Source organism: Mesorhizobium sp. B3-1-7 (assembly GCF_006439385.1).
Lineage (GTDB): Bacteria > Pseudomonadota > Alphaproteobacteria > Rhizobiales > Rhizobiaceae > Mesorhizobium.
On sequence record NZ_VFTL01000002.1, the window covers coordinates 221,779 to 276,541 of the forward strand.

At 62.4% G+C, this 54,763-nt stretch carries 56 protein-coding genes, 1 tRNA gene and 1 pseudogene (1 of these 58 cut by a window edge); 36 read left to right on the plus strand and 22 right to left on the minus strand.

The annotated features are described in order from the left end of the window. The 4 genes from FJ417_RS02925 to FJ417_RS02940 form a co-directional block, all read left to right on the plus strand. Positions 1-869 carry the 3' portion of an MFS transporter gene (locus tag FJ417_RS02925; RefSeq protein WP_140782394.1) on the plus strand. It extends 304 nt beyond the left edge of the window, so only the last 869 of its 1,173 coding nucleotides appear in the window; the start codon falls outside the window, past its left edge; the stop codon is at positions 867-869. Between the two features lie 157 nt (positions 870-1,026). Continuing rightward, complete coding sequence (locus tag FJ417_RS02930) at positions 1,027-2,082, plus strand: succinylglutamate desuccinylase/aspartoacylase family protein (RefSeq protein WP_140782395.1); 1,056 nt, start codon at positions 1,027-1,029, stop codon at positions 2,080-2,082. Between the two features lie 483 nt (positions 2,083-2,565). Continuing rightward, on the plus strand, positions 2,566-4,755 hold the full coding sequence (locus tag FJ417_RS02935) for an anthranilate synthase (protein ID WP_140782396.1): 2,190 nt from the start codon (positions 2,566-2,568) through the stop codon (positions 4,753-4,755). Positions 4,756-4,760: 5 nt separating this feature from the next. Beyond that, a complete protein-coding gene (locus tag FJ417_RS02940; protein ID WP_140704001.1) occupies positions 4,761-5,708 on the plus strand; it encodes a cation diffusion facilitator family transporter in 948 nt (315 codons plus the stop codon). 239 nt (positions 5,709-5,947) lie between these two features. Here the strand turns inward: FJ417_RS02940 and FJ417_RS02945 are convergent, their stop codons facing one another. Next, positions 5,948-7,048: a hypothetical protein gene (locus tag FJ417_RS02945; protein WP_140782397.1), complete on the minus strand. Its 1,101-nt coding sequence runs from the start codon at positions 7,046-7,048 to the stop codon at positions 5,948-5,950. Between the two features lie 99 nt (positions 7,049-7,147). On the opposite strand from FJ417_RS02945, the gene FJ417_RS02950 reads away from it, so the two are divergent. The 5 genes from FJ417_RS02950 to FJ417_RS02975 all read left to right on the plus strand — a co-directional run bounded on the left by FJ417_RS02950 (position 7,148) and on the right by FJ417_RS02975 (position 10,203). After that, on the plus strand, positions 7,148-7,582 hold the full coding sequence (locus FJ417_RS02950) for a DsrE family protein (protein WP_140782398.1): 435 nt from the start codon (positions 7,148-7,150) through the stop codon (positions 7,580-7,582). Between the two features lie 68 nt (positions 7,583-7,650). Then, complete coding sequence (locus FJ417_RS02955) at positions 7,651-8,424, plus strand: SDR family oxidoreductase (protein WP_181183140.1); 774 nt, start codon at positions 7,651-7,653, stop codon at positions 8,422-8,424. A 52-nt stretch (positions 8,425-8,476) separates the two neighbouring features. Then, positions 8,477-8,788, plus strand: a complete 312-nt coding sequence (locus FJ417_RS02960; RefSeq protein ID WP_140645698.1) for a putative quinol monooxygenase — start codon at positions 8,477-8,479, stop codon at positions 8,786-8,788. Positions 8,789-8,823: 35 nt separating this feature from the next. Further along, positions 8,824-9,069 (plus strand): type II toxin-antitoxin system Phd/YefM family antitoxin, encoded by a 246-nt coding sequence (locus FJ417_RS02965; protein WP_140645697.1) that lies wholly within the window; start codon positions 8,824-8,826, stop codon positions 9,067-9,069. A gap of 381 nt (positions 9,070-9,450) precedes the next feature. Continuing rightward, positions 9,451-10,203, plus strand: a complete 753-nt coding sequence (locus FJ417_RS02975; RefSeq protein WP_140782436.1) for an SDR family NAD(P)-dependent oxidoreductase — start codon at positions 9,451-9,453, stop codon at positions 10,201-10,203. On the opposite strand, the gene FJ417_RS02980 is transcribed toward FJ417_RS02975, so the two are convergent. Further along, positions 10,197-11,108: a LysR family transcriptional regulator gene (locus FJ417_RS02980; protein WP_140782400.1), complete on the minus strand. Its 912-nt coding sequence runs from the start codon at positions 11,106-11,108 to the stop codon at positions 10,197-10,199. The genes FJ417_RS02975 and FJ417_RS02980 overlap by 7 nt on opposite strands. Before the next feature lie 146 nt (positions 11,109-11,254). Between FJ417_RS02980 and FJ417_RS02985 the strand changes: the two genes are divergently transcribed. Continuing rightward, complete coding sequence (locus FJ417_RS02985) at positions 11,255-12,790, plus strand: MFS transporter (RefSeq protein WP_140782401.1); 1,536 nt, start codon at positions 11,255-11,257, stop codon at positions 12,788-12,790. A 63-nt stretch (positions 12,791-12,853) separates the two neighbouring features. Here FJ417_RS02985 and FJ417_RS02990 read toward each other — a convergent pair whose 3' ends face one another. From FJ417_RS02990 to FJ417_RS03000, 3 genes are read right to left on the minus strand one after another with little or no spacing between them, the layout of a single operon-like run. Beyond that, entirely contained in the window at positions 12,854-13,168 is a 315-nt protein-coding gene (locus tag FJ417_RS02990) for a nuclear transport factor 2 family protein (RefSeq protein WP_140782402.1), read from the minus strand. Next, the gene (locus tag FJ417_RS02995; RefSeq protein ID WP_140782403.1) at positions 13,168-13,944 is read right to left on the minus strand and encodes an alpha/beta hydrolase-fold protein; all 777 of its coding nucleotides are present in this window, start codon (positions 13,942-13,944) and stop codon (positions 13,168-13,170) included. The genes FJ417_RS02990 and FJ417_RS02995 overlap by 1 nt, the downstream gene beginning before the upstream one ends. A gap of 4 nt (positions 13,945-13,948) precedes the next feature. Next, positions 13,949-15,115 (minus strand): ATP-grasp domain-containing protein, encoded by a 1,167-nt coding sequence (locus FJ417_RS03000; RefSeq protein WP_140782404.1) that lies wholly within the window; start codon positions 15,113-15,115, stop codon positions 13,949-13,951. 430 nt (positions 15,116-15,545) lie between these two features. Here FJ417_RS03000 and leuA point away from each other — a divergent pair, with 430 nt between their 5' ends. The 4 genes from leuA (at position 15,546) to FJ417_RS03025 (ending at position 21,087) form a co-directional block, all read left to right on the plus strand. Beyond that, entirely contained in the window at positions 15,546-17,285 is a 1,740-nt protein-coding gene (leuA, locus tag FJ417_RS03010) for a 2-isopropylmalate synthase (RefSeq protein WP_140782405.1), read from the plus strand. A gap of 227 nt (positions 17,286-17,512) precedes the next feature. Then, positions 17,513-19,300, plus strand: a complete 1,788-nt coding sequence (locus FJ417_RS03015; protein WP_140782406.1) for a hypothetical protein — start codon at positions 17,513-17,515, stop codon at positions 19,298-19,300. Between the two features lie 203 nt (positions 19,301-19,503). After that, the gene (locus tag FJ417_RS03020) at positions 19,504-20,307 is read left to right on the plus strand and encodes an alpha/beta fold hydrolase (protein WP_140782407.1); all 804 of its coding nucleotides are present in this window, start codon (positions 19,504-19,506) and stop codon (positions 20,305-20,307) included. Between the two features lie 159 nt (positions 20,308-20,466). Further along, the gene (locus FJ417_RS03025; protein WP_140782408.1) at positions 20,467-21,087 is read left to right on the plus strand and encodes a hypothetical protein; all 621 of its coding nucleotides are present in this window, start codon (positions 20,467-20,469) and stop codon (positions 21,085-21,087) included. Here FJ417_RS03025 and FJ417_RS03030 read toward each other — a convergent pair. Further along, positions 21,077-22,012, minus strand: a complete 936-nt coding sequence (locus FJ417_RS03030) for a metallophosphoesterase (RefSeq protein ID WP_140782409.1) — start codon at positions 22,010-22,012, stop codon at positions 21,077-21,079. The genes FJ417_RS03025 and FJ417_RS03030 overlap by 11 nt on opposite strands. 170 nt (positions 22,013-22,182) lie before the next feature. Between FJ417_RS03030 and FJ417_RS03035 the strand changes: the two genes are divergently transcribed. Next, positions 22,183-22,686: an NUDIX domain-containing protein gene (locus FJ417_RS03035; RefSeq protein ID WP_140782410.1), complete on the plus strand. Its 504-nt coding sequence runs from the start codon at positions 22,183-22,185 to the stop codon at positions 22,684-22,686. Then, entirely contained in the window at positions 22,655-23,239 is a 585-nt protein-coding gene (locus FJ417_RS03040) for an ABZJ_00895 family protein (RefSeq protein WP_140782411.1), read from the plus strand. The genes FJ417_RS03035 and FJ417_RS03040 overlap by 32 nt, the downstream gene beginning before the upstream one ends. 21 nt (positions 23,240-23,260) lie before the next feature. Here FJ417_RS03040 and FJ417_RS03045 read toward each other — a convergent pair whose 3' ends face one another. Next, the gene (locus tag FJ417_RS03045) at positions 23,261-24,247 is read right to left on the minus strand and encodes a glutathione S-transferase family protein (RefSeq protein WP_140782412.1); all 987 of its coding nucleotides are present in this window, start codon (positions 24,245-24,247) and stop codon (positions 23,261-23,263) included. Between the two features lie 307 nt (positions 24,248-24,554). Between FJ417_RS03045 and FJ417_RS03050 the strand changes: the two genes are divergently transcribed. The 6 genes from FJ417_RS03050 to FJ417_RS03075 all read left to right on the plus strand — a co-directional run bounded on the left by FJ417_RS03050 (position 24,555) and on the right by FJ417_RS03075 (position 29,310). Further along, positions 24,555-25,160: an N-acetyltransferase gene (locus FJ417_RS03050; protein ID WP_140645683.1), complete on the plus strand. Its 606-nt coding sequence runs from the start codon at positions 24,555-24,557 to the stop codon at positions 25,158-25,160. A gap of 27 nt (positions 25,161-25,187) precedes the next feature. After that, positions 25,188-25,949: a 3-hydroxyacyl-CoA dehydrogenase gene (locus tag FJ417_RS03055; protein ID WP_140782413.1), complete on the plus strand. Its 762-nt coding sequence runs from the start codon at positions 25,188-25,190 to the stop codon at positions 25,947-25,949. A gap of 6 nt (positions 25,950-25,955) precedes the next feature. Then, entirely contained in the window at positions 25,956-27,143 is a 1,188-nt protein-coding gene (locus tag FJ417_RS03060; protein ID WP_140782414.1) for a CaiB/BaiF CoA-transferase family protein, read from the plus strand. Positions 27,144-27,180: 37 nt separating this feature from the next. Beyond that, positions 27,181-27,951 (plus strand): HugZ family protein, encoded by a 771-nt coding sequence (locus FJ417_RS03065; protein WP_140782415.1) that lies wholly within the window; start codon positions 27,181-27,183, stop codon positions 27,949-27,951. A 158-nt stretch (positions 27,952-28,109) separates the two neighbouring features. Next, positions 28,110-28,448, plus strand: coding sequence for a metalloregulator ArsR/SmtB family transcription factor (locus tag FJ417_RS03070; RefSeq protein WP_140645679.1), 339 nt, complete (start codon positions 28,110-28,112; stop codon positions 28,446-28,448). 55 nt (positions 28,449-28,503) lie between these two features. Next, the gene (locus tag FJ417_RS03075) at positions 28,504-29,310 is read left to right on the plus strand and encodes an RNA methyltransferase (protein WP_140782416.1); all 807 of its coding nucleotides are present in this window, start codon (positions 28,504-28,506) and stop codon (positions 29,308-29,310) included. 24 nt (positions 29,311-29,334) lie between these two features. Here the strand turns inward: FJ417_RS03075 and FJ417_RS03080 are convergent, their stop codons facing one another. Continuing rightward, entirely contained in the window at positions 29,335-30,474 is a 1,140-nt protein-coding gene (locus FJ417_RS03080; RefSeq protein ID WP_140782417.1) for a hypothetical protein, read from the minus strand. A gap of 134 nt (positions 30,475-30,608) precedes the next feature. After that, positions 30,609-31,145, minus strand: coding sequence for an EipA family protein (locus FJ417_RS03085; protein ID WP_226892233.1), 537 nt, complete (start codon positions 31,143-31,145; stop codon positions 30,609-30,611). Between the two features lie 382 nt (positions 31,146-31,527). On the opposite strand from FJ417_RS03085, the gene FJ417_RS03090 reads away from it, so the two are divergent. Both FJ417_RS03090 and FJ417_RS03095 read left to right on the plus strand, forming a co-directional pair. Then, complete coding sequence (locus FJ417_RS03090; RefSeq protein ID WP_140645675.1) at positions 31,528-32,157, plus strand: histidine phosphotransferase family protein; 630 nt, start codon at positions 31,528-31,530, stop codon at positions 32,155-32,157. Positions 32,158-32,380: 223 nt separating this feature from the next. Further along, the gene (locus FJ417_RS03095; protein WP_140645773.1) at positions 32,381-32,749 is read left to right on the plus strand and encodes a response regulator; all 369 of its coding nucleotides are present in this window, start codon (positions 32,381-32,383) and stop codon (positions 32,747-32,749) included. A 69-nt stretch (positions 32,750-32,818) separates the two neighbouring features. Here the strand turns inward: FJ417_RS03095 and ctrA are convergent, their stop codons facing one another. Then, positions 32,819-33,514 carry a cell cycle two-component system response regulator CtrA gene (gene ctrA, locus FJ417_RS03100; RefSeq protein WP_006203583.1) on the minus strand — a complete coding sequence of 232 codons (696 nt, stop codon included), beginning with the start codon at positions 33,512-33,514 and terminating at the stop codon, positions 32,819-32,821. 448 nt (positions 33,515-33,962) lie between these two features. Here ctrA and FJ417_RS03105 point away from each other — a divergent pair, with 448 nt between their 5' ends. Then, entirely contained in the window at positions 33,963-34,340 is a 378-nt protein-coding gene (locus FJ417_RS03105) for a flagellar export protein FliJ (protein WP_140645772.1), read from the plus strand. A gap of 83 nt (positions 34,341-34,423) precedes the next feature. Here the strand turns inward: FJ417_RS03105 and FJ417_RS03110 are convergent, their stop codons facing one another. Next, a complete protein-coding gene (locus tag FJ417_RS03110; RefSeq protein WP_140653233.1) occupies positions 34,424-34,825 on the minus strand; it encodes a helix-turn-helix domain-containing protein in 402 nt (133 codons plus the stop codon). Positions 34,826-34,915: 90 nt separating this feature from the next. Here FJ417_RS03110 and FJ417_RS03115 point away from each other — a divergent pair, with 90 nt between their 5' ends. Further along, a complete protein-coding gene (locus FJ417_RS03115) occupies positions 34,916-35,842 on the plus strand; it encodes an NADP-dependent oxidoreductase (RefSeq protein ID WP_140782418.1) in 927 nt (308 codons plus the stop codon). A gap of 68 nt (positions 35,843-35,910) precedes the next feature. On the opposite strand, the gene FJ417_RS03120 is transcribed toward FJ417_RS03115, so the two are convergent. Further along, positions 35,911-36,186 carry a DUF1153 domain-containing protein gene (locus tag FJ417_RS03120; RefSeq protein WP_006203587.1) on the minus strand — a complete coding sequence of 92 codons (276 nt, stop codon included), beginning with the start codon at positions 36,184-36,186 and terminating at the stop codon, positions 35,911-35,913. A gap of 254 nt (positions 36,187-36,440) precedes the next feature. On the opposite strand from FJ417_RS03120, the gene mnmA reads away from it, so the two are divergent. Beyond that, positions 36,441-37,631 (plus strand): tRNA 2-thiouridine(34) synthase MnmA, encoded by a 1,191-nt coding sequence (gene mnmA / locus FJ417_RS03125; RefSeq protein WP_140782419.1) that lies wholly within the window; start codon positions 36,441-36,443, stop codon positions 37,629-37,631. Positions 37,632-37,666: 35 nt separating this feature from the next. On the opposite strand, the gene FJ417_RS03130 is transcribed toward mnmA, so the two are convergent. Beyond that, on the minus strand, positions 37,667-38,632 hold the full coding sequence (locus FJ417_RS03130) for a Gfo/Idh/MocA family oxidoreductase (RefSeq protein ID WP_140653227.1): 966 nt from the start codon (positions 38,630-38,632) through the stop codon (positions 37,667-37,669). Between the two features lie 252 nt (positions 38,633-38,884). Between FJ417_RS03130 and FJ417_RS03135 the strand changes: the two genes are divergently transcribed. Then, positions 38,885-38,961, plus strand: a tRNA-Met gene (locus FJ417_RS03135). On the opposite strand, the gene FJ417_RS03140 is transcribed toward FJ417_RS03135, so the two are convergent. Then, positions 38,918-40,546, minus strand: a complete 1,629-nt coding sequence (locus FJ417_RS03140) for a recombinase family protein (protein ID WP_140782437.1) — start codon at positions 40,544-40,546, stop codon at positions 38,918-38,920. The two genes, FJ417_RS03135 and FJ417_RS03140, sit on opposite strands and share 44 nt — an antisense overlap. 846 nt (positions 40,547-41,392) lie before the next feature. On the opposite strand from FJ417_RS03140, the gene FJ417_RS03145 reads away from it, so the two are divergent. Continuing rightward, complete coding sequence (locus FJ417_RS03145; RefSeq protein ID WP_140645670.1) at positions 41,393-41,599, plus strand: hypothetical protein; 207 nt, start codon at positions 41,393-41,395, stop codon at positions 41,597-41,599. Between the two features lie 93 nt (positions 41,600-41,692). Here FJ417_RS03145 and FJ417_RS03150 read toward each other — a convergent pair whose 3' ends face one another. After that, positions 41,693-42,916, minus strand: a complete 1,224-nt coding sequence (locus FJ417_RS03150; protein ID WP_140782420.1) for a pilus assembly protein TadG-related protein — start codon at positions 42,914-42,916, stop codon at positions 41,693-41,695. A 165-nt stretch (positions 42,917-43,081) separates the two neighbouring features. Here FJ417_RS03150 and FJ417_RS03155 point away from each other — a divergent pair, with 165 nt between their 5' ends. Beyond that, positions 43,082-43,273, plus strand: coding sequence for a hypothetical protein (locus FJ417_RS03155; protein WP_140782421.1), 192 nt, complete (start codon positions 43,082-43,084; stop codon positions 43,271-43,273). Positions 43,274-43,927: 654 nt separating this feature from the next. Here the strand turns inward: FJ417_RS03155 and FJ417_RS03160 are convergent. Further along, positions 43,928-44,296: a hypothetical protein gene (locus FJ417_RS03160; RefSeq protein ID WP_140645667.1), complete on the minus strand. Its 369-nt coding sequence runs from the start codon at positions 44,294-44,296 to the stop codon at positions 43,928-43,930. A gap of 216 nt (positions 44,297-44,512) precedes the next feature. Then, a pseudogene (locus tag FJ417_RS03165) lies at positions 44,513-44,836 on the minus strand (DUF736 domain-containing protein); the annotation flags it as partial. A gap of 200 nt (positions 44,837-45,036) precedes the next feature. Between FJ417_RS03165 and FJ417_RS33015 the strand changes: the two are divergent. Continuing rightward, entirely contained in the window at positions 45,037-45,189 is a 153-nt protein-coding gene (locus FJ417_RS33015; protein WP_181183141.1) for a hypothetical protein, read from the plus strand. A 717-nt stretch (positions 45,190-45,906) separates the two neighbouring features. Here the strand turns inward: FJ417_RS33015 and FJ417_RS03170 are convergent. The 4 genes from FJ417_RS03170 to FJ417_RS33770 form a co-directional block, all read right to left on the minus strand. Continuing rightward, positions 45,907-46,374 carry a GNAT family N-acetyltransferase gene (locus tag FJ417_RS03170; protein WP_246687387.1) on the minus strand — a complete coding sequence of 156 codons (468 nt, stop codon included), beginning with the start codon at positions 46,372-46,374 and terminating at the stop codon, positions 45,907-45,909. 463 nt (positions 46,375-46,837) lie between these two features. Further along, complete coding sequence (locus tag FJ417_RS33020; protein ID WP_181183142.1) at positions 46,838-47,026, minus strand: hypothetical protein; 189 nt, start codon at positions 47,024-47,026, stop codon at positions 46,838-46,840. 308 nt (positions 47,027-47,334) lie between these two features. After that, positions 47,335-47,823 carry an ABC transporter ATP-binding protein gene (locus FJ417_RS33765; protein ID WP_140782423.1) on the minus strand — a complete coding sequence of 163 codons (489 nt, stop codon included), beginning with the start codon at positions 47,821-47,823 and terminating at the stop codon, positions 47,335-47,337. Further along, a complete protein-coding gene (locus tag FJ417_RS33770; protein WP_140782424.1) occupies positions 47,793-48,101 on the minus strand; it encodes an ATP-binding cassette domain-containing protein in 309 nt (102 codons plus the stop codon). The genes FJ417_RS33765 and FJ417_RS33770 overlap by 31 nt, the downstream gene beginning before the upstream one ends. A 143-nt stretch (positions 48,102-48,244) precedes the next feature. On the opposite strand from FJ417_RS33770, the gene FJ417_RS33895 reads away from it, so the two are divergent. The 5 genes from FJ417_RS33895 (at position 48,245) to FJ417_RS03210 (ending at position 52,984) form a co-directional block, all read left to right on the plus strand. Beyond that, the gene (locus tag FJ417_RS33895; protein ID WP_348639917.1) at positions 48,245-48,430 is read left to right on the plus strand and encodes a hypothetical protein; all 186 of its coding nucleotides are present in this window, start codon (positions 48,245-48,247) and stop codon (positions 48,428-48,430) included. A gap of 93 nt (positions 48,431-48,523) precedes the next feature. After that, the gene (locus tag FJ417_RS03195; RefSeq protein WP_140782425.1) at positions 48,524-50,230 is read left to right on the plus strand and encodes a DNA polymerase/3'-5' exonuclease PolX; all 1,707 of its coding nucleotides are present in this window, start codon (positions 48,524-48,526) and stop codon (positions 50,228-50,230) included. Between the two features lie 701 nt (positions 50,231-50,931). Beyond that, the gene (locus FJ417_RS03200; RefSeq protein ID WP_140711037.1) at positions 50,932-51,786 is read left to right on the plus strand and encodes a PRC-barrel domain-containing protein; all 855 of its coding nucleotides are present in this window, start codon (positions 50,932-50,934) and stop codon (positions 51,784-51,786) included. 64 nt (positions 51,787-51,850) lie between these two features. Next, the gene (locus FJ417_RS03205; protein ID WP_181166804.1) at positions 51,851-52,339 is read left to right on the plus strand and encodes a hypothetical protein; all 489 of its coding nucleotides are present in this window, start codon (positions 51,851-51,853) and stop codon (positions 52,337-52,339) included. 180 nt (positions 52,340-52,519) lie between these two features. Continuing rightward, complete coding sequence (locus FJ417_RS03210) at positions 52,520-52,984, plus strand: hypothetical protein (RefSeq protein ID WP_140645662.1); 465 nt, start codon at positions 52,520-52,522, stop codon at positions 52,982-52,984. A 490-nt stretch (positions 52,985-53,474) separates the two neighbouring features. Here FJ417_RS03210 and FJ417_RS03215 read toward each other — a convergent pair whose 3' ends face one another. Beyond that, a complete protein-coding gene (locus tag FJ417_RS03215) occupies positions 53,475-54,086 on the minus strand; it encodes a hypothetical protein (protein WP_140782426.1) in 612 nt (203 codons plus the stop codon). Positions 54,087-54,763 lie beyond the last annotated feature (677 nt).

The window sequence follows — 54,763 nt, forward strand, 5'->3', positions numbered from 1 at the left end:
CTTTCGGCCACGGCGCGTTCTTCGGCATCGGCTCCGTCGTTGCAGCGAGCCTCGTGCCGCGCAACAAGCGGGCGAGCGCCATCGCGCTGATGTTTGCCGGCCTGACGCTCTCCAACATCCTCGGCGTTCCCGCCGGCACGGCGCTCGGCGAGGCTTTCGGCTGGCGTGCCACCTTCCTCGCCGTCGTCGGCATCGGCCTCATCTCGGTCGCGGCCATCGCCTGGCTGGTGCCGTCGGATGTCACCGAGCCCAGCGGCGGCGGCCTGGTCGGCGAACTGCGCGTGCTCGGCAAGCTGCAGGTCTGGCTGGCGATGCTGATCGCCTCGCTCGCCTCCGCCAGCCTGTTCGCCGTCTTCACCTACATCAAGCCTTACCTCACCGACGTCTCCGGCCTGTCGACGGCGACCGTCACCTGGGTGCTGCTCTTGTTCGGTGCCGGCATGACCATCGGCAACATCATCGGCGGCAGGCTTGCGGACTGGAAGCTGATGCCGACGGTGATCGCCACGCTGCTCGCCATGGCCCTGCTCTTCGTCGTCTTCACCGAGCTCGGCGCCATCGCAAGCGTGGCTGTCGCCATCGTCTTCCTGTGGGGCATGCTGATCTTCATCGTCGTGCCGCCGCTGCAGATACGCGTCGTCGAAGCGGCTGCCGAAGGACCGAACCTTGCCGCCACGCTCAACCAGGGCGCCTTCAATGTCGGCAATGCCGGGGGCGCCTGGATCGGCGGCCTCGCCATCTCCTGGGGCGTATCCTACGCCAACCTGCCGCTGGTGGGCGCGGGGCTCGCGCTTCTGGCCGTCGCCGTGGCCGTGCTGTCGCAGGCGCTCGACCGCCGCACGGTCCTGCAGCCACAACCAGCTGAATAAAGCTCGGCGTCTTCGCCGTAGCAGCTCGGCGTCTTCGCCGTAGCAGCTCGGCGTCTTCGCCGTAGCCACCCTGCCCCGACAGCACGGCACGGCTGGACCACTCGACAGCCCGATCGCAAAAATGCATGGGTGAAACCTCTTCACGCGGAGGTATCCCATGCAGAAGACGATCGAGCGCATCGCCGGCGACAGCGAGGGTGTCGTTTACGAATTTCCGGTCCTGCGCTTCGAGGGCAAGGACAAGGCGGCCCCTTCCGCCTATCTGCAGGCGGCGCTGCATGCCGGCGAGCTGCCGGGCGTCGTCGCCATCGACGCGCTGATGCCGATGCTGGCCAAGGCGGAGGCCGAGGGGCGCATCAAGGGTCCGATCACCATCGTGCCCTGGGCCAATCCGATCGGCCGCGCGCAATATCATTTCGGCGAGCATCAGGGCCGCTTCAATCTCGGCACCCGGACCAACTTCAACCGCTCCTTTCCGTTGCTTGCCGCGCCCGACGCCAGGCTGTTGCCCGATGTCAGCCTCGGCGGCGCCGATCGCCGGTTGAAGAACCGGCTCGTCCAGCTCTCGCTCGGCAACGACATCGTCCTTGACCTCCACTGCGACGACGAAGGCCTTGCCTATCTCTACATCCACACCAGCCTGTGGCCGCATATGGCCGACTGCGCGGCCGCCATGGGCGCCGGCGCCGTCCTGCTGTGGAGTGAGGACAACACCGGCACCTTCGAAGGCGCCTCGATCATGCCCTATCAGAACGTGCCAGCGAGCGTCGCGCGCTTCGACCGCCGCGCCGTCACCACTGTCGAATATCGCGGCATACTCGACGTCGATGGCGCTCTGGCCGCGGCCGATGCGACAGGACTCTACCGACTGCTGGTGACGCGGGGCGTCGTTCGGGACCCGTCCGTACCGAAATTCGAGAGATTTTCCGGCCCTGTCGTGCCGCTGGAAAACATCGACATGATGCCTTCGCCCAGGGCCGGCGCGATCCTTTACGACGTCAAGCCCGGCGATCGCGTCAAGAAAGGCGACAGGCTGGCGACGATCGTGCATGCGCCCGGCGAGGCTGGCGGCCGCACGGAAGTGTTCGCCCCGCAATCAGGCGTCATCCTGACCCGCCGCGCGCGCCGCATCATCCGCGCCGGCGAGGATCTTCTGAAGCTCGCCGGCGACGCTAGGAGCAGCGACGCGCGCTCCGGCACGCTGGAAGACTGAGGATCTCATCCATCGATGAGCGCCTCGGATCAGAGACCGCGCAGGCTCTCCAGATGTGCACATGGACATGGTCGCCGGCGGCGACGGGCGCCGTCGTCGGCAGATCAAATTCATAGTTGCTGAGCCTAAGCACGATCCCTCACCGGTCCCGCCGCGCTGAATGGCTGCTCGCCTGTCTCGACCGGACCGCGCGAGATATCGAAACCGGCTCCCGCTCTCTCGCGCCGCGCACGAAGGTGGCAGGCGATCTGCGTCGTCCGGTGAGTTTCCCGATTCCGCTTGCCGATCCAGTCATTCGCCGCTATGGGAGTCGCCATGAACATGCGTTCGAACAAGACCATTTGGTGGTGGGCTCGCTGACAGCGGCCTGTTCGTGCGTGTGCGCGTGAAAGTAGAGGGTGGCCGCAACGGAATGTCCGGGCGGCCATTTGTTTTTTAAAGCCATTCCCGGGTCCGTTGCCCAAAACGCTGATGGAGACGGCAATGACGACTAAAGTTCTGGACAACGGGGCGGAGCGTTTCGTCACCGCGGGCGGTGTGACGATCACCCGCGAACGCCACGACCGGCCCTATGAAGGCGCGATCGATGCCTATGTCGACGGCCTGAATTCTCGCCGCGGCGCTGTGTTTTCCTCCAACTACGAATATCCGGGCCGCTACACGCGCTGGGATACGGCCATCATCGATCCGCCGCTGGTGATCTCGGCGCGAGGGCGCACGATGCGCATCGAAGCGCTGAACAAGCGCGGCGAAGCGCTGTTGCCCGTGATCGGCAAGGCGCTTGCCAGCTTGAGCGAAGTGACGATCTCCGAGACCTCGAAGACGCTCATTCGTCTCGATGTGGCGAAACCCGGCCGCGTCTTCACCGAGGAGGAACGCAGCCGCGTTCCGTCGGTCTTCACCGTGCTTCGCGCCATCACTGCGCTGTTCAAGACCACCGAGGACGCCAATCTCGGCCTTTACGGCGCCTTCGGCTACGACCTGGCCTTCCAGTTCGACCCGGTCGACTACAAGCTCGAGCGTAAGGAAAGCCAGCGCGATCTCGTGCTGTTCCTGCCTGACGAGATCCTGGTCGTCGACCATTATTCGACCAAGGCCTGGACCGACCGCTATGACTATTCCGGCGAAGGCTTCTCGACCGAGGGCCTGCCGCGCGACGCCAATGCCGAGCCGTTCAAGACCGCCGACCGCATCCCGCCGCGCGGCGACCACGAGCCGGGCGAATACGCCAACCTGGTGCGGCGCGCCATGGAGAGCTTCAAGCGCGGCGACCTGTTCGAGGTCGTGCCTGGACAGATGTTCTACGAGCGCTGCGAGACCCAGCCTTCAGACATCTCGCGCAAGCTGAAGTCGATCAACCCCTCGCCCTATTCCTTCTTCATCAATCTCGGCGAAAACGAATATCTGATCGGCGCCTCGCCGGAAATGTTCGTGCGCGTCAACGGCCGCCGCGTCGAGACCTGCCCGATCTCGGGCACGATCAAGCGCGGCGACGACGCCATTTCCGATAGCGAGCAGATCCTGAAGCTGCTCAACTCGAAGAAGGATGAGTCCGAGCTCACCATGTGCTCGGACGTCGACCGCAATGACAAGTCGCGCGTCTGCGAACCGGGCTCGGTGCGCGTCATCGGTCGCCGCCAGATCGAGATGTATTCGCGCCTGATCCACACCGTCGACCACATCGAGGGGCGGCTGCGCGAAGGCATGGACGCCTTCGACGCGTTTCTCTCACACGCCTGGGCTGTCACCGTCACCGGCGCGCCGAAGCTGTGGGCCATGCGCTTCATCGAGCAGAACGAGAAGAGCCCGCGCGCCTGGTATGGCGGCGCCATCGGCATGGTCAACTTCAACGGCGACATGAACACCGGACTGACCTTGCGCACCATCCGCATCAAGGACGGCATCGCCGAGGTACGCGCCGGCGCCACGCTGCTTTTCGACAGCGTGCCCGAGGAAGAAGAAGCCGAAACCGAACTGAAGGCATCCGCCATGCTCTCCGCCATCCGCGACGCCAAGACCGGCAACGCCACCGGAACCGAGCGCACCACCGCGCGCGTCGGCGACGGCGTCAACATCCTGCTGGTCGACCATGAGGACAGTTTCGTCCACACCTTGGCCAACTACTTTCGGCAGACCGGCGCCAATGTCTCCACGGTGCGCTCGCCGGTGCCCGAAGAGGTCTTCGAGCGGCTCAAGCCCGATCTCGTCGTGCTGTCGCCCGGACCGGGCACGCCGAAGGATTTCGACTGCGCCGCCACCATCAAGAAGGCGCGCAGCCGCGACCTGCCGATCTTCGGCGTCTGTCTCGGCCTGCAGGCGCTGGCCGAGGCCTATGGCGGCGAGTTGCGGCAGTTGCACATCCCCATGCATGGCAAGCCGTCGCGCATCCGCGTCTCGAAGCCCGGCATCATCTTCTCCGGACTGCCAAAGGAAGTGACCGTCGGCCGCTACCACTCGATCTTCGCCGACCCGGTGCGCCTGCCCGACGGTTTCGTGGTCACCGCCGAGACCGAGGACGGCGTCATCATGGCTTTCGAGCACCGCAAGGAGCCGATCGCGGCGGTGCAGTTCCATCCGGAATCGATCATGACGCTCGGTCACAATGCCGGCATGCGCATCATCGAGAACATCGTCGCGCATCTGCCGCGCAAGGCCAAGGAAAAGGCCGCTTAGAAAAGATGGCGCAAACGCTGGACACGACAGCGGCCGCGGCCAAAGCCGCGACCCGGGAGAAGGTCGCCAGGCTTGCCTTCTGGTCGATCGTCGTCGCCTGCGTCGTGCTGGTCTTGAAGCTTGCCGCCTGGTACATCACCGGCTCCGTCGCGCTCTATTCCGACGCGCTGGAATCGATCGTCAACGTGATTGCCTCGGCCGCCGCCTTCTGGGCGATCCAGGTCAGCTACAAGCCCCCCGATCAGGACCATCCCTTCGGCCACCACAAGGCCGAGTATCTTTCAGCGGTGCTGGAAGGCGTGCTGATCGTCGTCGCAGCGCTGCTGATCCTCAACGAGGTCTGGCAGTCCTGGCAGCATCCGGCCCCGCTCGAACAGCCCTGGGAAGGCCTTGCGGTCAACGGCGTCGCGACGGTTATCAATGCGATCTGGGCCTGGACGCTGATCCGCACCGGCCGGAACGCGAAGTCGCCGGCTCTCGTCGCCGACGGCCAGCACATCATGACCGATGTGGTGACATCCGTCGGCGTGTTCGGCGGTCTTGTCGGCGCCGTGCTCACCGGCTGGCAGATCCTCGATCCGGCGCTTGCCGTCATCGTCGCGCTCAACATCCTGTGGCAGGGCTGGCATGTCATCGGCTCCTCGATGAACGGGCTGATGGACCGCGCCGTCGACAACCACGAGCACATGCAGATCCGCGACATCATCTCGGCCAATTCGAAGGGCGCGCTCGAGGTCCATGATCTCAAGACGCGCATAGCCGGGCGCGCCACCTTCATCGAGTTCCACCTCGTCGTCGACGCCGACATGACGGTCGGCGCCAGCCATGTCATCTGCGACCGCATCGAGGATGCGCTGAAAGCCGAAATCCCCTCGGTGCGCGTCACCATCCATGTCGAGCCGGACGACGAGGCGAAGCTGCCGAAAGGCACCACGGCGGTGCCTTTCGCTTGACGGTGTAAGCATGGCAGACGTTGGAGATTGGCCGGAGCCTCTCAACTTCGTCATTCTAGGGCGGAGCAGGAGCGAAGCTCCGTCGCGAAGACCCTAGAATCCATTCCGTTACCTTCGCCAAGGCGTGCAACGGAACAAAATTCTGCACCGAGGCGGCGCTTCCAAGTCACGGCATGGATTCTATGGTCTGCGCCGCGTCGCTTCGCTCCTTGCTCCGCCATAGAATGACGAAGCGCTGGTCACGGCGCGCAGGCCGACTGTGGCAGTGGCTGCAGCCGATACACCTTGTCGTCGGACCTGGTCTTGCCGTTCGCCGCCTTCGAGCAGAGATCGAGGACCGCCACCGCATTGTTGGGGTTCGCGACCATCATCGTGCCGTTGGCGCCGCGTTTCAGGAAAATCTCTTTCTGCGAGATGTCGCAGGAAAAGTCGCTCATCTTCGAGCTGGCCGAACAGCGCCACTGGTCGGCCTCGCCCTGGCAGGAATAGGTCTGCGTGACCTTTTTCCCTTTCTGCCTCGTCGTCACCGAAACGGCGATATCGGCGCCATCGGGCCAGTTCGCGGCATCGCCGCCGGCGGCGAAGGAGGCAAGCTCGACGGGTCCGCGGAAGATGCGGATCGATTGCGTGAGCTGGTTGGGATGCGACTTCAGATGCGCATCGTCGTAGTCACGCCCGAAGCAGAAGGGCTGATCGGGCTTCAGCCGCACGCGCAGCGGATCGCCAAGCGCCGGGTCGATCGGATCGATGCGCGCGAACTCCGCCTTGCAGCTGTCGGCCGGCATCGGACCCAGCTCGAAATTATCGTCCTCGCTGCCCAGCGCCTGCTTGTTGTATTCCGCTTTGCCGAGCTGTTCTTCCGAATCCGGATCGAGATAGACGTCTTGCGACAAGCCGGACAGAAGCAGCTTTCCCTTGTCGTCGACTTTCAGCGAAGCCAGCGTGCGGTCGCAATCCATGCCGCAGCGGATGCCGCTCGCCTTGTCGCTTGGATCCTCCTTGTTGCACCAGCTGCTTGCCCATTCCGGCTTCTTGGCGCCGCGCGCCGTGGTGGTGAGGAAGCCGTTATAGGAAGTATCCTGGTTGGCGGCGGGTTCCTCGTTCGGCCGGCTCACCGGGTCATGGCCGTAGAGGAAGAAGATGCGCGCCACCTTCTGATGCGGATGTGCCTTGAGATGGGCGGCGTCGTAGACGCGGCCGAAGCAGGCGTCGGCGCCGGTCGGGCTGAGCTCGGGAAGTTTGGGCGGCTGTTCGGCGCGCGCCGCGCCGGCAAAAGCGGCAAGGGCGGCGCAAAGCGCCACGCCCGCCATGGTCCTCGCCACCATGGTCCTCGATGTCATGTGATCCTCCTCCCACCGACAGGGCCGGGATATGCTAGTCTAGGAGTGCCGCCTGGACCACGCAAAATCGCGCGAGCGGGCGGGCGAAAGGAGGACACGATGCTGCGCCGTGACATTTTTCGTGCCGGTCTCGCAGGCGCCACGGGCCTGTTCGGCCTGAGCCGGGCAAATGCGGCAACACCTGAGGGGCGGCTGAAAGTCGCCTATCACCTCAGCGACGCGGACAGGGTCAACTTCGTCCTCGGCAACATCAAGAACCACTATGAAGGCACCGGCGGCAATGTCGATATCGTGCTTGTGGTGCACGGTCCGGCTCTGGCTGCCTTCAAGTCCAAGGGCGCTTCCGGCGCTGTTTCCAGCCGCTTCGCCGGCCTGGTCCAGCAGGGACTCGTCCCGCAAGCCTGCGGCAACACCTTGCATGGCATGGATATCACACTGACCGACCTGCTGGCGGGCTTCGAGCTTGCCGAGAAGGGCGGCGTCGTGAAGCTCGCCGAGTTGCAGCACCAGGGCTATGTCTATCTCAGGCCCTGAATGCGCGCGGACTTGAAGGCCAGGCCGACAATGGCCTACGAAGGATGGCAGCCCGGAGGCCAGCCGACATGACGACATTTGCCATCCCCGATCTTGCCGGAAAGGCGGTGCTGGTCACCGGCGCTTCGACCGGCATCGGCGCGGCCCTTGCCCGTGCTTACGCGGCGCAGAAATGCCGCGTGGCGCTGCATTACAACGCGAGCCTAGCGCCCGCCGAAATCGTGGCCGGATCCATCCGCGACGATGGCGGCGAGGTGTTTCTGGTCCAGGGCGACTTTTCGAAACCTGCCAACGTCGAGCGTGTCGTCGAGGAGAGCGCAAACCATTTCGGCCGGCTCGACGGCCTGGTCAACAATGCCGGCGGCATGCTCGGCCGCGTCGCCTATGCCGATCAGGACGAGGCGCAGTACGACGCGGTCATGGACCTCAACGCGCGCTCTGTCCTGACCGCCTCGCGTAAGGCGATACCGTGGCTGAAGCGCCAGGGCGGCTTCATCATCAACACCACTTCGATCGCCGCCCGCAACGGCGCCGGCGGCGGCGCCGGCCTCTATGGTTCGTCCAAGGCCTTCGTCTCCAACGTGACGCGCGGCATGGCCAAGGAGTTGATCGGCTTTGGCATCCGCGTCAACGCCGTGGCGCCGGGCACGATCCTGACGCCCTTCCACGAACGCTATTCGAACGCCGAGCAGATCAAGGCGATGGTCGCCACCATACCGCAGGGCCGCGCTGGAACGCCTGAGGATTGCATCGGCGCCTATCTGTTCCTGTCGTCCGACCTGTTGAGCGGCTACATCATCGGCCAGGTGATCGAGGTCAATGGTGGCCAGTTGATGCCGTGAGCGGTCGACTGCATACTCGATGCAGCGCGCAACCTGGAGGGAGAGCAAAGGCATGTACGGACTGATCGGCAAGATGCGGGCAGCGCGCGGCCAGCGCGATGCGGTCATGGACGTGCTGCGCGAAAGCACCGGCGCTCTCCCCGGTTGCCTGAGCTACATCATCGCCATCGATCCGGTCGACGCCGACGCGATCTGGGTCACCGAAGTGTGGACCGACCAAGCGAGCCACAAGGCCTCGCTGCAATTGCCGGAAGTCCAGGCCGCGATCGCCAAGGCGCGTCCCTTCATCGCCGGCTTCGAGTTCCAGGTCGAGACCAACCCGGTCGGCGGCTTTGGCCTTCCCGCGCCCGAAAAGGCCGGCTGACTGGGGAACAGCTCTATCGTTTGTTGGAGCACCTAATGCGGACCGTGAGCATCCACCATGCAAAGACTAATTTATCACGTCTGGTAGACCAGGCCGCCGGAGGTGAGCCGTTTATCATCACCAAGGCAGGCAAGCCGTTGGTCAAGGTCGTGCCTATCGGTCAACCTACCGCTGCACAGATACGGCGTGTGGGCTTTATGGCTGGCCAGTTTTCCAGCCCCGAAAGTTTCGATCGCATGGGTGGCGAAGAGATCGAAGCGTTGTTTGGCATGGACAAGTGAGGGTGTTGCGGCCCTGCCAACAAGGTGCCACGGGGGGTTCGCATTCCCGGCTCCGGGTCTAAGACCAAAAGGTGGACTCCTCACCAGAGCGCCCTCGGACGCGGCGCTTCTGGAGCGCATGGCGCGGAATCTCCTTCGTCATGGCCTTGCAGTCGGCGCGCTTCCTGGTCGTGCTGCTCATTGGGCCAAGCGTAGCCAAGCTGGTGGCGCGAAACGTCGGGTCCTGATCCGAGCTATCCAGTACCAAAGCATTCCAGGAAAAGTGCTCGGCGGGTTTCCGTCCGGAATTGCGTAAAAACAGAAAAATTGGAGCAGGTCGGCAATCCTGTCGGGATGCTGAATTGCTCTAAAGAAGCAGGGGAATTGCCGATGAACCGCCGTTTGAACGCCGTCGATCTGTCCGGCCGCATCGCCGTTGTGACGGGCGGCGCGCAAGGCATCGGCCTTGCGGTCGCGCGACGCCTGCTGTCGTCGGGCGCCGGTGTCGCCATCTGGGACGTCGACCAGGCCGCGATGGCCAAGGCCGCCGCCGAACTCGCTTCGCTCGGCCGCGTCGAGGTCATCCTTTGCGACCAGTCGCAGATCGAGGCCGTCGACCGCGCCGCCACTGAGACCGAGCGGACGCTCGGCCCCGTCGATCTCCTGGTCAACAATGCCGGCATTGCCGGGCCGGCGGCGACGGTGGTGGACTACGATCCCGCCGCATGGCGCCAGATCGTCGATATCGATCTCAACGGCGTCTTCTATTGCTGCAAGCGCCTCGTGCCCGGCATGATCGCGCGCAATTACGGCCGCATCGTCAACATCTCCTCGGTGGCCGGCAAGGAAGGCAATCCCAATGCCGCCGCTTATTCCGCCGCAAAAGCCGGCGTGCTGGCGCTGACCAAGTCGCTTGGCAAGGAGCTCGCCGGCCACGACATCGCCGTCAACGCGCTGACCCCCTCGCCCGCTCGCACCCGCATTCTGGAGCAACTCACCGAGGCCCAGGTCGCCTATATGCTCGGCAAAGTGCCGCGCGGCCGCTTCGTCGAGGTCGAAGAGGCGGCCGCTATGATCGTCTTCATGCTGTCGGACGAGAACTCCTTCACCACCGGCGCGACTTTCGACCTCTCCGGCGGACGCACGACCTACTGATCATCGCCGGGGGCTCTCGTCCCGCCTGCCGCAAGCCGTTCGGGCAGGAAATCGACGAAGACGCGGACCTTCGGCGAGAGGTGGCGATTGGACGGCCACAGCATGCGGAACTGGCCGCGGCCGTCGACATCGTCCTCAAGCACGGTGCGCAGCTTTCCCTCATGCAGCGCCTCCCGCACCAGGAAATCGGGCATGCAGGCGATGCCGAGACCGGCAAGCGTCGCGCCCTTCAACGCCTCCATGTTGTTGCAGGTCAGCATCGAACGGATCTGCGGCGCGGCGCTCCCGGTGATGAACGGCCAGTCGAGCAGCCTGCCGCTGTTAAGAAAGCGGAAATGTATGCCGAAATGCGCCGTGAGATCCGCGGGCGTGCGGGGCGTACCATGCCGGTCGAGATAGGAAGCGGCCGCATACAGAAGCATGCGAAAGGGCGCGACCGGCCTCGACACCAATCGTGAGTCGGGCAACTCGCCGCTGCGGATCGCGACGTCGATACCCTCGTCGATGACGTCGACGATGCGATCGTTGAAATCGATGTCGAGTTCGATTTCGGGATAGCGGGCCATGAACTCCGACAGCACCGGCAACAGCAGGTGATAGGTGACGATCGGCGTCGAGATGCGTAGCCGGCCATGCGGCGTCTCGCGTGTGCGCGACAGCATCGCCTCCGCGTCTTCCATGTAGTCGAGGATGCGGCGCACCCGCTCGTTGAACAGCTTGCCCTCCTCGGTCAGGCCGATGCGCCGCGTGCTGCGCTGCAGCAGCCGCACGCCAAGCTCCTGCTCGAGCCGAGCGACGCTCTTGCCGACGGCGGAGGCGGAGATGCCGAGCGCCCGTCCGGCGGTGACGAAACTGCCGAGCTCGGCAGTGCGGGCGAAAGCCAGAAGGCCGTTGAGACGATCCACGGTACAAACCTATTCGAGCGTTTCATTCCGGGATGACTGGAGATCTAATACTATTTTGCCGGAAATGTCACCGCCCTATCTTGTCGTTACGATCGGCGCCGCCAGTCAGGGGCACGCCGGCAAGTCCGCCATAGATAGGAAAATCCATGACTTTGATGACCAGAACCGGCCCGGCCGGCAAATGGCTCGTGTTGCTATCGGTTTGCCTCGCAGCCATGACGATGCCGTTGAGCTTCACCGGCCCTGCCGTGGCGCTGTCCCGCATTGCCGCCGATCTCGGCGGCAGTCCGATCGAGCTCAACTGGGTGACCAATGCCTTCATGTTGACCTTCGGCGCCGGCCTGATGGCGGCCGGAGCGCTGGCCGACAACCATGGCCGCAAGCGGATCTTCCTCGTCGGCCTCGCGAGCTATGTGCTTGCCGCCCTGGGCTGCATGCTGGCGCGGGACATCGTCTGGTTCGACATGTTCAGAGCCCTGCAGGGCATTGGCGGCGCTGCCGCCTTCGCCGGCGGCGCCTCTGCGCTTGCCCAGGAATTCGATGGGCAATTGCGGCTGCGCGCCTTCAGTTTCCTCGGCACCAGCTTCGGCATCGGGCTCGCCTTCGGCCCAGTCGCCTCCGGCCTGCTCATTGATACATTCGGCTGGCGCGCGATCTTTCTTCTCGTGGCGGCGCTTGCGATTGCTGCCGCCGCGCTTGGCCTGCGCACCGTCGCCGAATCGCGCGACCCTGACGCAACCGGACTCGACTGGGCGGGAGCCGGCACCTTCACCGTCGCGCTTGCCGCGCTGACCTATGGCGTGCTGCAGGCGCCGCAGAGCGGCTGGGCCAATCCCTTCGTTGTCACGCTTCTCGGCGTGGCTGCCATCTTCTTTGCCGCCTTCGTCATTGTCGAGCGGCGCGTGCTCCGGCCGATGCTGGACCTGACGCTGTTTCGCTTCCCGCGTTTCGTCGGCGTCCAGTTCCTGGCCGCGGCACCCGCCTATGCCTTCGTCGTCCTGCTCGTGCTCCTGCCGATCCGCTTCATCGGCGTCGAGGGGATGAGCGAGATCAAGGCGGGGCAATTGATGATCTGTCTCTCCGGGCCGCTGCTGATCTTGCCGCTGCTGGCCGGTCAGGCGGCGCGCTGGATCGCTCCGGCGACGATCTGCGGTGCTGGCCTGCTCGTCGCGGCGGCCGGCCTTGTCTGGCTCAGCCGGGTGCCCACGGCGGACAGCGCGCTGGTGGCTCCGCTGATCCTGATCGGCATGGGCATCGCCTTGCCCTGGGGGCTGATGGACGGACTTGCCGTCAGCGTCGTGCCGAAGGAGCGCGCCGGCATGGCGGTCGGCATCTTCAACACCACCCGCGTCGCCTGCGAGGGCGTGGCGCTGGCGATCGTCATGGCGACCTTGTCCGGTTTCACGGCCGCGCGGCTCGGCGCTCAAGGGCTGGCCTCGCCCGCCGAAGCGGTCGCGGCGGCGCAACTTCTGGCAACCGGCAACATCGTGGGAACGGTGCAACATCTGCACTTGGCCGACGCCAGTGCCCTGATTCAAGCCTACGAGACGGCCTTCGACCGGCTGCTCGTCGTGCTGGCGACCATCACCGTGTTGACCGCCATCGTCGTCTTTCTCGGCCTGCGTCGCGGATCGGCGCCGGAACAAGACGTCGCTCCTATCCCGGCCTGCCAGGAAGGCTGACGTCAGCAGGCCGAGCGCGCTCTTCCGGCCTTCTCCGCCAACCGCCCCACGGCCTGTCCGGCCTCAGCTGATAACCAGGCTTGCGATCCGGTCGCCGTCCAGCGTGAAGGCCATGTCGCCCTCGCCATTGAAGCCGTTGCCCGTCACGGCGACGCGGGCACGGTAGACGCCGTCGCGCTGTGCGACGCGCACGATGCGAAGGTTGGACTGGACGCCGATATTGTCCGACTGGTTCCACCGCGCGATCCCGTCGCGGCCACGGAAATCGCGACCCCAGTCGCTGAGGAAAGCATCGTCGGTAAATGCGGCCAGAAAGGCTTCGGTATCGCCGGCATTGGTGGCTTCGACAAAGCGGCGGATCGCGTCTGGCGTGGTCATCAGTCCAACCTGTGCATGAGGTCGTCATCCAGCCAGCGGCCGAAGAAATAGACAAGCTGCTTGTGCCACCACGGCCAGTCGTGGCTGACGTCGCCGCCCCAATAGTCGACCCAGGCCGGGATGGATTTGTCGCGCAGCACCTGTTCCAGCTCGCGCGTCTCGACCAGCATGCGCTCTTCCCAGGCGCCCTGCCCGCAGCAGAAGATGAGCCGCAGCGCCCTGAGCCGCCCGAGCAGCTTCTGGTCGACGATGCCGGGCAGATAGTCGAGCGGCGAGTTGAAATAGATGTTGCCTTCCAGCGTCCGGCCGAAGAAATCGCGGGCCGAATAGACGCCTGACAGCGAGATCACGCCGCTCGCCAGCTCCGGGAAGCGGAATACGAAATTGGATGAGTGGTAGCCGCCCATCGAGCAGCCGCAAAGCAGCGGCTTCAAGGCGCGGCCGCCATTGGACTTGGCGGCGACCGCCTGCAGCTCCGGCAGCGCCTCCTCGCGCACATAGCGGAAATAGGCCTCGTGGCGGGCGATGCGATGCGCCGCGTCGGCATGCTTGTTGAAGAAGGATTCCGAATCGATGCCGTCAAGCGTGAACAGCTGGATGCGGCCGGTGTCGATGAACTCGGCGAGCGCGCCGACGCCGCCGGAATCCTCGAACTGGTAGAACCGCCCCTGCGAGGTCGGAAACACCACCACCGGGCGCCCGGCATGGCCATAGCGCTTGTATTCCATGTCGCGGCCGAGATTGCGGGCATGGCCCTTGTGATAGGAGACGTCCATCGGCTCAGGCCTTTTCCGCGTGGATATAGTCGACCGCCTGGCGCAGCGCCTTCGGATCCTTCGAACGCATCTGATAGGCGTAGTTGCCCATGGCGCGGCTGAAGACCTCTTCGATGGCCTGGTGGTGGACGATCTTGTCGCCGTGGGCGGCTAGCACGTCCGCATGGCTGTGCAAATAGTCGATATGGCGTTTGCGGCTGGCATAGGCGGTGAAATACTTGCCCTTGTAAGGGCCGCCGGCGGCATCCTTGACCACCATGTCGGCCCAGGCGGCATAGACGTCGATGTCGAACGTGTAGTTGATGGCGTCCGTCATCCAGGCGCCGGGCGGGCGCATGTTGACCTCGAGCGCGATGATGCGCTTGTCCCTGGTTTCGAACAGCTCGATATGGAAGAAGCGCTCGCGCACGTCGAACGCTTTCAGGATCTTGCGCCCCGCCTCCTCGACCGCCGGGGTGATTTCGGGGAAGCAGGTGTAGCTCATGTGGCGGTCCTTGTTGACCGCATCCATGATGCTCTGGTCGTAGCGGTGACTGGCCGCCAGCACCACCTCGCCGTCGCGGTTGACCAGCCCGTCGAAGGTCACCACCAACCCTTCGATGAACTGCTCCATGACGAAAGTGACGCCCTCCGGCTTGTCCCTGAAGAACTGGTCGAGCTCCTTGGCGTTGGAGATCTTGAAGGTGTTGGAAGCGCCGGAGCCCGAATCCGGCTTGACCACCACCGGGTAGCCGACACGGCGGATGAAGGTCATGGCGCCGGCTCGGTCGGAGCATTTGCGCTGCGGAATGGTCTCGACGCCGCTCTTGCGGAAGAAGGCGCGCATGCGGCTCTTCCGCTTCAAATTCTTCACGAAATCGACCTTGGTGCCGAAGATGTTGAAGTCGGTTCGGATGTTGGCTTCGAGTTCGAGCCAATGCTCGTTGAGCGACTCGAAGCGGTCGATGCGGCCCCATTTGTGGATGAAATGCCCCATCGCCCGGAACACGGCATCGTAACTTTCCATGTCGGCGATGCGGTAATATTCCGAAAGCGCCGTCTTCAGCTTGCCGTTCAAGGTCTCGTAAGGCGCATCGCCGATGCCGAGCACGGTGGCGCCGGCTTTTTTCAGCCGGTCGCAGAACTCGGCGCCGTTGGCCGGGAAATGCGGCGAGAAGAACACGAAATTCATGGGCGACCCCTCCCCGAAGCTTCGCTCGGTAGCGAAGTCTTCGAAGCCAAGTCTGGCCCATTTGCGAGGCGCGGGGAAGAGCACCCGCAGCGGCGGCGTTATCAGTCAAGGCGCACTCGGCCATGCGTCCCGCTTGCCTCCGCCGGGCCGCTCCTGTAAGAGAGCCGCCATGACCATGCGCGCCCGCTCCGTCGCTTCCTCTCGCACCGGCTTTGCCGGCGAGACCGCACGCGCGCTCGCTTCGACCCTGCTTCTTCTCGGCCTTATCGGCGATCGCCGGGTTCGCTGAAGGAGCGCCCGGCGGTCGGTACCCGCCGCCTCAGGCGCATGCTCCTTGGCAAAATCATGATCAAGCGAACGAAATTCTGGTAGAGGCGACGCTCGCCATCAATCCGCCCAAGGCGAACGCGAGGCGCCCGGAGAAGAGACGATGAACGCACGAGAAGAAATCCGCGCTGGCGAGGCTGAAGCCGGGAAGCGCGCGGCCGGCCACATGCCGGATGCAGCACGCAAATACCAATCTTACCCCACGGTCGGCCTGACCGACCGCACCTGGCCGAACAAGGTGATCGACAAGGCGCCGATCTGGTGCTCGGTCGACCTGCGCGACGGCAACCAGGCGCTGATCGATCCGATGGGCCACGAACGCAAGGCGCGCATGTTCGCCATGCTGCTCGACATGGGCTTCAAGGAAATCGAGATCGGTTTCCCCTCGGCCTCGCAGACCGACTTCGACTTCGCCCGCTGGTGCATCGAGGAAGGCGGCGTGCCGCGCGATGTATCGCTCCAAGTGCTGGTGCAGTGCCGGCCCGAGCTGATCACGCGGACCTTCGAGGCGCTCAAAGGCGCGCACCGCCCGATCGTGCATTTCTACAATTCGACCAGCGAGCTGCAGCGCCGCGTCGTCTTCGAGAAGGACGTCGCCGGCATCAAGCGCATCGCCACCGACGCCGCCAAGATGATCACCGACATGGCGGCCAAGGCCGGCGGCGGCTACCGCTTCGAATATTCGCCCGAAAGCTTCACCGGCACCGAGCTCGAGGTCGCGCTGGAAATCTGCAACGCCGTCACCGAGATCGTGAAGCCGACGGCCGACAACAAGCTCATCATCAACCTGCCCTCGACGGTCGAGATGTCGACGCCCAACGTCTATGCCGACCGCATCGAGTGGATGTGCCGCAATCTCGACAACCGCGAGAACCTGATCGTCTCGCTGCACCCGCATAATGACCGCGGCACCGGCATCGCCACCACCGAGCTCGGCCTGATGGCTGGCGCCGACCGCGTCGAAGGCACGCTGTTCGGCAATGGCGAGCGCACCGGCAATGTCGACATCGTAACGCTGGCGCTCAACATGTTCACCCAGGGCGTCGACCCGGAGCTCGACTGCTCCGACATCAACCGGATGAAGGATGTCTACGAGTATTCGAACCAGCTGAAGATCCCGGAGCGCCACCCTTATGTCGGCGAACTGGTCTACACGGCTTTCTCCGGCTCGCACCAGGATGCCATCAACAAGGGCATGAAGGCGCTGAAGAAGGCCAACACGCCGATCTGGGAAGTGCCCTATCTGCCGATCGATCCGGCCGATGTCGGCCGTACTTACGAGGCGATCATCCGCATCAACTCGCAGTCGGGCAAGGGCGGCATCGCCTATGTGCTGCAGGCGGATTACGGCCTCAATTTGCCGCGCAATCTGCAAATCGAGTTCAGCCAGGCGATCCAGGCGATCACCGATGCGGAAGGTAAGGAAGTGCCGGCCAAGCGCATCCACGAACGCTTCCTCGATACCTATGTCGACCAGCCCGGCGCGCGGCTGAAGTTCCTCGACCATCGCACCTATCCCGACACCGAGGTGAAGGGCCGGCGCATGGTCGAAGCCGATATCCTCGACAACGGCAAGGAAATCGCCATCACCGGCTCGGGCACGGGCCCGATCGACGGCTTTGTCGATGCGCTCTCGCGCCATGTCGGCGTCGACATGTCGGTGCTCGACTATTCCGAGCATTCCTTGCAGCGCGGCTCCAACGCCTCGGCCATCTCCTATGTCGAGATGGAATATCCGGGCGGCAAACTGTTCGGCGCCGGCATCAACACCAACATCGTGGCCGCGTCGCTGGAGGCCGTTGTTTCGGCCGCCAACCGGATCATCGGCGGCTCGAGCAGATGATGCGAAACGATCAGGCTCGGCGGCAGGCTTGACCGGGTAGATCTGTCCAAGCGTGGCGCATTCCAATTGCGCCACGCTTCAGACACAGACGCGAAAGCTGCCATTCGTTAACCTGCGGGGGAATTTCCGGTGGCTTACGCGAAAGCATAATAGAAGCATCCTTGTGCGCCGGCGCGAGCGCTATATTATCGCGCCCTAACCTGTGCCGACTTCGAAAGGTTCGACACTTGGAGCATGCCCCGCCTGCCGCCCCCGCAGTGCGCGAGACATTGGAGCGACTGCTAGCCAGCGAAACGTTCGGACGATCCGAGCGTGCCCGCAGGCTATTACGTTATCTGGTCGAACGCGAGCAGGCCGGCGAGGCGGACAGGCTGAAAGGCGTTTCCATCGCCATGGACGTCTTCGGCAAGGACGGCGATTTCGATGCCTCCACCGATGCGGTGGTCAGGGTCCAGGCCGGCCGCCTGCGCGAGCTCCTGGAGCAGTACTTCGCCAATGAAGGTGTCGCCGAGCCCGTGCGCATCGCGATTCCGCGTGGCGGCTATATCCCGTCCTATGAGCTGAATGCAATCCGTCTGCCTGGCGACGCCAGGTCCGCCTCCGGCGCCATCGCACGATCAGGCGCATCTGCCAACGCTGCTCCGGCCGCGGCCGAATATCTCCATGGCCCGACGCTCGGCGAGCCTGTAGCGCCCATGGCGCCCGCGGCACCTGCCCAGTCGCTCACGCGGCAGCTGCGGTTCTTCTGGGCTGCCATGGTCCTGGTCATTGTCATGCTCGGCGTGCTCATCGCGCGTCAAAGCAGTGCCTTCCTCAACGGCGGCGACACGACCGCGACAGTCGAAACGGCGCGCCTGGCTGGCACCGCCGCCCAGCCGGCATTCGACTCGCTGCCGCTGATCTACATTGCGATGAAGGCGGATGGAGCGGAAGCAGCTCGCGTCGCGTCATCGCTGCGCGCCGGGCTTGCCGGTTTCGACACCATCGATTTCATCGGGCGTGACCCGGATTCGACGCGCGATCAGTCCGCCGATCCAATCAGTTTCGTTTTCGAAATTGTCCCCGGGCCTGCTGCCGGCGACGTCACGGTGGAATTGCAGAGCGTCGCGACCGGCCGGGTTCTCCTGTCGCGCAACCTGACATCGGCCGAGAGCGCCTCCGGTGCGGTTGAAAGCAACATCGCCAGCCTTCTCACCTCGACCGTTCCCGCGTCGGGCGCGATCTACAGCTACATTGACCAGAGCGACATCCGGACCAGCCAGATCGGATGCCTGGTGCTCGACGACCGCTATTATCTCGACATGAGCGCCGCGACCCACGAGGCTGCGTATCGCTGCCTGGAGAAGCTGGTCAGCGAAGGCACCAAATCGTCGCTTGTCTACGCGGAACTGGCCTCGCTTCATACGGAAGCTGTCACCAACCACTACGCGTATCCCGCCGGCGCTTCGCTGGAAAAGGCCATGTCGCTTGCCCACCGCGCCGTTCAGATGGGGCCGATGAGCCCGCATGCGCATCTCGCCTTCGGCTACCTCAACTCGCGTCTCGGCAACACCGACGAAGCGATCCGGTGGATGCGAAAGGCCTACGAACTCAACCCGTACGATCTCGGCATGGCCGCCGGCTATGGTTACGGTCTGATCTTCGCCGGCAAATATGATGAGGGAACGCCAATCCTGGGCCACGCGGTTGAGGCCTTCAGCGGCCATCCGACCTGGTGGGACTATGGCCTGTTCATCGGAGCCTTCATGCAGGGCGATATGAGAAAGGCGGCGGTCACCAGCGAGTCTTTACGCACGACCGCATCCAAGCCGCACTACCTGGCCGCGCGCCTGATCGGCGCCAGGATTTCAGGCCGCGACAAGCTGGCGGGCGAGCTTGCCAACAAGCTCACCGCCGAATTCCCGAAATTCGCCGCCGACCCGCGCGCGACATTCGTCGACCGCAAATACCCCGCCGATCTCACTGACCGGCTGGTGCAGTCCCTGCGGGCCGCCGGGATCGGCAACCCGAGCTAATCCACTCCGCGCCTGTGTTTGGGCCACACGATCGCCGGAGCGGAAGTATGATGCTGTGGTCCAGCAAGTATTAGGACATGCTTTCGCGTCGAACGCCTGACGGGCGCCGCGGTCGCGAAAATTTTACTGGCCATTGGTCTGGATCGGGAGCAATTCAGCCACAATTTGAAATTGCTGCCTGTCTTCTTCACCGCTCCATTTTCATGCTTCCATTCCCTTATGCCGCCGTGGGCGGCGCTGGTCCGAAGACGATCGTCCTTCTGCACGGCTTCGGAGCCTGTAGTGAGATCTGGCGTGACGTCGCGACCTCGCTGGCGGCGGAGGCGAGAGTGCTGGCCTATGATCTGCCGGGCCATGGACAATCACTCGAATGCGAAGGCATGGGCGGCGCCAAGCCGGCCGCGCGGGCCATCCTGGCCGATCTTGCCGCGCGCCAGTTGGGCAAGGTCAACCTCGTCGGTCACTCCATGGGCGGCGCGATCGCGACACTGATGGCGCTTGCCGACCCCGGCAGGGTTGCTTCGCTCACTCTGTTGGCGCCCGGCGGCTTCGGCCCGCAGGTCAACGCAGCCTTGCTGCGCCGCTATGCCGCTGCGGCCAGCAGGAAGCAGGTCCGCGCCAGCCTTGCGGCCATGTCGGGTCCGCGCAGTGCGCCGCCCGACCACGTGGTGGATGCGTTGTGCCGGATGCGCACCCGGCCGGGCCAGTTGCAGACCCTGATCGATATGGCGGCCGCGATGACAAGGGATGACCGGCAAGGAGTGATCCCCCGCGCACAGCTGGATGCGCTTGACATGCCGGTGATGGTTGTCTGGGGAGCGGAGGATCCGCTGCTGCCGGTCGAGCAGGCCGAGGCGCTGCCGTCGCATTTCCACCTGCACCATGTTCTTGACGCGGGTCATATGCTGGTCGAGGAAGCTCCGGACCTGATTGTCGAAATCGTGCGTCGCAACACGCGCCGGCACGGCAGACGGTTGCGTCCGCCTCTGGGCGCGGCGGCGAGCTGATCGCTGATTGTCCTGCGGGATTGGCTCTTCCGGACCGACCTCGAAAAATATCCGTAACCCGCTTCCGCCGGACCGCAGCAGTCGCACGGCTCGTCGTCGGCAGTGCATTTTGCCCGCGATTGTGTTAACTCGCTGTTAACCAACAACGAGGCAGCCGCCATGAAGGATGCAGGCGACAAAATCACCCCGATCGAGCCGTCGCGGAAGCTCGCCGATGCGGTACGCGACATCAAGAACGCCTTTGCCGACCGCGACGATGTGATTGTGGAGATGCGCGACGCGCACCGCATGCGCCTCGATCTTCTGGCAACCGAGCTCGCCCCGGTCTTTGCCGATGTTCCGGCCGACATGGACAGCTTCGACTTCGCCGTCTCGTCCGGCCTGCAGCCGCGGCTATGGATCGACGCGGTGAGCCACGTCGCCATGGGACGCGACCGCCGCACCTATCGATTCCTCAAGGATACGCGCGTTGGCCGCGTGGTGCTGGCCGAATCGACCGAGCTGAAAGCCGCCGCCGATGCGGTGACGCGCTACGTGGCGGAACGTGTCGTCGAGCGGCAGCGCATGATGGAAGGGAGCATGGAGAGCGCCGTTCCGGGCCTGCATCGCCCCATGGTCAAGGAAGCGGAGCCGCCGATCCGATCCACCACCCGGCGCGGCAATGGCTGGACGACCTTCTTCGCCGGCCTCGGCCTGATCGCCGCCGGCGCCCTTGTCGGCCTGGCGGTTTCGCTGGCGTTGTTCTGGGATCGCATCGTGCACATGAAGATCAGCTTCTGACGAGTTCACGGTCCTTCACGACCGGCACGTCGAGATCCATCGTTTGCAGATCCGAAGGCGGCAGCGCCGGCCCCGTCAGGCCGCGCCGGATCAGGCGGAGACGCCAGTCGCCTTTTTCGCCGTCGATTTCGAACAGATTGTACTGAGCGGCCGGATGCTTGCCGCCCGGTGCCTGGCCTGCGGCGGCAACCCCGACCACGGGCACCTTGGCGCCACGTGCGCCGATGGTGAACAGCGACGGCAGATGCGAATGGCCGTGCAGGACGAGTTCCGCGCCATGCCGGCGAATGACCTTGTGAAAGCGAGCGATGCCGAACAGCCGCTTATGCTGCGGTACGGCGCCGCGCACCGGCGGGTGGTGGATCATGATGGCGCGGAAAAGCCCTTGTTTCGCCGCATCGTCGAGGATCTTGCCGAGCCGCTCGGCCTGCCCCTCCATGAAGAAGCCGTTGGCCATGAAGGGCGCGGTGGCGCGCGCCGTGGTGACGCCGATCAGCGCGACATTGGCGCGCACGCGCAGATACGGAAAGGAATTGCGGTCGACCGGACTGTTGACGCCGTCGCCCGTCATCCAGGGAGCCCACGCCCGGCAAACCTTGTCGAAGGCGCCTGGCACATAGGCGTCGTGATTGCCGGGGACCACGGAGACGTCATGCGGCGATCCGAGCGTCTCCAGCCAGTGCTTGGCCATCTCGATCTCGCCGTCGAGCGTCAGGTTGACGAGATCGCCGGTGACGGCGAGGTGATCGGGCGCGCCGGCCTTGATGTCGGCGACGATGGTGTCGATCACCGCGTCATGCATATGGCGGCGGCGATTGCGCTGCCAGTTGACATACCCCAGCACGCGCTTGGACGCGAGGTCGCGATAGGTTACATCGGGCAGCGGTCCCAGATGAGCATCGGAAATATGCGCGAGCCTGAACATGGCCCCTTCTTAAGCGACGCTGGCGAGGCTTTCCACTCACCGTTTGCTGTTCGCCCAAGCAGGTTCCGCAAAAGTGTCCCACGGTTTTGCGGTCAGAACCTGCGAAAAACAAGGAAAGCCAAGCAGATGTTCGTGGGGCAACCCACGAACATCTGCTTGGGGATCGTTGGATGAATCGCCGAACCGATTCGGAAGAGGCATTCCGCCAGACCGGCTGGCCGGGGTTGCGGGCAAGGCTGTTCCATTTTTACTTCCTGTTGCGCCGCCCGATGACGCTTGGCGTGCGCGGGCTGGTCTATGACCGCGCCTCCAACTCCGTCTTCCTGATCCGCCACACCTATGTTCCCGGTTGGCAATTGCCGGGCGGCGGCGTCGAGGTCGGCGAAACCCTCGAGGAAGCGCTGGCGCGCGAACTGGCCGAGGAAGGCAATATCGCTCTGACCGCGCCGCCGGTGCTGAAATCGATGCATTTCAACCGCCGCCCCAGCAAGCGCGATCATGTCGGCCTTTATCTGATCGAAGCTTTCCGCCAGACGGCGCCGAAACTGCCCGACCATGAGATCGCCGAGGCGGCTTTCTTTCCGCTCGATCGTTTGCCAGAGCACACGACGCCGGCGACACTTCGACGGATCGCTGAAACTCTTGGAGCCGAATTACCATCCCACTACTGGTGACTTGATCGCGGCGATTTTTCTTGCGTTTGAAATTCAAGACTCTATCATTTCTGAAACGTGGGGAAATATGATGCTCATAGACAACATGGAAACGGTGAATATTTGGCGCTACGTTGGAATTTACATTACTATTACAATCGTACTGTATCTCGCGTGGATCGCCTTTGTGTATATGGTTCCATCCATGGAGTCAGCCACGGCAACACCCGTTAATCTAGCCATAGTATTCGCATCCACCTCTTTCTCTTACTGGGCATTCATAAAGCGACACGGAAGGCTTTTTGAGCGAAACGAGTACTGGAAAATAGTCATATTTTCGACAGTCGCATCGCTGCTGTTTTCAATGGTTTGCCTGCTGTTTTCAATGGCGGTAGGCATCGCGCCGGCGAGCTTGGAACACGTCTCCGCCGGAGCCTGGGTAATGGTTCTGGCAATACTTGCGCTGTTTGGTTTTTGCATCAACGCCATCGGCTTCAACAAACGGTTCGGCAAAAGGTTTTTGAAGGCCAACCGCGGCAGACGGGCTCAACTCGATGCGGAGCCCTTTCAATAACCTGCTCGCGGTCGATGGATTTCAAGCCGCCTTCCTGAACCTGTTACGGTCATGCGGCGCGGCATAATCAAGCTCAGGCCCTGCCGGAACGATTCCCGTCGGATTGATCGACCCGTGGCTGCCGTAATAATGCGCCTTGATGTGATGCAGGTCGACCGTGCCCGCGACGCCGGGCACCTGATAGAGATCGCGCAGATAGTTCGACAGGTTCGGATAGTCGGCGATGCGGCGCAGGTTGCATTTGAAGTGGCCGACATAGACCGGATCGAAACGAACCAGCGTCGTGAACAGCCGCCAATCGGCCTCGGTGATGCGTTCGCCGGCCAGATAGCGCTGGTTCGAAAGCCGCTCCTCGATCGTATCGAGCGCCGAGAACAATTCGCCGAACGCTTCCTCATAGGCTTTCTGCGCGGTGGCGAAGCCGGCGCGATAGACGCCGTTGTTGATCGCCGGATAGACCAGCGCGTTGATCTTGTCGATCTCCGCCCGCAGCGCCGCCGGATAGAAGTCGAGACCGGCATCGCCCCATTCGTCGAAGGCGGAATTGAGCATGCGGATGATCTCGGAGGACTCGTTGTTCACGATGGTCTGCTGCCTTTTGTCCCACAGCACCGGCACCGTCACACGGCCTGAATAGGCCGGATCGGCCTTGGCATAGATCTGGTGCAGGAAATCGAGACCGTAGAGCGTGTCGCCGGTGGCGCCGTCCTCGGCTTTGAAGGTCCAGCCGTTCTCGCCCATGAAATGATGCACCACGGAGACCGAAATGATGTCCTCGAGCTTCTTCAGGGCACGGAAGATCAGTGTGCGATGCGCCCATGGGCAGGCGAGCGAGACATAGAGGTGATAGCGGCCGGGTTCCGCCTTGAAGCCGCGTGCGCGCCCTTCGGCCGGCCTGCCATCGCGCGTAATCCAGTCGCGCCATTGCGACTCCGTCCGCACGAACCGCCCACCGCTGTCGGTGTTCGGCGCGCGATCCTGCCATTTGCCTTCGATCAGCAATCCCATGCGAAAATCTCCCTTGCGGTTGGAGATTATCTAGGTTGATGACCGGGCCGGCGAAGCCCTCAGGCGCTGAACAGTTCGTCAAATGACGAAACCGGTCGGAGACGGACAAGTTCGGCGCGCGAGGCAAAGAAAGCCGGAAAGCACCGATTGCAGCGGCGCAGAATTGGTGCTAGCGGAGGCGCCCATGTTCGACTTTGCCTCGATCCGGTTCGACCGACGACGAAAGGGCGCCCGCGCTTAAGTAGCGCTGACTGGCGAACGCTGCCGCTTGCAGCAAACCTTCCTCGTATACCGGAACGCAAAGACCATGAGCCTTGCCGACGTGAAATACCTGCCGGAAACCCCGGCGCATGACCCTGAAATCGAAGCCATCAACGACGAGGCCTTCGGCCCGGGTCGTTTCGTGCTTGCCGCCTACAAGATCCGCGAGGCCGGCGGACATGACCGCTCGATGTCCTTCGTCGCCGTCAAGGACGGCACGGTCATCGCTTCCGTGCGCATGACGCGCGTGGCCGCTGGCGCCGGTCGCGCCATGATGCTCGGCCCGCTTGCGGTGCGCCCCGCCTACAAGAATCTCGGCATCGGCCGCAAGCTGGTGGCGATCGCGCTGGAGGCGGCCAGGAAAGCCGGCGCGCCGGCCGTGATCCTGGTCGGCGACGAGCCATATTATGGGCCGCTGGGCTTCAAGCGCTTTCCGCGCGGGCAGATCACCATGCCGCGCCCGGTCGATCTCGACCGCCTGCTGCATCACGAAATCAAGCCCGGGGCCGTCGCTCGCTTTGCCGGCGATGTCTGTCACGCCAATACGGCGAGGGTTGCCGAACTTGCGCCGGCCTTGGCGCGGTCGGCTGCCACGGCGCAGTCGTCGATCGATCCGGCTATGGCGGTTGCGCCTCCCTTGCGCGCCTCGTAGCATAATTCGAAATCCTGGGAGGCTTGCATGAACCCGAACGGCCAGATCGCGATCGTCACCGGCGGCGGATCGGGCCTTGGCGAGGCGACGGCGCGCGCGTTGGCGGCCAAGGGCGCCCGTGTCGCCATCCTCGACGTGGGCATCGAGCGCGCGGCGAAAGTCGCGGCCGACATCGGCGGCATTGCCGTCCAATGCGATGTCGGCGGCGGCGACGGCGCTGCCGCCGCGATCGCCGAAGTGGCTGAAAGGCTTGGGCCGCCGCGCATCCTGGTCAATTGCGCCGGCATCGCCATCGGCGTGAAGACGATCGGCAAGGACGGACCGCATCCGCTCGACCAGTACCGCAAGGTGATCGAGATCAACCTGATCGGCACCTTCAACATGATCCGCCTCGTCGCCGACCGGGCGGCGAAACTCGATCCGCTCGCCGGCGGCGAGCGCGGCGTCATCGTCAACACCGCCTCCGTCGCCGCCTATGACGGCCAGATCGGCCAGGCCGCCTACGCGGCTTCCAAGGGCGGCGTCGTCGGCATGACGCTGCCTGTGGCGCGCGATCTCGCCCGCTCCGGCATTCGCGTCTGCACCATCGCGCCCGGTATCTTCAAGACGCCGATGATGGCAGGCATGCCGCAGGAAGTGCAGGATTCGCTCGGCGCTTCCGTGCCCTTCCCGCCGCGGCTCGGCGAGCCGTCGGAATATGCAGCACTTGCCCTCCACATCGTCGAGAACCAGATGCTGAACGGCGAGACCATCCGCCTCGACGGCGCCATCCGCATGGCGCCGAAATAAGCGAGGATGAATGGCTCGCCGACACGCGCCGGTGCTGCCGCCGGAAAGACCGGCCCGCTCGCTGGCCTCAAAGTGATCGAGATGGCCGGGCTCGGTCCGGTGCCGCTTGCCGCCCTGATGCTGTCCGAGATGGGCGCCGAGGTACTGCGCATCGAACGTGCCGACGCTGGCCAGCCGCTCCTGAGCCTACCGCAAGAATACGATCTCGACCGCCACGGCCGTTCCATCCTCAAGCTCGACCTCAAACGCCCGGCGGGCGCGGAACTGGTGCTGCGCCTTGCGGCACAGGCCGACTTGCTCGTCGAAGGCTTCCGCCCCGGCGTGATGGAGCGGCTCGGGCTGGGACCGGATGTCGTTCTCCAGCGCAATCCGGCGCTGATCTATGGTCGCCTGACCGGCTTCGGCCAGGACGGGCCGCTGTCCGGGCGAGCCGGGCACGACATCACCTATCTCGCCTATGCGGGCCTCCTGCACGCGGTCGGCAGGCAGGACGCGCCGCCGGTGCCGCCGCTCAACCTCGTCGCGGATCAAGGCGGCGGCGCCATGATGCTGATCGCGGGCGTGCTCGCCGCTCTCTTCCAGCGCTCACGCAGCGGAAAGGGCCAGGTGGTCGATGCCTCGATAATCGAGGGAGCCTCGATGCTCGCCGCACCCATTCACGCCTATATGGCGGCGGGTCTGTGGAGCGACAGGCGCGGCGAGAACCTGCTCGATTCCGGGGCGCCTTTCTACGATACCTATGAGACGGCGGACGCAAGGCACGTTGCCGTCGGCTGTCTCGAACCGCGCTTCTTCGACGAATTCGCCAGGCTGCTGCCGCTCGACGGGCATTTTGTCGGCAGCCAGTACGACAAGTCGTCATGGCCCGCGATGCGCGCCGCCATTGCCGGCCGGATCAAGGCAAAGACGCGCGACGAATGGGCCGAGCTTTTCGCCGCGACGGACGCCTGCGTGGCGCCCGTCCTGTCCCTGGTCGAAGCCAGGAACCATCCGCACAATCGCGCCAGGCAAGGCTTCGTGAAGTCCGGCGAACTCGATCGCCCGGCGCCGGCGCCGCGTTTCTCGCAAGGCGCACAAGCGCTTGCCGCAGCTCCGGCCGTCGCCGATCGCGAGCCCTCGGGCATATTGACCCGTTTCGGCTTGAGCGAAGAGGAGATCGGAGCGCTTGCAAAGGCGGGTGTATTCGGTCGATAAACCGGAGAACGAAAATCAGCTTATCTCGGGTGCGCTTGTGACCGAACCGAAGAAGGACGTCATCCGCGAGACCGACGCAGAGGCGATCAGGCTGGCGAAAACCCTGATCCGCGCGGCGCGTTTCGGCGCGCTCGCGGCGATCGAGCCTGGCACCGGCGCGCCGCTGGCAAGCCGGGTTGGCGTCGCCACCGACGTCGACGGCGCGCCGCTGATCCTGATCTCGATGCTGTCCACGCACACCGGTGCGTTGCTCGCCGATCCGCGCTGTTCGCTGCTGCTTGGCGAGCCCGGCAAGGGCGACCCGCTGGCGCATCCGCGCATCAGCCTGGCGTGCCGCGCCTTGCGGCTGGAGCGGGGATCGGCCGATCAGATCCGCGCCGAACGGCGCTACCTCAACCGCAATCCGAAGGCGAGGCTCTATGCCGGGCTCGGCGACTTCTCGTTCTTCCGGCTCGAGCCCGAACGCGCCGGCCTGAACGGCGGCTTCGGCAAGGCCTTTCTTCTCGACCGCGACGATTTCATCAACGGCGCCGCCCTTGTCGAGGAGTTCGCCGGCAGCGAACAGGCGGCACTCGATCACATGAATGCCGACCATCGCGACGCGCTTGCCCTTTATGCCCGTCATTTCGGTCGCGCCGAAGGCGACGGCTGGATCGCCACCGGTTTCGATCCCGATGGCATGGATCTCGCCGCCGCCGATGCGACCTGCAGGATTTTCTTTCCCCGGTCTCTGCAAAGCGCGCGCGAATTGCGTTCGGCGTTTGTCGAGATGGCAAAGGCGGGACGCGCCGCGGAGCAAGAGCGATAGTTGATCGCACTGCGGCGAAAGCAACGCTTGAGATTTGGACGAAATGATCTACCCTTGTAGTGACGCTGATTCAGCAGCGCCCATCGACATCTGAACATCGCGGAATCAGGCACCATTGCCCCCTGGCGCCTGGATGAGCCAAGACCCTTGGGGGATCTATGATCTCAAATAAGCTAATCGCCAATGCGGAATCGGCGGCCGCCTTTCTCACCCTCATGGGCAACGAAAAGCGCTTGCTGATCGTGGCCCATCTGATCGACGATGAAATGTCGGTCGGCGCCATCGCCGAGAAGGTGCAACTCAGCCAATCCGCGCTGTCGCAGCATCTCGCCAAGCTGAGGGCGCTCGATCTTGTCGAAACCCGGCGCGACCGCCAGATGATTTACTATTCCTGCAAATCCGAGGCGGTGCGCGAATTGCTGCGCATGCTGGAAGGCATTTTCGGCGACGGCGACCTCTCCCAGATGGCCTATCGGCTGCGCCGCGCCGGGGCTTGACCCGCGCCATCCAAAGCCTCTTACCTCGCTGGCATTTTTTGCCGGCGAGATTTGCATGAACCTCATCCCCATCGACGATCCTCAGGACCCGCGCGTCGCTGCCTATCTCGATATCCGCGAGCGCGATCTCGCCGGCCGGCATGGCCGCTTCGTCGCCGAAGGCAAGGTGGTGCTGGACCTCCTGTTGTCGACTGGGCGCTTCGCCGCCGAATCGGCCCTGATCCTCGAAAACAGGCTGGCGGGCGTGCAGGAGATCTTGCGCAAGGCGCCTCCCGAGTTTCCGGTCTATGTCGCCGCGGGTGAGGTCATGGACCGGATCGCCGGTTTCCACATGCATCGCGGCATCCTGGCAATCGGCATGCGTGGCGATCCGGCGCCCGCCGAGACTCTGGTGGAGACCTTGCCCGGTCGCGCATTGGCCGTCGTCCTGGTCGGCATATCCAATCACGACAATATGGGGGCGATCTTCCGCAATGCGGCCGCCTTCGGCGCGGGCGCGGTACTGCTCGACCGGACGTGCTGCGATCCACTGTACCGCAAGGCAATCCGTGTTTCGGTCGGCGCGGCGCTGAAGGTTCCCTTCGCCACCTTCGGCGATACCGGAACCTTCACCGCGACGCTCGATCGGCTCGGCTTCAGCCAGTTCGCGCTCTCGCCACGCGGAAATATCGACATCCGCGCCGCGGAGCGCTCGGCGCGCCTGGCGCTCTATCTCGGCACCGAAGGCGAAGGCCTGCCCCGGCATCTGCTTGCCCGGCTGCAAACGGTGAGGATCGCAATGGCGGAAGGTTTCGACAGCCTGAACGTCGCCACCGCGTCGGCAATAGCCCTGCATCGCTTTTCGAAAGCCGGCGACGCATAGGCTGAATAACGGCGGTCGTGTCGTTCAGTTGGCCGAGCCGGCCTTCTGCAAAGCCCTCACCCGGTCGGCCAGGCTGACGCCGCGCCCATTTTGCTGCCCCTCACCCGCCAGGGCCTTGGCGATAGGCGAGTCCGGCCCGTCCAGCTTCATCGTCAGATTGACCACCTCGGCGGCCAGCTCGTTCATTTGTTCGCGAAGGCCGGCGCCGGAGCGCGCGTCGCCCGCCGCTTCGGGCATTGCCGTCCCGGAGGCTGCAAGATCGGTTTTCAGCCGCTTGTTCTCGCGCGCCAGCGCCGTCAGCCTTGCCTCCAGCCGTTCCCGGTCGCCCTCGAGCCTGGCGATCGCCTTGTCGACATTGTCGCCTTTCGTATCCGTGCCGGCAGCCAGCTGCGCGACGCCGTTCGCGGCGCTCTCCTTCGAACGTTCGCGCATTCGAGCGAGGTCCTTCTCGCGCCGGTCGAGCTTTTCCTCGCGATCGGCAAGCGTGGCAAGCAGCCGCTCGACCTTCTTGTCGAGCTCGGCCGTTTTCTTCTTCTCCGCCTTCAACGCTTCGCGCGCGGCCTTGCTTTCCAACGCGATCTCCTGATTGCGCCGGTCCGCCTCCTTGCGCTGGCCCTTGAGCAACGCAATGTCGCTGGCGAGCTTTTCCAGCTCCGATTCGCGGGCAACCAGTTCGATCTGGCGGTTCGAGGACGAGAAGCTGGCGTCGTCATACATCTGCTCGAGCTTCTGCAACTCCAGCGCGCGTTTTTCCAGCGCCCGCTCCGTCTGTACGTGCTTTTCCGACAGCCGGTGCAGATCCTCCTCGCGCTGCCTGAGCTCCGCATTCTTTGCCTGCAGATCGGAGAGCGCCTGGTTCTTGTCTTTCCTTTCGACCGTCAGTCCCTTCAAGGCCTCGCGCCCGCGACCGATCTCCACCAGTTGTTCGGCCGCCTTCTCCTGAAGGTTCTTGACGGTTATCTCCAGCCGGCGCGTCGTCATGGCATATTCCGCCCGGACCCGGTCCTTGTCCGCCTGGATTTCGGCTGGCGTCAGCGGCAGCGAAGCCTCGAGGCGCCTGCGCGTCAGGACGACGGCCCGCCGCCAGACCGCCGGCGCGACCAGCGACACCAGAAAAACGGCGCAAAGGAAACCGAGTACGAAGAACAGAACCGACTGGACCAAGGCGTGCTATCCACTTTACGGAGCGGCAATCGCTGGATTGTGCCGCCTTGGCATGGCGGAAATTCAACGCCGCGGCAAGAGTTTGCCGCAGCGCGATCAGCACTGTCCGAGCGATTGTAGCGAGCGCAATCCGATCAGAACGGGTTCCAGGTCGGCCTTTCGGTGAGCTTCAGATAACCGAGATTGACCCCGAGACGGGCACCTACGCCGGTACGGATCGGCACAATCAGCACCCGGTTGCTCTGCAATACGTTGAAACCGACGCCCGCAATGACATAGGCGGAGCCGGCAACGCCGCCGAAGCGGTTATAGAGGCTGCTGATGTCGTCGAGGTTGTAGACCAGCATCATCACCCGCGATCCCTCGCCGCCGAAATCCCAGCCGAGCGACGGACCTTGCCAGAAAACCTTATGGTCGCCGGCGTTCTTGGTGTAGAGCGTCCCCTCGCCATAGGTCAGGCCGCCGATCAGGGCGCCGGATCCTTCCTCGCCCAGCAGGTAGCCGTTGGGCAGGCCGTAGGAGGCAAAGATCTTCTCGACGACGGTGGCCAGGCCGCCGGACGTCTCGCCGAAGAATTTATGACCGGAATCGACGATCTCCTGAGCGGTGTACTGTTGGGCCCGTGACGCAGCGGTCGAAAGGACAAGAGCCCCCAGGAGCGTGATGGTCATGGCGAGGACACGGACGAACGTCCGGTCGTAGTATCGGGAAAACATGCTTCCAATCTCCGTCAGGGAGCACTTTCGCCGACGCCTCGCACCCCTGCGGCTCTTGCCGGCCGTTCGGAGTGGCTATCACGGGCAAACTATGCCGTAATCCTTTTTCAACCATTAAGCTCCCACACGAAGATGGCGGTTCGAAGGCTGCGCTTGTGCTCCGGCGGCGGGTTTCCCCCGCGAACACACCATTTTCGCCGTCGGCAATTTTGGATTTGTTGATGCGCGCTCAGGCCCTGTGTATTCAGAAAGTCTTGGAAAAGAGCGTGATTCGTGTGGGCAGGCGCGAAAACGGTCGCTCAGCCATGAACAAGTGACTTAAGCAGGGATTTCGCCGATGGCCGAGCTTTTCACTCTTTCCGCGCCAGATCTCGCGGCGCTGCTTTGCAGCCGTGTCTGCCACGACATCATTTCACCGGTGGGCGCGATCAACAACGGCCTTGAGCTGCTCGACGAAGGCGGCGCCGACGAAGACGCCATGAAGCTCATTCGCCAGAGCGCCAAGAACGCCTCGGCGCGATTGCAGTTTGCCCGCATCGCCTTCGGCGCCGCGGGTTCCGCCGGCATGATGATCGACACCGGCGATGCCGAGGCCGTGGCCATCGCTTTCCTGAAGAACGAAAAGCCGGAACTGGTGTGGAACGGCCCCCGAGCGCTCTTGCCCAAGAACAAGGTCAAGCTGCTGCTTAACCTCATTCTCGTCGCCAACGCGGCCATACCGCGCGGCGGCAAGCTGGTGGTCACGCTGGAAAGTCTCGAAACCGAGCCGCGTTTTTCGCTGGCGGCCGGTGGCCCGATGCTGCGCGTGCCGCCGAAATTCCTCGAACTGCATTCCGGCCACAAGCCGGAGGAGCCGATCGACGCCCATTCGGTCCAGCCCTACTATACGCTGCTTCTGGCGCGCGAGGCCAATATGACGATCTCGATCCACGCGACCGCCGACGAGATCGTGTTGACGGCTGCATAAGAAAAGCCGAAGTATATTCTATTGTTAATATTTGTGCTGGCAGTGCAGGTCGAGCAATGCCGGCCTTAATGCATGTAACGGTGCTGCGCGTCAAAACGGCGCGAGACGCTCGTTTGGAAAAACTTTACCTAACGGCTTTTCGGCTTCTTTACCAGATTGGCCTATGGTGCTTTCCGGTTGCCGGAAGTTGCCGGTTCGGCAGATGGCAAAGAGGACCCCGGATATGAAGCGCTGCCTGTTCGTCGATGATTCGAGCGTCATCAGGAAGGTCGCAAAACGCATTCTTGGCGGCTCGGACATGATTGTCGTCGAGGCCTCGACCGGGGTCGAGGCTGCCGAGATTTGCGCCGGCGAGATGCCCGATGTCATCGTCATCGACGGTGGTCTTGCCGACATCCAGGCGGTCGACCTCATTCGCCGTATCCGCGCCATCGAAAGCTCTGCCCGGCCGCAGATCCTGATCTCGCTGGTCGAAGTCGATGTGGCTGCGATCATGCGCGCCAAGCGCGCCGGCGCCCAGGGCTATCTGCTGAAGCCCTTCAACCGTGCGCAACTGCTCGAAAGCTTCCGCGTCCTGAAGATAGCTGCCTGATTCGCCGAGACCGTTTTCAAACAAAAAACCCGGCCTGAGCCGGGTTTTCGTTCGAATCACTTGGATCGTTTACGCGCTGACGCGGATATCTTCCGGTTCGCGCAGCACATAGCCGCGGCCCCACACCGTCTCAATGTAGTTCTGGCCGCCGGACGCCGCGTCGAGTTTCTTGCGCAGCTTGCAGATGAAGACGTCGATGATCTTCAGCTCCGGTTCGTCCATGCCGCCATAGAGATGGTTGAGGAACATTTCCTTGGTGAGCGTGGTGCCCTTGCGCAGCGAGAGCAGCTCCAGCATCTGGTATTCCTTGCCGGTCAGGTGCACGCGCTGGCCGCCGACCTCGACCGTCTTGGCGTCGAGATTGACCACCAGGTCGCCCGTGGTGATGACCGACTGGGCATGGCCCTTGGAGCGGCGCACGATCGCATGGATGCGCGCCACCAGCTCGTCCTTGTGGAAGGGCTTGGTCATATAGTCGTCGGCGCCAAAGCCCAGGCCGCGCACCTTGTCCTCGATACCGGCCATGCCGGAGAGGATCAGGATCGGTGTCTTCACCTTGGAGAGGCGCAGCGTCCGCAGGACTTCATAGCCCGACATGTCGGGGAGATTGAGATCCAGAAGGATGATGTCGTAATCGTAGAGCTTGCCGAGATCGACACCTTCTTCGCCGAGATCGGTCGTATAGACGTTGAAGCTTTCCGATTTCAGCATCAGTTCGATGCTCTGTGCGGTTGCACTGTCATCTTCAATCAGCAGAACACGCATTTCATTCCCCTTTTCTGCTGCCGGACCGTGTCACGACCCGTCCGGGACCGGAGCAGTGATTGCCTGAACAGAAGGTGCCACCGACTGGTTAACAAATCCTAATTTCGTGTCATCCACGATACCAGATTTTTTAACCCCTTTCTACACCCACTTGAATCTAATAACGAATCACAGACCAAAATCGCTAATGCACCACATTAATAAGTCAGCCTAAGTGACTCCAGAGACTCGCTGGCCCGGGCTTCCCGCCGCAGCCGGAATTTTTACCCGGCCTTAAGTCCTCGCCCGTATGATTAACAATGCCCGTAAACGAATGGTTACCGTCGGCAAAAATCTTTAGGGCTTTGTTTCCCATAGCCCAGGGAAAGCCGGGGGAAACGGGCGGCGCTTGGGTCGTTCCGGGCGGACTGGGCGGTATTGCAGGTGTGCGTTTGCGGAGTATCGAATCATGAAGTCACGTGAAAACCTCGTTCGACTGAAGCAGTTTCAGGTGAATGAGAAGCGGCGCCAGCTCTTGCAGCTGGACATGATGATCGCCGAGTTCGAGCGCATGGCCGTCGAGCTGGAAGCGCAGATCATCGCCGAAGAGAAAAAAGCCGGCATCACCGACATCAACCATTTCGCCTATCCGACCTTCGCCAAGGCGGCTCGCCTGCGCCGCGACAACCTCAGGAACTCACAAAGCGACCTCGCCCAGCAGCGAAGCACCGCCGAATCATTACTCGGCGAAGCTGAAGCGGAGCTGTCCAAGGCGGAGATGCTGGAATCGCGAGACACCAAGATCCGCGAAACCGAAATTGGCGGCCGCAGCGCCATGATCGGCTGATCGCCTGGCATATTTGCACTCATGCCGGAGATATCTCCGGCATCTTCAGAACCGGCAATCGGCAGAAATCGGACTCGCCGTCTTCACGGCACAGCCCCCATCTCGCCATGATCGGCCGATGCCCGGGCCCGGGCATCCTTGATTTCCGGCGCATGCTCTTCCGCCCAGGAGCGTATCTGGCTAAGCAGCCCCGCCAGATTCTGGCCAAGTTCCGTCAGTTCATATTCCACGCGCGGCGGGATGACCGCAAACACCTCGCGCCGCACGAGGCCGTCGCGCTCCAGCACGCGCAGCGTCTGCGTCAGCATCTTGGGCGTGATGCCTTCCAGCTTGCGCGCCAACTCGCCATTGCGCAGCCGCCCGCGCCGCAACGCGCAGACCGTGAGATAAACCCATTTGCTGGCCAGCATCTCCAGCACCGTATGCGACGGGCAGGTGCGTCGGAACGCGTCGTAGCCGAATGGCGATCTGTCTTCACTATCCATGAGGTATCTATATATAGAAAAGGTACATACTCGACAATCAAATATTACTATCCAAATGATAGCGGCACATTCATCGAACAGGAGGCGTTCATGCGTGCCGTTATCCAGACTTCCGTCGGCGGACCCGAGGTGCTTTTCGTGGCCGAGCAGCCCGACCCGGCGCTCCGATCCGGTGAAGTGCTCGTCCGCGTCAAGGCGGCGGGCATCAACCCGGTCGACGGCGCCGTGCGCGGCGGTTTCTATCCGTTGCTTGGCGAACCGCCTTTCATCCTGGGCTGGGACATTTCGGGGACCGTCGCGGCGCTCGGCCCCGGCGTGACCGCCTTCAAGGTCGGCGACGACGTGTTCGGCATGCCGCATTTCCCCAAACAGGCTGGAGCCTATGCCGAGCTCGCCGCGGCGCCGGCGGACGAGATCGCTGCGAAGCCCGCCGCCATCGACCATGCGCAGGCTGCGGCCTTGCCGCTGGCCGGACTGACGGCCTGGCAAGGCCTCGGGCGCCATGGCGGCCTGCAGGCGCGGCAACGCGTGCTGGTTCACGCCGGTGCCGGCGGTGTCGGCCATCTGGCGGTTCAGATCGCCAAGGCGCGCGGCGCTTATGTCATCACTACAGCCAGCCCGAACAAGCTCGACTTCGTCCGTTCGCTCGGCGCCGACGACGTCGTCGACTACACCAAGGGCAACTTCGTCGAACAGGTCGGCAATGTCGATCTTGTGCTCGACCCTATCGGCGACGACCATGTCGGCGAGTCGCTGAAGGTGGTGCGTGATGGTGGCGTGCTGGTGTCGCTGCTCGACGTTCACGACGCCACCAGGGCGAAGGCCAAGACGCGCGGTGTCCGCGTCGAGCGCATGTCCGTGGTGCCCGATCGCGAGGGCCTTGTCGAACTCGCCAGGCTGGTCGACGCCAAAAAGCTGATGCCGCACGTGGCCAAAGCTTTCCCGCTCGATCAGGCGGCGGCCGCCCATGCCTTCCTTGCGGCCCGACCCATCGGCAAGGTCGTGCTGACTGTTTGAGTGGAAGACCGCTTCAAAAGGCGAAAGGGCGCGGTGTTCCGCGCCCTTACGTTTAATAGCTGTCTGGCCTAGTGGCGGTATTGCTGGATCCGCGTGGTGCGCAGCCCGGCAAGGCCGTATTCGTCGATCGATGCCTGCCAGGAGAGAAATTCTTCGGTTGTGAGCTTGTAGCGCTGGCAGGCTTCCTCAAGGCTGAGCAGGCCGCCGCGTACCGCGGCGACCACTTCCGCCTTGCGCCGGATAACCCAGCGCCGAGTGTTCGTCGGCGGCAGATCTGCAATCGTAAGAGGGCTGCCGTCAGGCCCAATAACATACTTGACTCTAGGTCTAACCAGATCGGTCATCGTACTCTCTACTAAAAACTCAAAGACCCAATCCCCGCCACAGTACCGCCACAGCTTTAAAAATTGCCTAAGCGAACCCTAATCACTAGGTAAGGATCATGAACGCCTGGTTAGGATTTCGTTTAGAATTTGAAACACCGGCCCCCAGGCCTTGGTTTTGCCGGTAGGCTCGTCTTGCGCCGCAAGCTGGCGCACACGTGGGGCTTGACCTATATTCCGGCCATTGGCATTGAGCGCCGCACAGTGAAAGCACCATGAACAGCCTCGATCTTCCCCGCCGCCCCGAAGAAACCCGCGTCGTCGTCGCGATGTCGGGCGGCGTCGATTCGTCTGTCGTCGCAGGCATTCTGAAGCGCGAAGGCTATGACGTCGTCGGCGTGACGCTGCAGCTTTACGACCACGGCGCGGCCACGCACCGTGCCGGTTCGTGCTGCGCCGGCCAGGACATCGACGATGCCCGCCGCGTTTCCGAGACGCTCGGCATCCCGCATTACGTGCTCGACTATGAGGAGCGTTTCCGCAAGGCGGTCATCGATCCGTTTGCCGAGAGCTATGTCGCCGGCGAGACGCCGATCCCTTGCGTGTCCTGCAACCAGACGGTGAAGTTCGCCGATCTTCTGGCCACCGCCCAGGATCTCGGCGCCGACGCCTTGGCCACCGGCCACTATATCCGTTCGCGCGCCAACGGCGCGCATCGCGCGCTCTACCGTCCGGTCGACGCCGACCGCGACCAGAGCTATTTCCTGTTCGCCACCACGCAGGCGCAGATCGATTATCTGCGCTTCCCGCTCGGCGGCCTGTCGAAGCCGCAGGTCCGCGCCATTGCCGAGGAGATGGGCCTGACTGTCGCCGCCAAGCAGGACAGCCAGGACATCTGCTTCGTGCCGCAGGGCAAGTATTCCGACATCATCGCCAAGCTGAAGCCGGCCGCCGCCAATCCGGGCGACATAGTGCATATCGACGGCCGCGTGCTCGGCCGCCATGAGGGCATTCTGCGCTACACGATCGGACAGCGTCGCGGCATCGGCATCGCGTCCGGCGAGCCGCTTTATGTCGTCCATCTCGACGCCGACCGGGCGCGCGTCATCGTCGGCCCGCGCGAGGCGCTGGAGACGCACAAGATCTATCTGCGCAACATGAACTGGCTGGGCGATGGACCGCTGTCGGACGTTCCGGCCGGCGGGATCGAGCTTTTCGCCAAAGTCCGCTCGACCAGGCCGCCGCGTCCGGCCGTGCTGCATCACCGCGACAGCGTGACCTCCGTCGAACTGACCGACGGCGAGTCGGGCATCGCGCCGGGCCAGGCCTGCGTGCTTTATTCCGACGACGGCAACGAGGCGCGGGTGCTCGGCGGCGGCTTCATCGAGCGCTCGGAACGAGGCGCGGAAGCCGAGGCTATGTTGTCCAGGCTTGCCGCAAGGCCGGCGCAGATCCCAGCCGAATAAGTTTCTCAGTCTTATCGCCGCCGTTTCCTGACGCCTCAGGCGGACGAACCGGTGTGGATCACCGTGCCGGCGGTCAGGATGCGCAGCACTCTGATCGCTTCCTCGCCATCGGTGCGCGGCTCGGCGCGAGTCTCGATGCACTGCATGAAATGGGCAAGCTCGCGCGTCAGCGGCATGCCCTCGCCAACCGGCACGTAGGCAGGCTCATTGGCGGTGAAGGCCCACTGGCCGCTGTCCTGCCAGACCGCGTGTCGGTAGACGGCAAGTTTGCGCTCCCAGGGCTCGACGTCGTCGAACACCGCCATCGCCTTGGTGCCGACGACCGTCAGCCGCCGCTCGCGATAGGGATTGAGGCGCGAGGCGAAGAGATGGCTGCGCAGGCCGTTCGGGAAGCGCATGTGCAGATGCGCGAAGTCGCTGAGATTGTCGAGCAGCGCCGCTCCCTCGCCCCTCACTTCGATCGGCTCGGTGCCCGTGATGGCGAGGATCATCGACAAATCGTGCGGCGCAAGGTCCCACAACGCATCGTTTTCGGTATGGAACTTGCCGAGGCCGAGCCGGTGCGAGTGGATGTAGCGCACTTCGCCGAGCTCGCCATTGTCGATCAGCGCCTTCAGCGTCTCGAAAGCCGGATGAAAGCGCAGCACATGGCCGACCATGAACACGCGGCCATTGTCTTTAGCCGCCTTCACCGCGCGCTCGGCATCCACGACCGTCAAGGCGATCGGCTTTTCCACCAGCACGTCCTTGCCGCTTTCGACCGCGCGCACCGCGGTGTCGGCATGGAATTGCGGCGGCAACGCCATGACGATGGCGTCGATATCGGTTCGCTCGAACAGCCTGTCCGGCTCGATCGCCAGGCAGTCCTGCTCGCTGGCGAAACCTTCAGCGCGGGCGCGGTTGACGTCGGAAACGGCATGGAGCGCGCCAAGCGCCTTGAGGGTGCGGATATGGTTGCTGCCCCAGTATCCGCAACCGAGGACGGCGATGCGCGGCTTCATTCGCTCAAACTCTAGAATTTCATGGCCGAGACATAGCGACGTGCCCCGCCGAACTCAACCCCGGGACATGCCTTGAGTGTCTGTCCGGCAAAGCTTTTCTGGGATGAGATTATGCCGGCCGGATTATGCCGGCATGTCGGCCGCTTCGAAGCTTGACACGCTCACCCTCGCAACCTTATATCCGCGCGACCTTGGCGAACGCCTTGAAACACCCATCCATCCAGGACGGTTTTTCGGGCCATTTGCCACCCTGGCGGGGTAGCTCAGTTGGTTAGAGCACGGGAATCATAATCCTGGGGTCGGGGGTTCAAGTCCCTCTCCCGCTACCACCATTCCCCCCACTCCTTTGACACCGTGGGGGAAAGCACCCTCGCCCAAGAGGGCCGTTAGCCGCCCAGCGATTTCGACTTCAACCCCGCCGATCTTCGACGGATCTCGAAACACCGTGACGGTCTCGATCAGGTCCCGCATCGCCTCTGCAGATTCGGAATCACCGCTAGCAATACCCTTGGCAAGCCCTGCCTGAAGCTGGTTCAGTTGTTCCTCGTAGCGTGCCAGCACCGCAGGATGCAGCGCGACCACTCCGGCCGCGGTGGGCACCTGATCCAACTCTGCCAAAATGGACTTACGCTCTTCATGCAGCGTTGTTGATTGCGGTCCCAGTACGGCTGGGTCGCCGTGGCCCTTGGCAATAGCGTTGACCAGCCGCTCGATCTCCCGAGATAGTTCTCCAAGCCGTCGCTCCAAACGAGTGCGCCTGGCATCGGTGTCGGCTGCCCAGCGCTTCCGTTCTTCGTGGTACGTCTGGACGTACTGGGCAATCACTTCAGGGTGGCGCAGCTCGGTGGTAAGCCCGTTCAGAACTGCAGCTTCGACGGTATCCAAATAAAAAGTCTTAGGATCAGCGCATGTTCCGCTTTCTGTCGCAGCGGAGCAGCGGATACGAACGCGCTTGGAATTGTCCATGCCCTTTGACGACATTCCCGCACCACAGGCACCGCACCTCAGAAGCCCCGCCAACATATGCCGTGGTCGGCGCTGATGGCTTGGATGGGTGATTGCGCGCGCCTTCTTCCGCGCGTGTGCTGCGTCAAACAGCTCGGGCGAAACAATGGCAAGATCGGGAACTTCAACTATCCGCCATTCACCTTTGGGATTCGGACGCGAGACACGTTTCCCTGTATCAGGATCCTTGATCATCCTGACCCTGTTCCAGATCAAGCGGCCTGCATAAAGCTCATTGTGAAGGAGCCCCGTCCCTCTCTGCGCATTTCCATTGATAGTAGAGGCATTCCAGGCTCGCCCACGAGGCGGCGGTATGCGGTCTCTATTTAGATTGTGGGCGATATCACGCGGTGTCTGTCCGTCGACGTACTCCTTGAAAACACGACGCACGATATCCGCTTCCTCCTCCATGATAAGGCGCTTTCCAGGGTCGCCCAGCACGTAGGAGTAGCCGTAAGTCAATCCACCGGCGTGGAGTCCCTTGCTGATTCGGCCCGCTTGGCCTCTCCGAACCTTGTGAGCGATGTCCTCTCGATAGAGTTGCCCAACCAGACCGCGAAGCCCGACCAAGACCGTGTTCACCACGCCCTCGTGGACAGCACGAATTTCGATGCTAAGAAATGAAAGGCGCTTGTGAATGCCCGCAAGGTCTTCCATGTCGCGAGAGAGGCGATCAAGTGCCTCCACGACGAGCACATCAAATTCGTGCTCACGAGCTTTGTCCATCAGTTGTAACAAACCCTCACGGCCCATGACGGAGCCGCCGGAGCGAGCTCGGTCTTCGAACGTTGCGACAACGTTCAACCCCTCACGCTCGGCATACGTCCGGCATAGCGCGAGTTGGTCGTCTATCGATCGCTCATTCTGAAGATCGGTTGAGAAGCGTGCGTAGATCGCGGTTCGATTCATGATGTATCTTCTCGGCCTGTTCACGCTCGTGATCTTCGCGGGCCGCTTGGCGCGCGAGAGCGCTTGCAAGGCGCAGAATCGCTCTGTCAGGCACTTGGCGCAAGAGCCGTTTGTGCGATTTCACAACCACTGCGGGTAGCGCTCGCTATGGATCAGGAATAGCGCCAGTTGTGCTCCTGCGGAAAATAGCAGTCCGGAGGATGCGTGGCCTTCTTCAATCCTGCCGAGATCATGATCTTGGTCCATGCCTCGCAAGATATGCTCGTGCTGGAGCCGGGATAGACGTCAGATCGATCGGTCGCAGAAAGGGATAGTAAGGCGTGTTATTCGGAAATCCGCTAGCCTGATCGATTGCTCTCCGTTTTCAGGCTTGTTGGCAAAATCGTAGGTTCAAATCACGGACGCCCAGCCACTGAAACCCACATTCGCTGGTCGTCGGGTTTTGACCGTGGCCGTGGACTCCGAGATGGCGCAGATACCCGGAAGTCGCCACCGATTCCTGGTTTGTGAACGACTGCCAAACCGAATGCTTACCGCGTTATCGCCGCATTCCAGCTTCACCAATCGTCTCCGCTAGCCTCCAGGGACCGGCCTCCCAATGAATGTTCGAGATGACCGGACTGGGGCCGTAAGAAGACTGTCCGGTCTAACACATGGGCAGAAAACGGACGATTCTGTCTATCTCTCCTGACAGATTTTCGGGTCAGCGGCGATCCGGTTGAAGGCGAATTCGGCAAGCATGGAACTCTCCCTCAAAAGCTCCTCGTACGCAGACCGCATTTTGCTCCTCCTGCCAATTGAGAACAAGCATGTGCTAATGTGCCGTGCCGGGCTGGAGGGGCCTCAATGCTCAAGGCACGACAGAAGCCAAAGAAGGTCTATCCGAACGCCGACCGCTTCGGAGTGGATGGCCGACGCCTCTACAGCGCCTATGATGCCGCAGCTATAGCGCGACGGCCTCGGCAGATATGGGTCAAGCGCATTCGACTTGCCGCCATCATGCTCGCCCTCATCGCCGCGATCGCCGTCGTCGGCGCGTTGGTGCTACACTAGGCTTTCGTTCGCTTCGGCGGGATGCGAAGTGACCAGCCTGACCGCGGACAGCTTGACCGTGATCCCAAGATCCTTGCTGCTGATCCCGCTTCCCTACTCGACAACCGCAACGGACTGCGCAGCCGGAATGTCCTTCATCCCAAGGCTGGAGCAATTCTGGTTTATGGACGTGTTGCCTGACCACTGAATGGTGTCAGCAACGACTTGGGTGCAGCCGTTCTTTCCCGAGAAATTGCCGAGATAGTTGACCTGCTGGCGAGGGAAATAAATCGCGCCGGTCAACAGGGAGGCAGCGTTCCCGTTGAAGTTGCTCGATGCCGAATTGCCCGTTCTATCGCCATAAAATAGCACCCCCGAATACGTCCCCGACGTTGGCGCGCTCAGCGTGACTGTGGCGTTGCCGTTGATGGTCACCGTCGAACTACCCTCCATGAAGATAGTCACTCCGCTGCCCGAGACGGTCGTGTTGCCGTTGATCTTCAGGTTGCCCTGGACGACATAGACACCTGGAGAAAGCGTGACATTGCCCTTGGGGCTCATTCCGCTGCAGTAAGTCCCTGGGCTGAGCGTCGGCGCGCTATCGCTCAGGCATTGCCCTAAGGCTGCTGGTGTCGGCAGGCCGGCATAAGGATCGGGCGCGGGCAGTGCTTGAGTAACCGGAGCCGGGCAGATCGTAGTCACTGGATTGCTCAGCGAGACGCCGCCGGTCGACATCAGGCAGTCGGCCTGCAATGCCGCCGATCCCTGAAGCTTGATCGCGTCTGAAGCGTCCGAGTCGGCCATGATCGAACAGCCGGTGAGCTTGAGGCTGCTGTTTCCCGAGAACAGCGCCGCCTTCGAGGCGGTCGCATTCAGCGCCAGCACACAAGCCTTTGACGAGCTCTTGATCAGTGCAACTGACCTCGCCTGCTCGGGTACTTTGCCCCGGGTGAAGATCGAGGTGAATATCCGGTCGAGGTTCTGGCTGACCATCACCTCGACTGCGTTCTTGGCGGTGTTCGCACCCGATTTCGGCGGGATATTCACGACGATGGTGCCCGTGCCGAGGCCATTGTCGGAAGCCGCCTGGACCGCCGCTGCCGTGATCGTCTGCGTGTTCGATCCTGCGACCTTCTCAAGGGCGCCGGCATAGGCCGCTGCGTCTGCGATCGCCTGCAGCTTTAGGCTTGAATAGTACCAATAGGACGTCTCGACGCCTAGCCCTGCGCCGCCGACCACGATCGGCAAGGTGAGCGCGAATATGGTGGCGACGTTGCCGCCCGCCTCACGGCGGATTTTCCGCATTGAGTCCCAAATGCGCGCTTTGGTTACCATCATGTATTAGTAGGCTCGCATATGTGAAGGAAAAGCTAATGATGCGCGGGCCTGCAGTGTCTATGCCTTGACGCCGGAGCAGCGGAAGGGCTGGACGCCTTGTCCGTGACCTTGCGAATAAGTCGTGACCTATGCATCATGTCGCGCACGCATCTAGCGAGGCGCGAAATGCTGGCACGTTCCCCTTTTACAGAAGTCGGGATCGCAGGCATCGGCACATATCGCCTGCCCAATGTGTGGCAACTCCGACGCATCAAGCGCCTTCGCGGCGATGCCCGGCACATCGCGCGCCTGGCGCTCGGCTCCGTCATGGCCTTTGCCCGGACGACCGGCACCGACATTAACGCGCCGCCCAACTGATGCCATCAAAATTGACATCGAGCGCGATCGGCCTCGCCTTGTTGATCGCATCGCGAATTTCCTTGGCTAAAGCGGCCACGTTGATCGATGCGATGCGGGACGTTCGTAGCTTCGCGGCGCGACAGTTCGACACCCATTTTTCCCCCGCGCATGATCAAGTCTCAACTTCAGGCTGGTGGCAAGTTTGAACAGCGTCCGGCAACGCCCTAAAGGGCAAGACGTTGCTCGCACCGCCGGCCGCACCGCATACCGCTGAGGAAATCGCCAAGATGACGACGAACAGCACCACCATATGAGTCTTGTAAGCGGTGACGAGGCAATTCGCGAGATGGTTGAACGTTAGATCATACGTACGGGACTGTGGCTTTCTGGCCATCGTTCCAAGAGACTGGTATGCGGCAGTTGCCGCAATTCGTCGTCCCGGTCGCTACGTTCGCTTATGAACGGCGGCAAAGTTTGCCTCTACGACCGAGAAGAGGCGCAAAGCGGCCGATTCGCGTGACCGGTTCTAGACTAGCGTGCCACGACACTTCCCTGACCGGCCTCTATGAGGGGGCACGACTACCAGTGCAGCACACTCTTTGCCACCCGCCTCACCAGCTTCATGTGGATCAAAGGTCACTCGCGCCTCTCGAAACGCAAAAGCCGCCCCGGTTAGACCGGGACGGTTATTGATTTATGATAAAATTGGTTGCGGGGACCTGCAGCCCCTTTTGTCATAAGATCGACAGGCTTTTGATTTTGGTCAGGATTAGCGAATTCGAGGATGCCGAACAGCTCGCGGCGTAGCTCGGCATGGACCTCCCCGCGCTTGTCGCCGGGAGTGAGGACGATCTCTCCGATCAACGAGCGCAGTGCCTCGGCGGCTGGACGTCCGTCCTCGTGGTCGGCGAGCGCTTGCGTAAACTGCTCTACCCGCCTGCGGTAGAGAGTGGCGGTGCTGGGATGCAGGTCAGGCACGTCAGTGGGCGCCACCGCCAGACGCTCGGCGGTCTCCGCCTTCTGCCTCTCCAGGTCTTCCATTCTCGCTTTCATCGAAGGTTGGTAAGCCCATCCTCGATCGCGGCCATGATCCCCGCAATGGCGCGCTCGATCTTGTCGAGTGCCTTACGGTCTTGTTCACGTTGCGCGCGACGCTCTTGGTTGAGGCGGTTGGCCGTGTTCGCCGCGAAGTGGTTCGCCATGCCGAATGCAGGAAGCATCCGCCAGGACCAGCCGGGCAGGAAAGTGAAAACCTGAGTCGCCGTTGCGGCGGGTCGGGCGGGACCAGATAAGGCTGTAGCTCTCCCCGTCCTCGCCCTCTACAAGGTTGGCATAGATGGGGCCCGTGAACGAGGGATCGTCGAGCTTGAAGCCCAGGTACGGACGTCCCTCGTTGGACTGCTTGTTCCAAGCTGCGCCGATCTCGGCTCGGCCAACGAAGAGCCGGTGGGTCGGAGCATTCTCGCCGCTGGCGCGGCTGTCGGGGACGACGCGAACGTTCTTGGCCTGGACCGAAAGAGTGACGATTACACCGGTGAACTCGTTGGTGCCAGTCTTCTTGAAGGTGCCGACGGTGGCCATGGTAGTTCTCCTTGGTTCTGCTCGAGCCCGCACCATGCGGCTTCGATGGCGATCGTCCGGCCGAAGGCGATCGACGGCGCACCCGAAGGGGGCTGACGGCAAAGGAGGAACTATCTTGCTGCGCGAGGAATCCCGGCTTCTTGGCCGGGAGGGGAAGATGGTTTCGACGACGCTGTTGCGCTGTTGCGCTCATCCGACTCATGAGCGCGCTGGATGACGTGGCGCGTGCCAAGCTGATTGAGCCACCTTCGCTCCAACCCAACGACGCGGCGTTGCTGGCTGCTGATTTCTACCGATCCCTTCTGGTCGAAAAGACAATCGACGTATTTTCCGCGGCCATAGCCGGCGCATAGTCGTTGGCCAAGTGCGTCGCCCAGCGACTCGCGCGATCTGTTTGAGGCGCGGAAATGCCGGTCCGCGGGGAAGACGGAGCGGATTCGGGTGGTTGCGGGATGTCATTTCAGTACCGGCGCTGCTTAGCTAGGAACTAGCGCCACCGCGAAGGGTCTTGAGTACGCGATCGGCCTTCGCTTCGGGGACGGCTATACCTCGGAAAACCGCACGGTCTCGGTTCCCTAACGCGATAAGCCCCGCGCCTAGACTAGACGCGTTAAACTGCTCGATCATCCTGCACTGTCGTCCCGACGGCCTTCCAGTCGCCGCGCTGTGTGCCCGGCTGAAGCAGGACCCGACGACCCGCCCTATTCTGCTTGTCGCCCTGATCGCACCGGGCGCCGAAGACCAGCATATCGCACTAGCCGACCGACCTCGGACACCACAGCGTCTGAAGGGCTCGCGAGCCCGGCGGAATCTTCGCCCCGCTCACGCCCTGTCCGGCTTACCACTACCACCCTCTATCCTCGGCCACCCTGACCAGACCAGCTCAGACATCGCGGCCGGGTGGGAGCACCGCGCGGCCGCTGGTAAAATGCGGATCAAGCGTTTCAAAGCTACACAGCTCTCGTGCTTAGCTGTTGTCTTGACGACATTTCGGGCGGACACCATTTCACTTTTCCTGGAATTGCTTGTCGCCGCCATGAGGGTGCGGTCCGGGCGCTTGCGCACCGCGCTCAAGCCAAATGCCTGTGCAGGAAGATGCGGGCGTGTCCGCCGACCCCGAAATCAACCCTGCCGAACTCCTGGTAGCCGTGTCTGGTGTAGAAACCCGGCGCTTGGAAGCTGCTCGTCTCCACCACCGCCCCGCTGCAGCCACGGCGCTTTGCCTCCGCTTCGACCAAGGCGAGGAGCTGCGTGCCGTGGGATTGCCCCCGCAAATGCTCGGGCAGGAAAAACATGTCGAGGAAGAGAAGGCCCATTTCCGTCCGCCCCCACAGGCCGCCTAACACCTTTCCGGCGTCGTCGCACAGCTCGGCTCCAATGGCGGCACGGTCGTCCACGGCCGTTGCCGCAACGTTGTAGCGATAGAGCGCATCCGCCGCCTGCGCCTTTGCATCGGGTTGCGCCGACAGCCTTATGTTTAATCCTTGAATGGAACCGCTCCGCTTGGTGCAATCCCAATGAACCTTGGCGAGGCTCAAGCGTTCCCCGGGTATGGATGAAAACCTGTTCGTCTTCGGTACGCTGAAGAGGGGATTTCCGCTGCACGAGGGCTTTGCGGCGCCTCCTACCCAGCAACCGGGTTGAAATGGCGGTGCTCCAATCAATCATGCAAGTAGCAAACTCGTCAATGCCGAGCTTTGTTTGCAATCCAAACATCATCGCCGTTTGAATTTATGAGTTCACGGCCTAGCACGCGCCCGTGAAGCGCCGCGGACTTCTGCCAGTGGCGCCTGTCGTCGCGTCATTTCCTTTTGGCCCGTATCGCCGGCCTTTGTCTTGCCGGTTGTTCACAAAAGGAGCCCGGGCGCCGGCGGCGCCACGAACGGCCCGCGTGGTGGTGGTCACGCCGCCCTACAAGTTCGTGCTGGTGACGTAAGGCGCCGGCCGCCTCCAATCGCGCTATGTTAGCCAGGTTGGCTTCGAGGTTGGGGGCGGCTCGTCTCATGCGATGCCGACGCCGGCGCAACGGTCAAGAAGGCCCAGAAGCTCGCGGAACTCAGCGCCGTCGATTACCAGAACAAGGTCACCGCCACCGCGGCGGACCTCGACGCGGCCAAGGCCGCGCTTGCTCAGGCTGCCGCGCAGGAAGACAGGTTTCGGCTCCTCCTCGGCAAGGGCTTCGCCACGCATTCGCAGTATGATGACGCACTGAAGTCACTGCGGAGCGCGCAAGCTCAGGTTCAGGCGGTTGAGGCCAATCTGCGCGCATCGCACAGCACCAACTCGCCTATACGGAGCTCAAAGCGCTGGACGACGGCATTGTGACCGCGACCAGGGCAGACCCGGCCAGGTGGTGGCCCGGGCGATTTGTCGATGGACCAAACCGCTCCGGCATCGGCAAGGGCGGCTTGGCGGTGCCGAAGAACGAAGGCGGCGTCCAGCAGGCGCAACTGCGCTATCCGTTGAATTTTCAGGCAATGTCGCCAACCAGCGGCGGCTCACCCAGACCGACCTAAAGGATGAACACTCGGCCACGCTGCCAGCAGTTCTCGGGTATAGGCATCGCGCGGCGACTGGAACAGAGACGCGGCCTCGCCGATCTCCACCACCCTGCCGGCCCGCATCACGACGGCGTTCTCGGCGATCAGCCATACCACTGCCAGATTGTGGCTGATGACGACAAGCGTGATGTTCTGCACGCGCCTGATGTCCTGCAACAGGTTGAGCAGGTCGCCCTGGACGGAAACGTCAAGGCCGGCGGTCGGCTCGTCCGCGTGGATGGAGGGCTTCATCAAAAGGGCGCGCACTATCGCCACCCGCCTCGCCTGCCCGCCGCTGATCTCATGCGGATATTTGTCGATGATACTGTCCGGCAGGCCGAGTTGCTTCAGGATGACAAGCAGACGCTCATGCGTCGCCGCATGCGGTTCCTTCAACACAGTGCCGGCCTCGTTCATCAGTGTGCGGATGCGGCTGCGTGGCGACAACGAGGCGGCTGGATCCTGGCAGATCGGTTGGACAATGAGGGCGCGCTGCTTGAGCGCGGCACGCCCCTGCTGCAACGGCGTGTGTCAAGGATGCGGATTTCGCCAGCGTCCAGTCGCTGCAGGCCGAGCACGGCACGCGTCAGCGTCGTCTTGCCGGATCCGGATTCGCGGACGATGCCGAAGCATGTACCCCGCGGGATCGAAATCGAGACGCCGTCCAACGCCACCGTCTGGCCGAAGCGCAACCGTGCATCATGAACCGCGATCGCATCGGTCATGGCGTCACCAGCCGAAAGCAGCGGGCGCCATGCGCCGCGTTTCCGAGCGATCCCTCTCACTTTACGGCCGCGTTGCCGAAGGCGCGCCGCAAGGGGCGCATCTTTGTGGACTATTTGCGTAACCAGCGTGGGCGACCGCGATCATGCCGTACAGCGCAAGGTCCCGACCGGGCGCTCCGATCGCGGCGCCGATCACCTGGGCGGAGATGAAGACGATAGATGCGCCCTCGCATTTCCATGTCGGCGACGCTGCTGAATTAAAGAAACGCGCAGCCAGCAAATCCCTGGCGGGGTGGGACCGAGCTGACCAATCGTTGCCAGATCTGTAGCCCCATTCCGCGAAAGGCAGCAAGCCTGGATTAGGGGCGTCGCTGCCTTGGCCTGAATGGAACCTGCGAAGATTGGCCCCGTTTGCCTCGACCATGGCAAAAACCGATCCGCGGACAGTCGCCAGCCTCTTAAGGGAATATGCACATCGCACGTCACTGCGCGGGGACAATCCCTATCGCACCAAGGCTTACTTGCGCGCGGCCGATAGTCTGGCTGCGTTGTCGCAGCCGCTCGATCGGCTCATCGCCGCAGGCGCCCTCACCAGGATCCCGGGAATCGGTGACGCAATCGCAGACATTGTGCGCAAGCTCCATGAAACGGGCACGCATCCACGCCTTGAGAAGCTGCGCGAGGAGGTGCCAGCAGGTGTGATGGAGCTTTTTGCCGTGCCTGGGCTTCGGCCCGACAAGATCCTGAAACTTCATCAGGCGCTCGGCGTGAACTCGTTGGCTGAGCTCGAAGCCGCAGCAAAGGCAGATCGCATCCGGCCACTTAAAGGCCTCGGTGCTTCGCTTCAGACAAAGATTCTGCAGAACCTGGCTATAGCGCGAAGCGGCGAAACACAGCTTCACCTGCATAAGGCCGCCGCTCTCCTCGAGCATGCAGTTGTATCCGTGAAGCAAGAGCATCCGGAGTTTTCGCGCGTGGAAATCGCCGGTGATTTCCGGCGCGGTTGCGAACTTGTTGCCGACCTCGCGCTGGTAGCGCTGGGAAAGGAGCCGACCGAAATCGAGCAGTCCACCCTCAGGCTTGTCGTCACGGACAAGAAGCACTTTGGCGCGAGCTTACTCGAAGCAACCGGTTCGGCGGCCCATCTTGAGCAGTTGAAGATGTATGCGACCGAGAGGGGGTTCGCCCTCAGACCCGATGGGCTCTACCGCGGGAAAAAGCTGATCGCATCAGCGACAGAGGAGGAAATCTACGAAGCGTTGGACCTGCAGTTCATTGAACCCGAACTACGCGAAGGCAGGGACGAGATTGAGGCGGCAGCGACGTGGCACCTCCCTACTCTCGTCCGGGATGAAGATCTGCATGGCATCCTGCATTCTCACACGACCGCATCCGATGGCACCGAGACGCTTGAGGCAATGGCTGAAGCGACCCGCAAGCGTGAGTTCGAGTACTATGGTGTCGCCGACCATTCACAGTCGGCCCACTACGCGGGTGGGCTCTCATCGCAGGAGGTTGCCGAACAGCACCGCGAAGCCGATCGGTTGAACACGAAGTACGGTGGAGAATTCCATATCCTGAAGGGCATCGAGGCAGACATCCTAGCCGACGGCTCGCTTGACTATCCGGATCACGTCTTGAAGCAGTTTGATTTTGTTGTGGCGAGCGTGCACAGCCGCTTCAAGTTGCCTAAGCAAGAGCAAACGGACCGTATCATCCAGGCAATCGCGAACCCTCTGACGACAATCATCGGGCACATGACCGGTCGCCAGTTGTTGCGTCGCCCCGGCTATGAGCTTGACATCGACAAGGTCCTCAGAGCGTGCGCGAGATATGGCGTCGCTGTCGAAATCAACGCGCATCCGTGGCGGCTCGATCTCGACTGGCGGTGGCATCAAAAGGCACTCGACTACGGCTGCATCTTCAGCATCAATCCGGACGCTCATTCAATCCGCGAACTCGACCACATGCATTGGGGTGTCGAGATGGCCCGCAAGGGAGGTGTCCCCAGGACGCGCGTTCTCAATTCGATGGGTTTGGCGGCTCTGCTTGCGCACCTTTCAAAGCGCAAGTGCACGTCCAAGACCGGCGGCAAGCGCCGCTCGCCTGCGCGGAAAGCTATCGCATGAGGCTCGAGTTCCTGTCGGCAGAACAGGCAACGGGTCTCGGACGGGCCGCCGCCGGTATGGTTCCCTAGCGCGCCGTCAACGCCAGCAAGGAACCTCATAACGCACTCTTTCCTGTGGCGGTCAACATGCCCTTCGCAGGTCAAGTGAGAACATGCAGAGACCCTCTGCCTCTCAGCGTTTAGACCGGCGTTTTACGTTTTGGATGCCGAGGAACTTTCCCCGTGGACCAAGTTCGGGATTGTCTTCGTTGGGGGAGGTAAACCCGTGCAAGGTCGAAAGCTCGTAAACGGCCGCGCTTGTCAATCAGATCGATGCGGTTCGGTGCATCGGCTCCAAGCCGAACTGGAAATCCTGGCGTTCTGGAATGAGTGAACGCTAATAAAGGCGCGTCTTGTCCGGCTGGGACCGTGCTGGCGAACTATCCATCAGGCAAGGTCAGAGTGGCGCTCGGATGTCAATTGAGAGCCAGCTCGCGGAAGGCCACCGCTTGAAAAACCCTCAAGAAGACTATGCTGCCGGCGGGCCATGGGATTGCACCGGCCGCAGGAATAGCCGCGCGCCTATTTCTGCGTGAGCCTTCGGTCTGGGGCCGGTTGCGACCATTGGCCCCTCCCGGAACGTAAGGCGGTTCCTTTCGTTGGATGAACTGACGTTGGCAGATCCCGACGTCAATCGACCAGGCAACAGGAGGAATTTCACCAATGATCCGCAAGATACTAGTTACGGCCGCGACGGCTGCTCTCATGTCGACGGCGCTCTGCACGGCGGGTGCCCACGCCGCAAATACCAGCAAGCCCGCTATCCAGACGGAGGTTGTTGCCCCGGTCACTGATGGCAAGCTCGTCTCCAAGATCATGGGAGCCGCGGTCTATGACAGCACCGCTGATGACGCTGCGAAAATCGGCGATGTTAATGACATCGTCCTCGACAAGGACGGGAACGCCAAACTTGTCGTCATTGGCGTCGGCGGGTTCCTTGGCGTGGGGGAAAAGAATGTGGCCTATGATTTCAGCAAGCTTGAATGGGTCAACAAGAAGGGCGATCGCTGGTTAGTCGCGAAGACGACGAAGGATGAGCTCAAAGCTCAACCTAATTTCGATACGAAGGCTTATGATACCGCGGCAGCGTCGACGTCCCCACCCACCAACAGCACGGCCGACAGCCAGGCGGCCAATGGCAAAACCGATACCACTGCGACGGCCTCGATTGACAAGTCGACCTTGACCGAAATGCCGTCAGACAAAATCAGTGCGGCAAATCTGATCGGAACCAACGTCTATGGCGCAGATGATGCGAAGGTCGGCGAGATTGGCGACGTCATCCTGACTGGTGACAAGAAGGTCGACACAATAATCGTTGATGTAGGGGGCTTTTTGGGCATTGGCGAAAAGAAGGTCGCCGTCGGTATGGAAAACCTCAAGTTCATGACCGACAAGAACGGCAACCGTTACCTCTATACAAACTTCACCAAGGACCAGCTGGAGGCGCAGACTGCCTACGACAAGGCCACTTACGCCCAAAACCGGGACAAGCAGCGCATCATCGTCAACAAATAAAAAAATCATCGCTAAGCGCTCGCCCGTGTGGCGGGCGCTTAGACTGGAAAACGCGGGAGCGGACTTGAAATTAGCCGACGAGGTCCGTCATAGCTCTGAAGATATTAGCGACCTCGTTCTGTCTGATGTCGTTTCTGCGCTTCATCGACGAGTTAGGATCAGCCACGAGTTCGATATTCCCTACATTGCTGGGTACAGCAGGGATGCAACGACGATTTACATCGACCGACATCTGCCGCGCACCATCAGGTGGAGAGGCAAGGACGTGCGGCTCGAACCATTTCTGGTGTGCCACGAAATTGTTGAAAAAGCTCTCTTGGACGAGTTGCGGCTTCATTATCTGCACGCCCATCAAATTGCCTCGCGCATCGAAAGAGATGCGGTGAGAGGGGCTGGCCTGACCTGGCGGCACTACCAAAGCGTCATCAAGGGGCACGAGAAAGCGATCGATGAGGAACAGCTTCGCTGCGTGCCATGGGAGTTAGATCTCACGCCTTACAAGGACCTGAAGGATTACCCATTGCTCCAACGGCTGGTCGAAGCATCGCAGTAGCTCGTTGCACGGGATGGTCCAAGGCACAGAGACAGCGGGAAATTGAAGCAGGCACACTGTCAAATTTCCTCGCCAATGGAACTTCCCGACGGACTGCTGGTTCGCCTGCATAGGGACGACCGAGGCCCATTCCGCCCTGTGCATTCTGCAGGCAGAGCGCCTCGCCAACAGGAGACGGCCATGAAACATCAGACACTTGAAGAACTGCATGAGGTCGCGGAAGTCGAAGTATCCTTTCCGACTATGGCGCGGCGTCAGCGTTTGGAACATTGGGCCATGCTGCTCGAGCGAAATCCCGAGCGGTGCCTCGCCGCCTTCCCCGGGACGGAATACATGACCCTGGACGTGCGTGACAAGGCGCGGTCCCTGGACTCCGCGCTCAGCATCGCTTTCGCCGATCCAATATTGCGCGCGCAAGGACTGAAGAACGATACCTATGGCGAATCGAAACGCTTCTTCGAGCTAACGGATTGGCAACTGCACGCGATTGTTTGCCACTGCCACGTCGGCGGGACCATGAAGGCCGGATGGGCTGCCGTTCAGGTCCGATCTGCCGGCGACAAGGAAGGCAAGCTTTTCAGCAGATTGCGTGAAGCGATTGCCCATTGGCCGGTATTTCGCATTTTAACTCATGCGAGGGAGTAAGAGACGCCTCAAGAACCTGAAAAAGGCGGCGAGCGAAAGTCCAAGCACATGCATTTGGGCCTGAGATCGCTAACTGTGAGAATACGGGCGAGCGCCGCCCGTATTCCTTTTGCCTCGTCAGGCTAGTCGAAGATCACTCTCCTCGAAAGCAACCCGCTCAGATCCGCAGCATAGCGGTGATTACTATGTACCTCGTCCAAATGCTGTTACACCAAGGTCAACTCTTCCCCGGAAGGGATTTCGATCGTCTGAAAGAAGAACTAGCGACCCGCTTCGATGGCGTGACCGCCTATCTCCAGGCGCCGGCGAGAGTCTTTGGAAGGACGTCGGAGAAACAGCCCGGGATGATATCGTCGGCTTCGGGACCGTTTTCAGCCCGTCCGGTATTGGCCAAGCTTGGCGACAAGTAGACACTCTCCAACGGATGATCGCTATGACCTTGGAACAGCTGCGGTTGGCTTTGCCGGCCGGGCGAGTGCATTGTTTTGCACTAACGCTTGCGCAAGAAAACCGGTACGACGTGGTGAAAAGCGATCCCCTCATCGCGGTGTTCACCCCCGGCAATCGCTGCAAACCATGCTGCCGCAGCGCCAAGCGCGGAGCCTGCAGCAGTCGCAAAGCTAAAAATGGCAGTTATGTGGGCTGAAAGGCGCACCGTGCTTTCGTTGAGTTGCGCGTCGGGGCGATTGACCACGGCGGCTGCGCCGTGCCCACCAATCATTGCCAAGAAAAACGCTGCTCCAAGTGTCGCTAGGGCCCAGACTGCGATGCCGTGTATGCCGTCGCGGAATTCGCTTTCACTTTGGTTGCTATCTTCCCAGCGCGTGCGCATCCGTCCAGCTACATAACCGCCGGCTGCGGAACTTGCTATAGCAACGATAACTACCCACAGCCCGGCCACCAGCACATTCCAGGAGGCGCCACCGTTGGGAAGAGTCGGAGAACCCAGCGCCAAACCAGCGCTCGACCCGAATTGCAGAAGAACCACCGAAATGGCGCAAGCGATGACACCCCCGCCAAATATGCCTCCCCACTCAAGATAGGACAATGTAGCCACTTTTGGGGTCACTGCAGCGCTTTCCGTGGGGGCTATTTTGGCCATGATCTTACCGAAGTCCAAAAAATGATAGAATGAACAAAACGATCACGACGAGGCCAACAAGATAGATTATTCCGTTCACGGCATCCTCCTCCTGATTGCGGACCGAAACACAACGTGCCCGTGAGGTTTTGGTTGCAAAGGAGCCCGGCCCGGAATTGGACATTGACGATAAGGGGAAATTCCGCCTGAGATCCGCATCCCCAAATGATGTGCGCGTTTAAGCAGCGGCAAAGCTGATTCAATGCATCGGTTTCCCTGCTTCGACCGGAATGGGGCCGACAACTGACTGTCCGTTTTGGGAACGTGCTGAAGAGCGGACCGATGCGTCCAACGCAGTACGGTCCGCGTCGCGCCATAAGCAGCCATTTTGGGGTGCGTTTCGAAACGGCGGGAACTGCCAAGAACGAGCATGAGCACAAGGTGGTGTTCGGCTAAGTGTCAGAGCCGGGACCGACCAATAGCAGCTCCGGGCGCCTTATCGGCGCCGGACTCCGCCGCGTCTGCCAAGTCCTGCAAGCACAGATCGTCTCGGGGCGCTGTTTTGCCATTGAACTCGCATCCGGATATTCAATGATCGGGCATTCGCTCGGTGTTCGAAGGTTTATGTCCCGTACCGGCACTCCAGCGCGTCAGCAATCCGCTCGCAAAGCAGTTCACCTCTGATGATGCTGACATGA

Excerpts from the sequence above, each read along its gene's own strand:
- FJ417_RS03145 (WP_140645670.1), top strand. The coding sequence starts at position 41,393 with ATGCTCAAGGCACGACAGAAGCCAAAGAAGGTCTATCCGAACGCCGAC.
- leuA (WP_140782405.1), top strand. The coding sequence starts at position 15,546 with ATGAACGCACGAGAAGAAATCCGCGCTGGCGAGGCTGAAGCCGGGAAG.
- FJ417_RS03035 (WP_140782410.1), top strand. The coding sequence starts at position 22,183 with ATGAATCGCCGAACCGATTCGGAAGAGGCATTCCGCCAGACCGGCTGG.
- ctrA (WP_006203583.1), bottom strand. The coding sequence starts at position 33,514 with ATGCGTGTTCTGCTGATTGAAGATGACAGTGCAACCGCACAGAGCATC.
- FJ417_RS02930 (WP_140782395.1), top strand. The coding sequence starts at position 1,027 with ATGCAGAAGACGATCGAGCGCATCGCCGGCGACAGCGAGGGTGTCGTT.
- FJ417_RS33895 (WP_348639917.1), top strand. The coding sequence starts at position 48,245 with ATGCCGTACAGCGCAAGGTCCCGACCGGGCGCTCCGATCGCGGCGCCG.
- FJ417_RS02995 (WP_140782403.1), bottom strand. The coding sequence starts at position 13,944 with ATGGACGTCTCCTATCACAAGGGCCATGCCCGCAATCTCGGCCGCGAC.
- FJ417_RS03085 (WP_226892233.1), bottom strand. The coding sequence starts at position 31,145 with ATGACCATCACGCTCCTGGGGGCTCTTGTCCTTTCGACCGCTGCGTCA.
- FJ417_RS03155 (WP_140782421.1), top strand. The coding sequence starts at position 43,082 with ATGCTGGCACGTTCCCCTTTTACAGAAGTCGGGATCGCAGGCATCGGC.
- FJ417_RS33020 (WP_181183142.1), bottom strand. The coding sequence starts at position 47,026 with ATGCGTGGCGAAGCCCTTGCCGAGGAGGAGCCGAAACCTGTCTTCCTG.
- FJ417_RS02985 (WP_140782401.1), top strand. The coding sequence starts at position 11,255 with ATGACTTTGATGACCAGAACCGGCCCGGCCGGCAAATGGCTCGTGTTG.
- FJ417_RS02960 (WP_140645698.1), top strand. The coding sequence starts at position 8,477 with ATGTACGGACTGATCGGCAAGATGCGGGCAGCGCGCGGCCAGCGCGAT.
- mnmA (WP_140782419.1), top strand. The coding sequence starts at position 36,441 with ATGAACAGCCTCGATCTTCCCCGCCGCCCCGAAGAAACCCGCGTCGTC.
- FJ417_RS02965 (WP_140645697.1), top strand. The coding sequence starts at position 8,824 with ATGCGGACCGTGAGCATCCACCATGCAAAGACTAATTTATCACGTCTG.
- FJ417_RS02950 (WP_140782398.1), top strand. The coding sequence starts at position 7,148 with ATGCTGCGCCGTGACATTTTTCGTGCCGGTCTCGCAGGCGCCACGGGC.
- FJ417_RS02990 (WP_140782402.1), bottom strand. The coding sequence starts at position 13,168 with ATGACCACGCCAGACGCGATCCGCCGCTTTGTCGAAGCCACCAATGCC.
- FJ417_RS03095 (WP_140645773.1), top strand. The coding sequence starts at position 32,381 with ATGAAGCGCTGCCTGTTCGTCGATGATTCGAGCGTCATCAGGAAGGTC.
- FJ417_RS03000 (WP_140782404.1), bottom strand. The coding sequence starts at position 15,115 with ATGAATTTCGTGTTCTTCTCGCCGCATTTCCCGGCCAACGGCGCCGAG.
- FJ417_RS03030 (WP_140782409.1), bottom strand. The coding sequence starts at position 22,012 with ATGTTCAGGCTCGCGCATATTTCCGATGCTCATCTGGGACCGCTGCCC.
- FJ417_RS03150 (WP_140782420.1), bottom strand. The coding sequence starts at position 42,916 with ATGATGGTAACCAAAGCGCGCATTTGGGACTCAATGCGGAAAATCCGC.
- FJ417_RS03090 (WP_140645675.1), top strand. The coding sequence starts at position 31,528 with ATGGCCGAGCTTTTCACTCTTTCCGCGCCAGATCTCGCGGCGCTGCTT.
- FJ417_RS02955 (WP_181183140.1), top strand. The coding sequence starts at position 7,651 with ATGACGACATTTGCCATCCCCGATCTTGCCGGAAAGGCGGTGCTGGTC.
- FJ417_RS03025 (WP_140782408.1), top strand. The coding sequence starts at position 20,467 with ATGAAGGATGCAGGCGACAAAATCACCCCGATCGAGCCGTCGCGGAAG.
- FJ417_RS03060 (WP_140782414.1), top strand. The coding sequence starts at position 25,956 with ATGAATGGCTCGCCGACACGCGCCGGTGCTGCCGCCGGAAAGACCGGC.
- FJ417_RS03055 (WP_140782413.1), top strand. The coding sequence starts at position 25,188 with ATGAACCCGAACGGCCAGATCGCGATCGTCACCGGCGGCGGATCGGGC.
- FJ417_RS03210 (WP_140645662.1), top strand. The coding sequence starts at position 52,520 with ATGAAACATCAGACACTTGAAGAACTGCATGAGGTCGCGGAAGTCGAA.
- FJ417_RS03105 (WP_140645772.1), top strand. The coding sequence starts at position 33,963 with ATGAAGTCACGTGAAAACCTCGTTCGACTGAAGCAGTTTCAGGTGAAT.
- FJ417_RS03070 (WP_140645679.1), top strand. The coding sequence starts at position 28,110 with ATGATCTCAAATAAGCTAATCGCCAATGCGGAATCGGCGGCCGCCTTT.
- FJ417_RS03140 (WP_140782437.1), bottom strand. The coding sequence starts at position 40,546 with ATGAATCGAACCGCGATCTACGCACGCTTCTCAACCGATCTTCAGAAT.
- FJ417_RS03130 (WP_140653227.1), bottom strand. The coding sequence starts at position 38,632 with ATGAAGCCGCGCATCGCCGTCCTCGGTTGCGGATACTGGGGCAGCAAC.
- FJ417_RS03120 (WP_006203587.1), bottom strand. The coding sequence starts at position 36,186 with ATGACCGATCTGGTTAGACCTAGAGTCAAGTATGTTATTGGGCCTGAC.
- FJ417_RS03215 (WP_140782426.1), bottom strand. The coding sequence starts at position 54,086 with ATGGCCAAAATAGCCCCCACGGAAAGCGCTGCAGTGACCCCAAAAGTG.
- FJ417_RS03075 (WP_140782416.1), top strand. The coding sequence starts at position 28,504 with ATGAACCTCATCCCCATCGACGATCCTCAGGACCCGCGCGTCGCTGCC.
- FJ417_RS03115 (WP_140782418.1), top strand. The coding sequence starts at position 34,916 with ATGCGTGCCGTTATCCAGACTTCCGTCGGCGGACCCGAGGTGCTTTTC.
- FJ417_RS02940 (WP_140704001.1), top strand. The coding sequence starts at position 4,761 with ATGGCGCAAACGCTGGACACGACAGCGGCCGCGGCCAAAGCCGCGACC.
- FJ417_RS03050 (WP_140645683.1), top strand. The coding sequence starts at position 24,555 with ATGAGCCTTGCCGACGTGAAATACCTGCCGGAAACCCCGGCGCATGAC.
- FJ417_RS02945 (WP_140782397.1), bottom strand. The coding sequence starts at position 7,048 with ATGACATCGAGGACCATGGTGGCGAGGACCATGGCGGGCGTGGCGCTT.
- FJ417_RS03200 (WP_140711037.1), top strand. The coding sequence starts at position 50,932 with ATGATCCGCAAGATACTAGTTACGGCCGCGACGGCTGCTCTCATGTCG.
- FJ417_RS03110 (WP_140653233.1), bottom strand. The coding sequence starts at position 34,825 with ATGGATAGTGAAGACAGATCGCCATTCGGCTACGACGCGTTCCGACGC.
- FJ417_RS02935 (WP_140782396.1), top strand. The coding sequence starts at position 2,566 with ATGACGACTAAAGTTCTGGACAACGGGGCGGAGCGTTTCGTCACCGCG.
- FJ417_RS03160 (WP_140645667.1), bottom strand. The coding sequence starts at position 44,296 with ATGGAAGACCTGGAGAGGCAGAAGGCGGAGACCGCCGAGCGTCTGGCG.
- FJ417_RS03195 (WP_140782425.1), top strand. The coding sequence starts at position 48,524 with ATGGCAAAAACCGATCCGCGGACAGTCGCCAGCCTCTTAAGGGAATAT.
- FJ417_RS33770 (WP_140782424.1), bottom strand. The coding sequence starts at position 48,101 with ATGACCGATGCGATCGCGGTTCATGATGCACGGTTGCGCTTCGGCCAG.
- FJ417_RS33015 (WP_181183141.1), top strand. The coding sequence starts at position 45,037 with ATGAGCGCGCTGGATGACGTGGCGCGTGCCAAGCTGATTGAGCCACCT.
- FJ417_RS03045 (WP_140782412.1), bottom strand. The coding sequence starts at position 24,247 with ATGGGATTGCTGATCGAAGGCAAATGGCAGGATCGCGCGCCGAACACC.
- FJ417_RS03020 (WP_140782407.1), top strand. The coding sequence starts at position 19,504 with ATGCTTCCATTCCCTTATGCCGCCGTGGGCGGCGCTGGTCCGAAGACG.